We start from the raw sequence: 53593 nt of genomic DNA, 5'->3' as shown, positions 1-53593 counted from the left end.
GAGTTCGGCGGCGATGGCGGTTTCGTCGGTGGCGCCGAGGACGGCGAGGCGGGTGAGGATGCGCCAGCGCAGTTCGGGGTCGAGTTCGGGTCCGCCGGGGACGGTGCCGGTGGTGAGCCAGTCCTGGATGGTGTCGGGCTGGGTGGCGGCGTCGATGAGGTGGCGTACGGCGACGAGGCGCAGGCCGGGGTTGTGGCCGTCCTCGGTGCGGCGGATGACGTCGCGGCACAGGGCGGTGAGGGTGGCGAGGGCGGCGGGGCGGTCTTCGGGGGCGAGATAGCGGCCGGCGATGTGGGTGTCGGCGAAGGCGAGTACGCCTTGGGCGAGGGCGAGGTCGGTTTCGTGCGGGAGGTGTGCGCGGGCCGTTTCGAGGTAGGTGGTGGGGGCGAGTTCGCCGTCGCGGACCATGTCGCGGGCGGTGTTCCAGATGACGGCGCGGGTCAGTGCGTCGGGGATGCCGGACAGGTCGCGTACGACGGTGTCCCAGGACTTGGCGTCGAGGCGGACCTTGGCGTAGCTGAGGTCGCCGTCGTTGAGGACGACGAGGGCGGGGCGTCGGCCGGGCAGGGCCTTGGCCGTGCCGTTCTGGGGGATGTCGATCTCGAACCGGTCGCGCAGGACGAGGCGGTCGGGGCCGGTGTGGGTGTCGGGGGCGTGGTCGTAGGCGCCCACGGCGATGCGGTGGGGGCGGCTGCCGTCGTGGTCGACGGTGAGGGACCAGGTGCCGTCGGACTCGTCGACGTGGGGGGTGAGGGTGTCGACTCCGGTGGTGCGCAGCCAGGTGTCGGCCCAGGCGTGGACGTCGCGGTCGGTGGCCGATGCGAGGTTGTCGATGAAGTCGGCGAGGGTGGCGTTGGCGAACTTGTGGCGGGCGAAGTGGGCGTTGATGCCGGCCAGGAAGTCTTTCTCGCCGAGCCAGGCGACGAGTTGGCGCAGGGCGGATGCGCCCTTGGCGTAGGAGATGCCGTCGAAGTTGAGCATCGCGGACGCGGTGTCGGGGACGGCGGCCGGGTCGGGGGCGACGGGGTGGGTGGAGGGGCGCTGGTCGGCGTCGTATCCCCAGCCCTTGCGGGCGACGCCGAAGTCGACCCAGGTGTCGGTGAAGCGGGTGGCTTCGGCGAGGGTCTGGTAGCCCATGTACTCGGCGAAGGACTCGTTGAGCCAGATGTCGTCCCACCAGGCGAGGGTGACGAGGTCGCCGAACCACATGTGGGCCATTTCGTGGGCGATGACCATGCCTCGGGTCTGGCGCTCGGTGTCGGTGACGGCGGAGCGGTAGACGAATTCGTCGCGGAAGGTGACGAGTCCGGGGTTCTCCATGGCGCCGGCGTTGAACTCGGGGACGAAGGCCTGGTCGTAGGAGTCGAAGGGGTAGGGCTCGTCGAACTTCTCGTGGAAGCGGTCGAAGCAGGCGCGGGTGATGTCGAGGATCTCGTCGGCGTCCGCGTCGAGGTGGGGGGCCAGTGAGCGGCGGCAGTGGATGCCGAAGGGCAGTCCGGCGTGCTCGGTGGTCACGGAGTGCCAGGGGCCTGCGGCGACGGCGACGAGGTAGGTGGAGATCAGCGGGGTGGCTGCCAGGGTCCACCGGCCGTCGCCCTGGTGCTCGGCGATGCCGTTGCCGAGCACGGTCCAGCCTTCGGGGGCGGTGAGGGTGAGTTCGAAGACGGACTTGAGGTCGGGCTGGTCGAACGCGGCGAAGACGCGTTGCACGTCTTCCATGAACAGTTGGGTGTAGACGTACGTTTCGTTGTCGGTGGGGTCGGTGAAGCGGTGCATGCCTTCGCCGGTGCGGGAGTAGCGCATGGCGGCGTCGATGCGCAGTTCGTGCGTGCCGGCGGTGAGTGCGGTGAGCGGGAAGCGGTTCTCGACGAGGTGGGCGGGGTCGAGGGGCTGTCCGTCGAGGCTGATCGAGCGCAGGGTGGCGGGCTTGAGCTCGACGAACGTGTCACCGGCCTCGGCCGCGGTGAACTGGATGACGGTACGGGAGTCGAAGGTCTCCTCCCCTCCGGTCAGATCGAGGTCGATCGTGTACCGGTGTACGTCGAGGAACTGGGCTCGGGTCTGCGCTTCGTCGCGCGTCAGTACGGACATGCGTCCATGCTGCCGTACGGGGTGCGCCGGGCGCAGGCGGGTTCTCCCAGGGCTGAGTGGGGGTGAGTGCCGGGCGGGGCGCTGGTGGTGGTGCCGTGGCCGGTGATGCCGTGGCCGCCGGGGAGCCGGGTGCCGCGCCGGTCCGCGGGCCGGTTCGGGTCGGTGCCCCGGTGGGCGGATCGCTGCGTCGTCACACACCGCGCGGCTTCTTCGGCGCTGCGTACAGGACTTCGCGACGGCGTCGGCAGGTGCGTGGCGGCGGGCGCCGGGCTTCCTGGCCGGGACCGGTGGCTGCCTGACCAGCACTACTGGATCGGGCAGCCGCCGGGAAGGGCGGGGCTGCGGCGACCGCGGGTTTCGCGGGGCGTCCGGCTGCGGGTTCTACCGGTTTCCGTCGGGAGGCGGACCGCTTCTGTGTGCGGGCCGGGGCCGGCCCGTGCCGACGGGCCGGCCTGCCTCGCGCCGGGGCGGACGAACCGTCGGCGGGGGCCGCGGGACGGCGTCGTACCGGCCCGGTGGGGTCAGTCGCCGGACGTCGTCTCCTGCGCCGCCTTCAGGTTCAGCAGGTCGAGCGCGATGTCGGTGATCATGTCCTCCTGACCACCGACCATCTTGCGGCGGCCGACCTCGACCAGGATGGCCCGGGTGTCGAGTCCGTAGCGGCTCGCCGCGTTCTCGGCGTGCCGCAGGAAGCTGGAATACACGCCCGCGTAGCCGAGGGTCAGGGTCTCGCGGTCCACTCGGACCTCGCGGTCCTGAAGCGGACGTACCAGGTCGTCGGCGGCGTCCATGAGTGGGAACAGGTCGCAGCCGTGCTCCCAGCCCATCAGGTCGGCGACGGCGATGAACGCTTCGAGCGGGGCGTTGCCCGCGCCCGCGCCCTGGCCGGCCAGTGAGGCGTCGACCCGTGTGACACCGTGCTCGACGGCGACGACCGAATTGGCCACGCCGAGCGCGAGGTTGTGGTGGGCGTGGATGCCCAGTTCCGTCGCGGCGTCCAGCACCTCGCGGTAGGCGAGGGCCCGTTCCCGTACGCCGTCCATGGTGAGCCGGCCGCCGGAGTCGGTGATGTACACGCATTGTGCGCCGTAGGACTCCATCAGCTTTGCCTGGCGGGCGAGTTCGGCGGGCTCGGCCATGTGGGACATCATCAGGAAGCCTGCCACGTCCATGCCCAGTTCGCGGGCGGCCGCGATGTGCTGTGCGGAGATGTCGGCCTCGGTGCAGTGGGTGGCCACGCGCACCGAGCGGATGCCGAGCGCGTGCGCCTGCCGGAGGTCGTGCAGGGTGCCGATGCCCGGCAGCAGCAGGGTGGTGGGAACGGCCTTCTTGGCGGCGTCCGCGACGGCCTCGATCCATTCCCAGTCGGTGTGCGCGCCGACACCGTATGTGATGGAGGAGCCGGACAGGCCGTCGCCGTGGGCGATCTCGATCGCGCCGACTCCGGCGTCGTCCAGGGCGGTCGCGATGGTCCGGGCCTGCTCGACGCTGTAGCGGTGCCGGACTGCGTGCATGCCGTCGCGCAGGGTCACGTCCTGGATGTACAGCGGGCTGCGGGGGCAGGGCTGTCCGGCGGTGGCCGCGGTGGTGGTGTGGTCGGTCATCGGGGTGCCACCTCGCTGGAGCGGTGAGCGGCCATGTGCTCCGCGGTACGCAGAGCGGCCGAGGTCATGATGTCGAGGTTGCCGGCGTAGGCGGGCAAGTAGTGGGCGGCGCCCTCGACTTCGAGGAAGACGGAGACCTTCACGGCTTCCTTCCCGGCGCCTGCGGGAAGCAGCCCGCGCAGCGGGTCGTCGTCGGCGACCCGGTCGAACTGGACCTTCTGCTTGAGGCGGTAGCCGGGTACGTACGCCTGGACGCGGGCGGCTATCTCCTCGACGGAGGCTGCCACGGCGGCGTCGTCGCACTCGCCGACCAGGCAGTACACGGTGTCGCGCATGATGAGCGGCGGTTCGGCGGGGTTGAGGACGATGATCGCCTTGCCGCGGGCGGCGCCGCCGACCTTCTCGATGGCCGAGGAGGTGGTCTCGGTGAACTCGTCGATGTTGGCGCGGGTGCCGGGTCCGGCGGAGCGGGACGAGATGGAGGCGACGATCTCGCCGTAGTGGACCGGGGTGACGGCGTTGATGGCGGCGACCACGGGGATCGTGGCCTGTCCTCCGCAGGTCACCATGTTGACGTTTCCGGCGCCGAGGTGTTCGCCGAGGTTGACCGGCGGGACCACGTAGGGGCCGATCGCGGCCGGGGTGAGGTCGACGACGGTGCGGCCGACGGCGCGGAGCACCTGGTCGTGGTAGCGGTGCGCGCCCGCGGACGTGGCGTCGAAGACGATCCGGACCTCGGCGAACTCGTCCATCTTCAGCAGGCCGTCGACTCCTTCGTGGGTGGTGGCGACCTTCAGCCGGCGGGCACGTGCGAGGCCGTCGGACGCCGGGTCGATGCCGGCCATCGCCGCGATCTCCAGGCGGTCCGAGAGCCGCAGGACCTTGATCATGAGGTCGGTGCCGATGTTCCCGGAGCCGATCACCGCGACCTTGGTGCGGCCGCCGTCCGAAACTGCGCTGCTCAACTCTGGTCTCCCTGCTCGGGGGCGGCGAAGCCGACCCGTACGGAACCGAGGCCCGAGATCCGGGCCTCGAAGGTGTCGCCGGGCGCCGCGACGGCCATCGGACCGAGCGCTCCGGTGAGGACGATGTCTCCGGCCCGCAGCGGGTCTCCCATCGCGGCGAGCGTGGACGCCAGCCAGACCGCGGCGTTCAGCGGGCCGTCGAGGCAGTCCGATCCGCTGCCCTCGGAGACCTTCTCGCCGCCCCGGGTCATGGTCATCCGGACCCCGCGCAGGTCCACGGCGGTCAGCGGCACGGGAGCGCCGCCGAGGACGAACAGCCCGCAGGAGGCGTTGTCGGCGATCGTGTCGACGAGGCTGATGTCCCAGTCCGCGATCCGGCTGTCGACGATCTCCAGGGCGGGCAGGGCGAAGTCGACCGCGCGGATCACGTCGGCGACCGTCGACTGCGGGTGCGGGAGACCGGCGCCCAGCACCAGGGCCACCTCGGCCTCCACCTTGGGCTGGAGAAGCCGGCCGGCCGGGACGGTCCCGCCGTCGGGGACGGCCATGTCGGACAGGAGTGCGCCGAAGTCCGGCCGGTCGACGCCGAGCTGGCGCTGGACGGCCGGCGAGGTCAGACCGATCTTGCGGCCCACGATGCGGCGGTCGCCGGTGAGGCTCGACTCGATGGTGCGGCGCTGCACGGCGTACGCGGAGGCCACGTCCCCGGTGGCAAAGAGATCGCGTACGGGCGGACAGGGAATGCCGGACCGCGCGGCCTCGGCCAGAGCCTCGGCCGCATCGGCGACGGCGGCGAACGGTGCGGCGGTCACGGGGTACCTCCGGGGGGAAGAGAAGAAGAAAGATGTGCGGGAACGCGTCGTCGGCGCGGCGCGGTGCGCCGCCGGGACTCCGGTATAGACGTCGCGGTGGTGCCCGCGCCAAGGGTCGTTCCGCGACATGGAACGGTGTCGGCGAAATCCGCGGGCGGGTGCGGCCGCCCTGCCGGCCGGCCCGGGGACCGGCCGTTCAAGTGACCTATGGTGGTGCGGTGTCAACAGGAAACGACGTGGTCGCGCGGAACTTTCGCATCCTCAGGGAGCAGCGCGGGCTGTCGCTGGCCGAGCTCGCCCGGCAGGCCGGTCTGTCGAAGCAGAATCTGTCCAAGGTCGAGCAGGGCACGGGCAACCCCACCGTGGAGACGCTGTTCGCGGTGGCGCTGGCCCTCGGTGTGCCGGTGACACGGCTGGTCGCGGAGCGCGAGCAGGTCATGACGGTGCGCCCGGGTGACGAGGCCGTCTGGCAGCAGCACGAGGGGTACGAGAGCCGCAGCCTGGACCACGTCTACGGTTCGGGTGTCATCGAGAACTACATCCTGCGCATACGCGGCACGGGCCGCTCCGGGCCGCATCCGGTGGGCACGCTGGAGCATCTGTACGTGATCAGCGGGCGGGTCAGGGTGGGTCCCGAGGACGGCCCGGTGGAGCTGGGTGCGGGCGACTTCGTACGGTTTCCCGGCGACCGTCCGCATCTGTACGCCTCCCTCGAGGGGGAGAGCGTGGTGCACATCGTGGTCAGTGTGCCCCGCGTCCAGCCGGGCACCGGCGGCGTTGCGCGGGGCCACACACACGGGGCCGGGAGGGCCACCCCGCCCTCCTGAGCCACCACCGGGGGGCTCTCCCGTCGCACCGCTCCGTGTCCGGCCGGGCCGGCCGCACGGGCCCGGAGCGGTGGGACGGATCAGGCGGCGGCCGTCTCCTGGCTCGCCCCGGGCTTCCTGCGGGCCCGCGGGCGGGCCGTGGCTCCGAGTTCCCTGGCGGCCTCGAACGCGACCCGGCGCAGTTCGGGTGCGATGCGTGCGGATTCGAAGCGTCCTGCCACGCCGGAGACGGAGACGGCGGCCACGGGGCGCCCGCCGGCCCCCATGACAGGGACCGCCACACAGGAGACGCCGGGCAGGATCTCCTCCCGGTCGTAGGCGATCCCCTCACGGCGGATACGGGCCAGTTCGGCCCGGAAGTCCTCGGGATCGGTCACCGAGTTCTCCATCGGTGCGGGCAGTCCGTCGGCGATCGCCTGCTCGGCCGCGTCGTGGTCGAAGGCGAGCAGCGCCTTGCCGACGGCGGTGCAGGAAGCGGGCAGCCGCGTGCCGATCCGGGTGGGCGTACGGGCGCGGCGGTGGCCGTGCAGCTTGTTGACGTACATGACGTCGGTGCGGTGCAGCACGGCCAAGTGCACGGTCTCCTGGGTGAGGACGTACAGCTCGGTGAGGAAGGGCAGCAGCCGCTCCTGCAGCATCAGCGGGGTCGGGCCGTAGACCCGGCGGCCGATGTCGAAGAGCTGGGGTCCCAGCCGGTAGCTGCTGCCCACTCTCTCGACGACGTCGTTGCGCTGGAGGATGCCGAGCAGCCGGAACGCGGTCGACTTGGTCAGCCGGGTACGGCGGGCGAGCTCACTGACACCGACCTCACGGTCCTCCTCGGCGAGCGACATCAGCAGGGTGAGCGCCTTGTCCACGGCGGTCTGCTGCTCACGAGAGGTGTCCGAACCCGTCGGGCCGGCGGCATCGGTGATCGGGGTACGGTCGAGCATGTTCGCCTCCGCGCATTCCTGGCGACCACTCCAGTGGACGCATGTCCACTCTAGAGAACAGTTTCGCGCGTGTGAACAGTCAAGCGCAGGCAAAACCGAAATTGCGGTGCCTCGTACATCACAGTCGGGCATACACCGCAGTCGTTCCGTACGAGGCATCGGGGTCGGCGTACCCCGGTGCGCCGCGTCCGCGGCGCGGGCGTCACGGGTTGACGATCACCTTCCCGGTGACCTCGCCGTCGATCATGGCCCGGAAGCCGTCGTGGATGCCGGACAGCGGGATCTCCCGGTCGATCCGGGGCCGGATCCCGGCGCTCTCCATGAACCGCAGCAGCGAGACGAACTCCTGACGGGTTCCGCCCGTGGAGCCCAGCACCCGCTGCTGGAGGTAGAAGATCCGGTTCAGGTCGGCCGGCGGATTGGCCCCACTGGTCGCCCCGGCGACCACGACCGTGCCGCCCGGGCGCAGCGACCGCAGCGAATGCGGCCAGGTTGCCTCTCCGACGGTCTCCACGACCACGTCGACCTTCTCCGGCAGCCTCTCCCCCGTTTCCAGTGCCACGTGGGCACCCATCGTCAGGGCCGCCGCGCGCTTGTGCTCCGACCGGCTGGTCGCGTACACCCTGGCCCCGGCGGCACGGGCCAGGGTGATCGCCGCCGAGGCCACCCCGCCACCGGCGCCCTGCACCAGCACCCGGTCGCCCGGACGGATCCGGGCCTGGGTGAACAGCATCCGGTACGCCGTCAGCCAGGCGACCGGCAGACATGCGGCCTCCGCGAAGGACAGCGACGCCGGCTTGGGGACGAGATTGCGGCGCGGCACGCACAGCAGCTCGGCGAACGCCCCGTCGTGCCGCTCCGACAGCAACGCCCGTCCGGGGTCGAGGGTCTCGTCGCCCCCGCCCGCCTGTGGGTCGCCGATCACCGGGTGGATCACGACCTCGTTGCCGTCCTCGTCGTACCCGGCGGCGTCGCAGCCCAGCACCATCGGCAGCCGGTCGGCGGGGTGACCGACACCGCGCAGCGTCCAGATGTCGTGGTGGTTCAGCGCCGCCGCGACGACCTTGACCACGGTCCAGCCCGGCGGGGCCACCGGCGCGGGCACCTCGCGCAGTTCGAGCCCGCTCAGCGGGTCGGCGGGGTCCTGGCGTACGGCGACGGCGGCGAGCATCGGTCCTCCGGGCGTGAGGGGGGTCCACAAGGCGGTGTGCGGCAGCGCACGGCGGCCACGCTCTGCGGCCGCGCCCCTCCGGGACAAGCGGCCGTGCCGTGACGCGGCACGGCCGAAGCCCGCCCCCGTACCCACGGTTCCGCCGGCCGGGACCGTCGCACCGGAACGTGACGCGGTGTGTTCCACAGGGCGGCACAGCACATGGCACGACCGGTCCCGAGGCGGTCTGCTGTGAAATGCCCGAACGGACCGCCGAGCCGTCCGGCCCTACTCCCCGAACAGACCTGAAGGGACGGCCCGTCATGCAACTGAGCGGACTGGGATACTTCGGACTCCGAACCCGGCGCATCAACGAGTGGCGCACCTTCGCCGAGGACGTGCTCGGCCTGTCGGTGCAGACCACCGGCGACGGGCTGCGGCTGCGCGCCGACGACCGCGCCTGGCGGATCGCCCTGCACGAGGCCGATTCCGAGGAGTTCGGCTACGTCGGCTGGGAGGTTCCGGGCCCCGCCGAACTCGCCGCGGCAGCCGATGAACTGACGCGGGCCGGTATCGGAGTCAGTCATGCGGACGAGCAGATGCTCCGCGACCGGGACGTCCTGGGGCTCTTCCACATCGAGGACCCCAACGGCGTACGTGTGGAGATCTTCTACGGTGCCCGCACCGCCACCGCCCCGTTCGTCTCACCGACCGGCGCCCGCTTCATCACGGGTGAACAGGGCCTGGGCCACGTGGTGTTCTCCGTCGAGGACTACGCCGCGACCCTGCGGTTCTACACCGAGCTGCTCGGCTTCCGGATCTCCGACTTCTGTGACCTCGGCCGCAAGCGGGTCGCGTTCCTGCACACCAACCCCCGTCACCACTCGCTGGCGTTCGCCGGGCTCGTCATCGAGCCCGAGCGCAAGCCGCGCAAGGACGTGGAGCCGGGCGAGCTCTTCCACTTCATGCTGGAGGTCGACGCGCTCGACACCGTGGGGTACGCGTACGACCGCTGTCTGGACGGTGCGGCGCCGCTCGCCCTGACGATCGGGCGGCACAGCAACGACCGGATGCTGTCCTTCTACGCGGTCACGCCGTCCGGCTTCGAGGTCGAGTACGGGTACGGCGCCATCACCGTCGACGACCCCTGGACCGCGACCCGGGTCGACGGCACCACCCTGTGGGGCCACCACCGGCCGGCGCGCCCCGCCGCCCAGGCCGGACAGGAAGGAACGAAGGCATGAGCGACCTCCACCGCACCCCCGCTCCCGCAGTCGATGTCACCGAGTACTTCGACCTCGACAACGGTCTCGTCGACCGCGGGATCTTCGGCGACACCGCCCTCTACCAGCAGGAGCTGCGCCGCGTCTTCGCGCCGAGCTGGCTCTTCCTCGCCCACACCTCGCAGTTCCGCAAGCCGGGCGACTTCTTCACCACGTACATGGGTGAGGACCCGGTCATCGTGACCATGGACAAGGAAAGGCGGATCCGCGCCTTCCTCAACGCCTGCCGCCACCGCGGTATGCGGGTCTGCCGGGCGGACGCCGGTGCGACCAAGGCGTTCACGTGCAGCTACCACGGCTGGGCGTACGACACCTCCGGCGCACTGATCAACGTCCCGAACCGGGAGGGGTACCCGGAGAGCTTCGACCGGAGCCGCTGGGGCCTGACCGAGGTCGCCCAGCTGGACACGTACCGAGGGCTGATCTTCGCGACCTGGAACCCGCAGGCGCCCCCGCTCATCGAGGCGCTCGGCGGGATGACCTGGTACATGGACGCCATGCTGGACCGTGACCCGGAGGGCACGGAGGTCATCGGCGGTGTTCACAAGTGGGTCCTGGAGGGCAACTGGAAGCTCGCCGCCGAGCAGTTCTCCTCCGACTGGTACCACGTGAACATCTCGCACGCCTCCGCGCTGATGGTCATGTCGCCCAGCGGCAAGGGCCCCAAAACCGGGATCGTGCAGACCCCGGGACGCCAGTACACCGACCCGAACGGTCACGGCGCCGGTTTCCCGACCCACCCCAAGAGCCGTTTCGACGACCGCGTGGTGCACGAGTACTACGACTACGACCAGCTGCGCGAGCGCCTGGGCGACGGCCGTGCCGAAGGTCCGATGACGACCGGGCACGCCAACATCTTCCCCAACTTCTCGTATCTGCCGGTCAACGGCAGCATCCGGGTCTGGCACCCGAAGGGGCCGGACAAGATGGAGGTCTGGGCCTGGACGGTCGTCGACAAGTCGATGCCCGACGAGGTCAAGAACGCCCAGCGCCTGTACAACCTGCGCACCTTCGGACCGACCGGCATCTTCGAGCAGGACGACGGCGAGAACTGGAGCGAGTGCCAGGCCACCGCTCACGGTTTCATGGCCGGCGGCATGACGCTCAACTACCAGATGGGCATCGGTACGGGCACCGAGGACGGCGTCCACCCCGGTACCACCGGACATCTGTACTCCGACGGGGCCGCGCGGGGCTTCTACACCCGCTGGCGCGACCTGATGAACACCCCGGCCTGGCACGAGAAGGCAGCTGACGAACGATGACCTCCGCCGAATCCACCGACACCGCGTTCACCTCCGTGCGCGTCGCCGCCCTCGGCGGCATCGAGGAGGGCGAAGCCCTCCGGGTGCCCGTCGAGCAGACCGGGCACCACGACGCCATCTCCGTCTTCCACGACAGCGGGAAGTACTACGCCCTCGACGACACCTGCTCGCACGGCCAGGCGTCCCTGGCCGACGGCTGGATCGAGGGCGGCGAGGTCGAGTGCCCCCTGCACAGCGCCCGCTTCTGCCTGAGGTCCGGTGAGCCGCAGTGCATGCCGGCCACCCTCGCGGCCCGGACCCACAGGGTCGAGGTCGTCGACGGCGAGATCTGGCTGCACCCGGGCCAGGAGCCGACGTCATGACGAGGATCGCCCTGGTCGGCGCCGGGATCTCCGCCGTGTCGACCTGCGACGCCCTGCGGGGCGGCGGCTTCGACGGCGAGATCGTCCTGCTGAACGGCGAGGACGGGCTGCCCTACGACCGTCCTCCGCTGAGCAAGGACGTCCTGAACGGTGCCGTGACCGCACAGAACGGCATCTTCCTGCGGCCGGCCGACTGGTACGAGCAGCAGCGCGTCGAGCTCCGGACAGGCGCCGTCGTCACCGCCCTGCGCCCCGACGAGGGTGTGCTGGAACTGGCCGACGGCACCGAGCTGACCGCCGACCGCATCGTGCTGGCCACCGGCGGCGCCGTTCGCACCCTCCCGGTGCCCGGTGCCGACGACCCGGCCGTGCACACCCTGCGCACCTGGGAGGAGGCACGGCGGCTGCGGGCCCGGCTGGTGCCCGGCGCCCGGATCGCCGTCGTCGGAGCCGGGCTCATCGGTGCCGAGACCGCGGCGGTCGCCACCGCGCTGGGCTGCTCCGTCACCTTGATCGATCCGGTGCCGGTGCCGCTGACCACGGTCGTCGGCCCGGACATCGCCGGGGCGCTGCACGCCCGGCACCGCACCGAGGGCGTCGAGGTCGTCACCGGGGGTGTGGAGCGCATCGACCGGGCACCCGGCGCCGAGGAGGTCACCGTTACCGTGAGCGGGCGCCCCGAGCCCGTCGCAGCCGACACCGTGGTCGTCGGCATCGGCATCCGCCCGGCGACCGCGCTGGCCGAGGCCGCGGGGCTCACCGTCGACAACGGCATCGTCGTCGACGCGGCGCAGCGCACCTCGCACCCGCGGGTGTACGCGGTCGGCGACGTGGCCCGGCGGGACGGTGAACCGGTGCGGCACGAGCACTGGGACGCCGCTCAGAACGGTGGCCGGGCCGCGGCCGCCGGACTGCTCGGTGCGGCCGCGCCCGACCAAGGTGCCTCGTGGTTCTGGTCCGACCGGTACGGCAGTCGGCTGGAGGGGGTCGGTTCGATGGCCGACGCCGAGGAGACCGTCGTGAGGGGTGACGTCGCCTCCGGCGCCTTCACGGTGCTCGGGCTGCGCGGCCCGGTGCTGGTCGCCGCCGCCGCGATCGACCGGCCCAAGGACATCAAGGCCGCCCAGCGGCTGATCGCCCGCGCGGTGCCCGTCTCCGCGGACCGGCTCGCCGACCCGGCGACCGAACTGCGCGCCCTGCTCCGCGGCTGAACCGCCCCGGGCGGGCGGCACCCGGCGCGCCGCCCGCCCCCCTGAGCCCTTCTCCCCCGGCCCCGTCATGGTGTGTGCCGCCCACCGGCACACCCGCTCCCCGCACCCGCCGCCGTGCGATGGGATGGCCGACACAGCGCGGCACGCAAGGAGGATCCATGAGCATCCACACCACGGAATCCGCCGCCGCCCCCACGGGCGGGCCGGCCCTGGACGATCTGCTGCTCCACTTCGAGGTACAGCGCTTCTACACCCTCGAAGCCCATCTGCTCGACCAGCACCGGTACGCCGACTGGCTGGAGCTGCTCGCCGACGACCTGCACTACTGGGCGCCCGTACGCACCAACCGGCTGCGCCGCCAGCAGTCGCTCGCCGACGGCACCCCCGGCGAGGTGGCGATCTTCGACGAGACGAAGGACAGCCTCGCCTGGCGCATCCGGCGCTTCGACTCCGGCATGGCCTGGGCCGAGGACCCGCCGTCGCGCACCCGGCACCTGGTCACCAACGTGGCCGTGCGCCCCGGTGACGAGGACGGCACGTACATCGCCGAGTCCTCGTTCCTGGTCTACCGCAACCGCCTGGAACGTGAGGTCGATCTGTACGCGGGCGGCCGCACCGATCTGCTGCGGCGGGCCGCCGATGGCTCGTTGAAGGTGGTACGCCGCCACATCCTGCTCGACCAGAACGTGCTGCTCGCCAAGAACATCAGCACCTTCCTCTGAGTGGCTGTCGGGCGACCTTCGATCGGACAGCGGACGCGGTCTGGTGCGTGCGATTCCAAGGCGCCGAGATGTCCTCGGATGGGGCCTCCCCTGCTCCTTGAGAGCTTGGGGAAGGAGCTACTAGGACATCTCGGCAACGCGGGAAGCGTGCGTGCCAGGGCGCGGCCGCCCGATCAGAGGTCACCCGACAGCCGCTGAGGCGCCGGTCCCGCTCCGGCGGGCCCCCGGCCCTTTGCCCCGTACCCCGAAATCCCCCGCACCTCCTGGAGTTCCCCGTGGCCTCTGCCCTCGACGACGACGCCGTACAGCCCGAGATCGTCACCCACATCGTCCAGACCTCGCTGGGCCCGGTCTCGGTCAGCGAAGCGGGCGAAGGCCCGGTGCTCGTGATGCTGCACGGGGGCGGGCCGGGGGCCGACGGCCTGGCCAACTACCGGCACAACCTCGCCGCGCTCGCCCCGCACTTCCGGGTCGTGCTGCCCGACCAGCCGGGCTTCGGCGGCAGCTACCGCCCGACCGAGGAGGATCTCGACGCCCGTTCCATCACCGGGATCACCGTCGACGCCGTGCTCCAGGCCCTCGACGGCCTCGGCATCGAGCGCTTCCATCTGCTGGGCAACAGCCTCGGCGGCGCGGCCGCCATCGCCCTCGCCCTCGCCGCCCCCGAGAGAGTCGCGAAGCTGGTGCTGATGGCGCCCGGCGGCGGCTGGCTGCCCTTCGGCCCCACCCCCACCGAGGGGCAGAAGGCGATGTTCCGGTACTACAACGGCGAAGGCCCGACGGTGAAGAAGATGCGGGACTTCATCCGCGTCATGACGGCCGAGCCCAAGCGGTGGGAGGACACCGTCCAGGCCCGTTACGAGGCGTCCCTGGACCCGAGCCACATCGAGTTCTACCACCGCTACAACGCCGCGTTCACCAAGCGGCACGGCATGGACCCGCTCTGGCGCGACGTCCACCGGATCAAGGCCCCGACCCTGTTGCTGTGGGGCCGCGACGACCGGACCATCACCCTGGACGGCGCACAGCTCATGCTCAAGCAGATCCGGGACGTCCAGCTGCATGTCTTCGGCGGCTGCGGCCACTGGGTGCAACTGGAGCGGCAGGCCGAGTTCGAGCGTCTCGTCACCGACTTCCTCCAGGAGCGCTGAGTCATGTCCGAGCCCGTACCGAACACCGCGAACGCCCCGGCCGCAGGCTGGCTCGCCGGAGACGTCGCGCTGATCACGGGTGGCGCGAGCGGCCTGGGCCGCGCCATCGCGCTGCGCTACCTCGCCGAGGGCGCGTCGGTCGCCGTCCTGGACCGGGACGCCGGGCAGCTCGCGGCGCTGGTCGAGGCCGCGGGCGAGCACGCGGACCGGGTGCTGCCGATCTCCGGTGACGTACGCTCGACACAGGATCTGCACGGAGCGGTCGCGGGGACCGTCGAGCGGTTCGGCAGACTGGACGTCCTGGTACCCAATGCCGGGATCTGGGACTATCACCGCAGCCTCACCCGGCTGTCGGGCGCGGAGCTGGCCGAGGCGTTCGACGAGATCTTCTCCGTCAACGTCAAGGGCTACCTGCTCGCCGTGGAGGCGGCCTGGCGAGAGCTGGTCAAGACCAGAGGCAGCATCATCATGACGCTCTCCAATTCCTCCTTCCATGCCAACGGCGGCGGACCGGTCTACACCGCGAGCAAGCATGCCTGTCTTGGTCTGGTCCGCGAGTTCGCCTATGAACTCGCCCCCAAGGTCCGGGTCAACGGCGTCGCCTGCGGCGGTATGCGCACCCAGCTGCGCGGTCCGGAGAGCCTGGGGCTGGAGGCGCGCAGGATCGAGGACTCGTTCGCCCGCGCCGAGGCCGCCGGCGCCCGTCCGCACGTGCCGCTGTACGAGGCGAGTGTGGAGCCGGAGGACTTCACCGGGACGTACGTCCTGCTGGCTTCCCGCCGCAACAGCGGCAACATCACCGGTGCCGTGGTGCCCGTCGACGGCGGTATCGCCGTTCGCGGATTCCGCAGCGCGGCCGGTGGCAGCGACCTCTGAGCCCGGCTCCGAGGCGACGCACCGTTTGTCTCCCCCCTTCACGCCCACCTGCCGACAGCCACCGAAGGAGCCGTTCGGGTCATGGTCGACATCAGTCCCGCTGCCGCCGTGCAGCGCAGAGCCCGGTACGACGCAGCCGCCACCGTCCTCGTCTACGAGGGCAGGACCGTCACCGCAGGCGCCCTCGCCACCACCGTGAGCCGACTGGCCGCGGGCCTCGCGGCGCGGGGTCTGCGACGTGGTGACCGGGTGGCGTATCTGGGGCTCAACAGCGTCACCCTGTTCGAGGCGCTGCTGGCCGCCGGTCATCTCGGCGCGGTGTTCGTGCCGGTCAACCACCGCCTCGCGGCCGACGAGGTGCGGCACATCCTCACCGACTCCGGTGCCCACACACTGATCGTCGAGGAGAGCCACCGCGCACTGGCCGAGTCGATCCTCGCCGAGATCCCGGTACGCCGGCCCGTCCTCGTGGACACGGACCCCTCGTGCCCGGCCGCGCCCGCTCCGCCCGCCGTATGGACGCTCCTGTCGGAGCTGCTGTCGGCCGACGCGGGACGGCCGGCCGCAGTATCGCTGGGCGACGACGACCTGGCCGCCCTGATGTACACGTCGGGGACGACCGGCCGCCCCAAGGGCGTCATGCTCACGCACGGCAATCTGTGGTGGAACGCGGTCAACGTGGACTCCATGGTCGACACCCGCCCCGACGACGTGAACCTGGCCGTCGCCCCGCTGTTCCACATCGGCGGGCTGAACGCCCTCACGTTGCGCACCCTGACCCGTGGCGGCACGGTCGTCGTACGCCGCTCCTTCGACCCCGCACAGTGTCTGACCGACCTGGTGGAGCACCGGGTGACCAGCATCTTCGCCGTGCCCGCCATGTTCGCGGCGCTCGCCCGCGTACCGGGGTTCACCGAGGCGGACCTCGCCGCGCTACGGGCGGTCATCGTGGCGGGAGCGGCCGTGCCGCCGCAGCTCATCGAGGAATACGCGCACACCCACGGGGTCCTTCTCCAGCAGGCGTGGGGCCTCACCGAGACCGCCCCGTTCGCCACCTACCTCCCGGCGGCGCTCACCCTGGAGAAGACCGGTTCGGCAGGGCTTCCCATGCCGTACACGGAGGTGTGCCTGAGGGCTCCGGGAAAGGGCGGCGTCATCGAGGAGCCCGATGTGCGCGGTGAGATCTGCGTGCGCGGCCCCAATGTCGTCAGCGGTTACTGGAACAACCAGACCGCCACCCGTGAGGCTTTCGACGATGCGGGCTGGTTCCACAGCGGCGACGTCGGCTACCGGGACAAGGACGGCCACTACTTCATCGTCGACCGCCTCAAGGACATGATCATCAGCGGCGGGGAGAACATCTACCCCGCCGAGGTCGAGCGGGTCCTCAGCGCTTTTCCCGGAACCGTCGAGGTCGCCGTCGTGGGGATACCCGACCCCAAATGGGGCGAGACCGTCGTCGCGGTCCTGGTCTGCGAGCCGGGAGTCGAGCCGCTGCTGGAGAAGGTGCGTGACTTCGCGAGCCGTCAGCTCGCCCGGTACAAGCTGCCCACCCGACTGGTGGTCGCCCCGGAGCTTCCCCGCAACGCGGGCGGCAAGCTGCTCAAGGGCCAGGTGCGCGACATCGTCCTCCAGCAGGTCACGGCGGTTGCGGACTGACCACCCCCGCGGCGGGTGACGCGGTGAGCGGTGACTCCTCCGCTCCGCGTCCGCCCGGCGCTCTCTCTCGGCCGTGTCGTCGAACTGCCGTCTGCCGTGCGACGACACGACCTCGTACCCTCGTCCCCGCGGAAGGCCGCCGATGTCCCCCCACACCATGAGTCACGGCCCGGAGCCGGTGCCCGCTCTCCCCGCCCGCGTCGGCGTGTGGACCCTGCGGCCCGTACCGTCCACACCCCTGGACGGCGGCCTTCCCCTTCCCGCCACCGCCCGCGCGTACACCGCGCGGCGGGGCGGGTCCGCACCCGCGTTCCGGGTGGAGATCCAGCGGGTGCTGAGCCACCCGCTGCGCGGCTGCTACCCGGTGGGCGCCCGTGACCTGCTCCTCGCTCTCCAGCCGCTCACCCCGCAGCCCGAGCCGGAGACCGCCGCCCTTCTCGACGCGCTCACCCGGGCCCTCTTCGGCGCCGACCCGCACTGTCGCCGCATCATGGCGGCCCCGGACGCCGAGGATGTTCCCGGCCAGGAGCGGTACGCAGCGGGGCACTTCCGTACGGTCGCCGAGGCCGATCTGCACGAACGCACCGTGACCCTGATGGTGGTGGAACCTCCGCAGGTCACCGAGGTCTCCACCGCCCTGGACGACATGCCGCACTGATCCCCCACGGGTACGGGCGGGGCCGTTCAGGCCCCCGCGTCACCGTTCGCCGACTCCTCCGCGATCCGCTCGTGGTGGCGGATGACCTCCGCCACGATGAAGTTCAGCAGCTTCTCCGCGAAGGCCGGGTCCAGGTGCGCGCTCTCCGCCAGCTGCCTCAGGCGGGCGATCTGCCGGCTCTCGCGGGCCGGGTCGGCCGGGGGGAGCTGGTGGGCGGCCTTGAGGTGGCCGACCTGCTGGGTGCACTTGAAGCGCTCGGCGAGCATGTGGACGACAGCGGCGTCAATGTTGTCGATGCTCTCGCGCAGCCGGTTCAGTTCCGCGCTCACGGACTCGTCGATGTCCTTCGTGGTCATGGTCAGCGAGCTTAGACCGGCCGACAGATGGGGGGTGGGAGAAGGAGCGGGGCTGGGTGCGTGCAGCTGCAAGGCGGAGGATTGAGGCAGATGGGGTCTCCCCTGCTCGAGCGCAGCCGAGAGCTTGGGGAAGGAGCCATGGTGATTGACGACAACGCGGCAGATGCGCGTGCCCAGCCCCGCGACGCCGCCCCCCCCCATTTGCCGGTCGGTCTTAAGCCCCGACCCCCCGTATCAGCGCCCTGGCCACGGACGCGGCGAACTCGTCGAGGGACTGCGGCGGTCCCCCGCCCTCCGTGGCCTCGTAGGCGAACGCCCGCTGCACGCAGGCCCCAAGGAGCAGTGACGCGGCCGCATAGGTGTCGGCGTCGGCCCGCACCCGCCCTGCGGCCTGCTCGGAGCGCAGATACGCGTCCAGGCCGCGGATGGGCATGTGCGGGCCGGTGCCCAGCTCCCTCATCGCCGCGTTGTGGCGCTCCTTGAGCCTCGGCTCGGCGTACAGCGAAGCGGCGATCGGGAAGCTCTGTTCGTAGAAGAGGGCGGCCTGGCGGGCGATCTCGGTGAGGTTCTGCTCAACGGTCCGCTCCCCCGCCCCAGGGGTCGCGATGAGTCGCTCCAACAGCGGGTTGAGCTTGGGCAGCCGCTCTTTGAGCACGGCCACGAACAGCTCTTCCTTGCTGGGGAAGTGCTTGTAGAGCGCGGCCTCCGAGCAGCCTGCGGCTCTGGCGATCTCCTTGGTGGTGACGCGGGCCAGACCGATGGTGAGCATCAGCTGATGGGCGGCGTCGACGATGCGGACGCGAGCCGGCTTCTGCTCCATGTGCACTCCAATGAAGCTTGACGAGGTGGTGAGTATCCGCTCACTCTAGGGGTGAGTGAATACTTACCCACCCTGGGATGGTGTGCAATGAGGATCACGGTGTTCGGTGCGACGGGCGGCATCGGTCAGGAAATTGTCCGCCAGGCGGTGGCGGCGGGCCATGGAGTGACGGCGGTGGTCCGTGATCCGGCGCGACTGGCCGTCCCGCTCTCCGCCGTACAGGTCCACACGGCGGCGCGCATCGACGACCCGGAGGCGCTGCGCGAGGCGGTCGCGGGCCGGGACGCGGTGCTCTCCGGGCTCGGCTCGCGAGGCCGGAAGGCCGACGGGATCGCCGAGCGGCTCACCCGGTCGGTGCTGCGGGCGATGGAGGCCGAGGGGACGCGGCGGCTGCTGGTGGTCAGCGCGGCCCCGGTCGCGCCTGAGCCCGCGGACGACCCGCTGCTGGACCGGATGATGCTGAAGGCGATCAGGGCGGTCCTCAAAGAGGTGTACGCGGACCTGACGCTGATGGAGGCCGCACTGGCCCGCAGCGCGACGGACTGGACGTCCGTACGGCCGCCGAAGCTCACCAACGGGCCGCTGACGGGGACGTACCGCACGGTCTACGGCGGCAACCCGCGCAGCGGCCGGTCCATCTCGCGGGCCGACGTGGCGCACGCGATGCTGACGCTGATCGACGATCCGGCGGCGGTGAAGCAGGGCGTGGGCGTGGCGTACTGAGCGGCGCGCCCGCTACAGGCTGACGCCGACCGTCACGGGTTCGTTGACGAGCGTGACGCCGAATGCCTCGTGGACCCCGGCGACGACCTCACGGGCGAGCGCGAGGAGGTCCTCGGTGGTCGCGCCGCCGCGGTTGGTGAGCGCGAGGGTGTGCTTGGTGGAGATACGGGCCGGTCCCGTGCCGTATCCCTTGGTGAAACCGGCCTTGTCGATGAGCCAGGCCGCGGAGGTCTTGGTGCGTCCCCCGTCCGCGGGGAAGGCGGGGGGCGTCACCTCGGGGCCGAGCCGGTCCGTGGCGCGGGCGAGGAACGCCTCGTACTCCGCCTCCTCCAGGATCGGGTTGGTGAAGAAGGAACCGGCCGACCAGGAGTCGTGGTCCTCCGGGTCCAGCACCATGCCCTTGCCGGCGCGGAGCCTGAGCACCGTTTCGCGGGCGGCGGCGGCGGGCACGCGCTCGCCCTGTTCGACGCCCATGGCGCGGGCCGTTTCGGGGTACTTCAGGGGCGCGGACAGACCGCCCGCCTCTTCCAGCTCGAAGCGGACGCGCAGCACCACGAAGCGGTCGGGTTGGGCCTTGAAGCGACTGTGCCGGTACGAGAACGCGCACTCGGCGTTCGGGATGGTGACCGTTTCGCGGGTGTACCGGTCGTAGGCGACGACCTCCGTGATGGTGGAGGACACTTCCTGGCCGTAGGCGCCGACGTTCTGGATCGGCGTCGCACCCGCGGAGCCCGGAATTCCGGCCAGGCACTCGATGCCTGCGAGACCGGCTTCGACGGTGCGGGCGACGGCGTCCGTCCAGACCTCCCCGGCGGCCAGCTCCAGCGTCGTACCGTCCAGGGCGAAGCCCTCGGTCGCGATGCGCAGGGCGGTGCCGTCGAAGCCCTTGTCGCCGATGACCAGGTTGCTGCCGCCGCCGATGACGAGGAGCGGGGTGCCGCTCTCGTCGGCCTCGTGCACGGCTTCGATCACCTCGGCGTCGGTCGTCGCCGTGAGGAGGCGGGCGGCGGGGCCGCCGAGCCGGAAGGTGGTCAGGGGGGCGAGGGGGGCGTCGTGGAGTTCCTGCACGGGGACAAGAGTACGGTCCGCGGCCCCACCGCTCGGGCGGGGGCCACGGACCGTACGCGCAAGGCCGCGGCTCGGGCGGCGGCTCAGATGCGTCCCTCGGCCGCCTCGGGCTCCGGCGCCGAGGTGTGCGGCGGCCCGGGACGAGCAGGGCGGCCAGGGCCACCGCACCGGCAGGCGATCAGTTCGTTGGTCCCGGGCGGGAGTGCTGCCGCGGCTCAGGCGCCGGTGAAGACGGTGAGCCCGGCGAGGAAGAGCCGCCGTCGGCCGAACCGGTCGCCGAGGGCAGCCCCGAACATCAGCAGGACGGCGAAGGTGCGGGTGTACGCGTGAGGGGCACCGCCCAAGGACGGTGCCCCTCACCCACACTCAACGGCCTCAGCCGAGCTGCACCACTGCGCGGGACATGCCCAGCACCTTCTTGCCCTCGCTCATGACCGTCAGGTCCACCCGCACCTGCCTGTCGTCCAGCAGGGCGGCCACCTTGGCACTGACCTCGATCAAGCCGCCCTTGTCGTCGTTCGCCACGACGACCGGCTTGGTGAACCGCACCCCGTACTCGACGACAGCGCCCGGGTCGCCGACCCAGTCCGTGACCACCCGGATCGCCTCGGCCATGGTGAACATGCCGTGCGCGATCACATCAGGCAGTCCGACCTCGCGGGCGAACTTCTCGTTCCAGTGGATCGGGTTGAAGTCGCCGGAAGCGCCCGCGTACTGCACCAGCGTGGCCCGGGTCACCGGGAAGGACTGCGCCGGCAGCTCCGTACCGACCTCGACCGACTCGTATGCAACCTTCGCCGCCATCACGCCTCCTCGGCGGCGCGCGCCACCAGTTTCGTCCACGCGGTCACGACGTGCTCACCGGATTCGTCGTGGACCTCGCCACGGATGTCCAGGATGTCGTTGCCCGCCAGGGACTTGATGCCCTCGATCGTCGAGGTGACCGTCAGCCGGTCCCCCGCCCGCACGGGGCGCACATAGGTGAACTTCTGGTCACCGTGCACCACGCGGCTGTAGTCCAGGCCCAGCTGCGGGTCCTGCACCACCTGCCCCGCGGCCTTGAAGGTGATCGAGAAGACGAACGTCGGCGGCGCGATCACATCGCTGTGGCCGAGCGCCTTGGCGGCCTCGGGGTCGACGTACACCGGATTCGTGTCGCCCACCGCCTCGGCGAACTCGCGAATCTTCTCCCGGCCGACCTCGTACGGCGGGGTGGGCGGATAGATCCGCCCCACGAAGGACTGGTCGAGCGCCATGAGCTCGCTACCTCCTGATGAAAGATGAAAAGGCCGAAGGACAGCCCTCATACAACGACACGAGGCCGCCCCCAGTGGGGACGGCCTCGTGTACGAGCCTGTTTCAGCGCGTTTCGCGGTGCGCAGTGTGCGAGTTGCAGCGCGGGCAGTGCTTCTTCATCTCAAGACGGTCCGGGTTGTTACGCCGGTTCTTCTTGGTGATGTAGTTCCGCTCCTTGCACTCCACGCAGGCCAGCGTGATCTTCGGGCGGACGTCGGTGGCAGCCACGTGAGTGCTCCTTGGACGGACGGATGAACGGATGAACGCAAAAAAGAGTAGCCGATCGAAGGACCGACCCCACAATCGGCTACCGTAAGTAGCGGTGACCGGACTTGAACCGGTGACACAGCGATTATGAGCCGCTTGCTCTACCGACTGAGCTACACCGCTTTGATAATCAGTCCCCCCGCCGAAGCGGGGTTTCCGATCACCAGAGCCCCAATGCGGAATCGAACCGCAGACCTTCTCCTTACCATGGAGACGCTCTACCGACTGAGCTATTGGGGCGAGCGATGAAGACATTACACGGTTGGTCGCCGATCGCCCAAATCCGTTTCGAAGCCCCGACCTGCGCCCTTGATCGAGACCCCGCCGATCCCTCGGCCGGCGGCCTTCCGGCCCGCCCACCGGCCGCTTGAACAGCTCCTCGGCCACCGCATGAGCCACCACGGCCCCAGTCGCACACGCGTGCCCCGGACACCCCTCAGGGCCACACCGGTACGACTATTTCGCTCCTCCTCGAACCGGACCGAACACGCGCCTAGGCTCGACTCACTCTGCGTGACCTTGTACCCCTTCCCAGGAGCGCGATGCCCGACAGCCAGCCGCGGCAGCCGGACGACGACGCCGCCGACGCGGCCGACGCGACCAGCAGTCCCGACACCGCCGCCACCGCCGAGACCGGCGCCCTGGTGCTCTGCGGCGCCCGTCTCACCGACGGCCGCATCGTGGACGTACGGCTCGGGGGCAGCCGCATCGAGGCCGTCGGCACCGCGGGCAGCCTGACCGCACCAGGTCCGCGGGTGGACCTGCGCGGCTATCTGCTGCTCCCCGCCCCCGCCGAACCCCACGCCCACAGCGACACCGCGCTCACCGCCCACGGTGCGGGCCCCGACAGTCCGGGACCCGTGTCGCACCGCCCCAAGGACATCCAGCGCCGCGCCACCGAGGCCGCCCTGCTGCAGCTCGGCCACGGCGCCACCGCACTGCGCGCACACGTACGGATCGGGGACGTCCAAGGCCTCACCTCCCTCGGAGCCGTACTGCAGGCAAGCCGCTCGCTGCGCGGACTAGCCGAACTGACCTCCGTCGCCGTACCCCGACTGCTCACCGGCGTCGCGGGCGCCGACAACCTGGCCATGCTGCGCGACGCCGTGAAGATGGGTGCCGGCGCGGTCGGCGGCTGCCCAGACCTCGATCCGGATCCGGCGGGGTACGCAGAAGCCGTCCTGGAGATCGCCGCCGAACAGGGCTGTCCGGTCGATCTGCACACGGACGGCGCCGATCCGGCCCGGCTCGGCCGATTGGCCACCATGGCAGGCGGGCTGCGGCCCGGTGTCTCCATCGGCCCGTGCGCCAGCCTCTCCCGGCTTCCTCCTCAGGCCGCAGGCCGTGCGGCCGACCAGCTCGCCGCGGCCGGGGTGACGGTGATCTGCCTCCCCCAGGGCGGCTGCTGCGGGGCGGAAGGCCGGGGCACCGCCCCCGTACGGCTGCTGCGTGCGGCCGGAGTACGGGTCGCGGCGGGCAGCGGAGCGCTGCGGGACGTCGCAAACCCTGTGGGACGCGGGGATCCGCTGGAGGCCGCCTATCTCCTGGCCTCGCAGAGCGGGATGCGGGCCAATGAGGCGTACGAGGCGGTCTCCTCGGTCGCGAGGAAGGCGATGGGGCTGCCCGAGGTCAGGGTCGAGGCCGGCTTCCCAGCCGAGTTGCTCGCCGTACGCGGGGAGCAGCTCTCGGGTGTGCTGTCGCTCGCCTACAGCCGGGTCGTGGTGCATCGCGGCCGGGTCGTGACGCGGACGAGTGCGGTGCGCGAGTACTGCGACTCGGAGACCGTCGTCGCCCTCGGCCTGCCCCGTCAGAGCCGACCGGATTCCGGTCCCTGCGGCGGGCCCTGAGCGCGGCGGCCCGCTGCGGCGTACGGTCGTGACCATGCGCATTGTCATCGCAGGTGGACATGGTCAGATCGCGCTGCGGCTGGAGCGGCTGCTCACCGCGAGCGGGTACGAAGCCGTGGGTGTCATCCGTAATCCGGAACAGCGCGAGGACCTCCGGGCGGCAGGTGCCGAGCCGGTCGTCCTGGATCTCGAATCGGCCTCCGTGGAGGAGGTCGCGGAGGTGCTGCGCGGTGCCGACGCGGCGGTCTTCGCGGCCGGTGCGGGCCCGAACAGCGGCTCGGAACGCAAGGAGACGGTGGACCGTGGCGCGGCGGTGCTGTTCGCGGACGCGGCGGAACGGGCGGGCGTACGGCGCTACGTAGTGGTCTCGTCGATGGGCGCCGACCCCGGCCACGCGGGCGACGAGGTCTTCGACGCCTACCTGCGGGCGAAGGGCGCCGCGGACGCGTACGTGCGCTCCAGGACCGCACTCGACTGGACGATCCTGCGCCCCGGAATGCTGACGAACGACGCGGGCACCGGGATGGTCCTCCTGACCGCCTCGGCCGGCCGCGGACCGGTGCCGCGCGACGATGTGGCGGCGGCGCTGCTGGAGCTGCTGGAGACCCCGGCGACGGCAGGGCTGACCCTGGAACTCATCTCGGGGAACATGCCGGTGGCGGTCGCCGTGAAGGACGTTGCGGGGAACTGAGCTGTTGAACCGGGCCGTTGGTCCGGCTTTCTGACGACCGCACGCCCGGTCTCGGGCCGAGGCCCGCCGCCTCGGTTCAGCTGCCCGGCGCCTGGCGGACCTTGATGCCGTGGCGCTCCAGCAGGGCGGCAGTGACGCCGTCGCCCTCGCGGAGCTCGCCCGTGAACGTACCGTCATAGACCGTGCCGCGCCCGCAGGAAGGGCTGCGCGCCATCAGTAGCGCCTCGGCGCACCCGGCCCTGCGCGCGGCCTCCAGCGCCCGCCGGGCGCCGTCCACGAACTCCTCCGTCACGTCGTGCCCGGTGTCGTCGACGACTCGGGCGCGACCGTCCAGCACGTCGTGGCCGTCGCCGCCGACGATCTCGGCGGGGCGGCGCGGGGTGGGGAGTCCGGCGGCGACCTCGGGGCAGAAGGCGACGGGGCGGCGGTCTCCGATCGCCTCGGCCACTGCGGCAGAGGCCTTGCCTCGGCCGTCGAAGCGGCAGGGCACACCGTGCAGACAGGCGCTGACCAGCACAGATTCCATGTTCACAACCCTCGTAACAGAAACAAAGAAGGCCCCTGTCCTGAGACAGGGGCCTTACCATGTGGCGGCGCCAGGGTTCGAACCTGGGTAGGCTGAGCCGGCAGATTTACAGCGGGCTACCTTCAGGCCATTTGACCAGGCGCTTTCACGTTCCCCTGTCTCCTCGGGGGACGTCTGGGGGAAATTCTAGTCGCGCCCCGTATTCATCTCGCCGGGCACCAGCAGCACCGAGGCCGGCAGATTTCACCTGAGCGCGTCCGCGATGACGCCCATGGATTCCGTCACCGCCACGGCCCCCGCCGCTGCCAGCACGGCCGCCTTGCCCGGCTTGTTGGCATAGCCGATCGTCGCCACGTCAGCCGCAATGCCGGCCTGTACATCGCGTGCCGCGTCTCCGACGAAGATGCACTCCGCAGGTGTGGCCGACGCGGCGGACAGCGCGTCCAGCAGCAGGCGCGGATTGGGCTTCATAGATGCCGGATCGCCCGGCACACGGCCAAACACCCCCGTGACCGCCCCATCGAGTCCACGATCAGCCAGGTACGCGCGGATCGCATCCCCCGAATTGTTGCTGATGATCCAGACTGAGCGACCCGATTCGGCGCAGGCTCGAATGGTGGTCTCCCCGCCGGCGGTCTCCTCGGCAAGCGCGACCGCTTCCACCTCCAAGCGCGTCAGCGTTTCGTCTGCTCGGGCTGCCAAATCCGGCCGTGTGTCTGCGACGCTCCGCAGGAGCGCGAGCGGGTCAGACTCCGTCGCCCAGCCTTCGGGGTCCCCCGGCGCAAGGGCGGGGCGGAGAGACTCGTACAACCCTCGTGCCACATCGGGAGCGGGCATTCCCGCAAAGACCGAGCAGACCGGGCCATCGAAGTCGAGGAAGAGATGCCGGGCGGGGCGGAGCACGTCAGTGAGCTGGGTCGTATTCATGGCTTCCGCTCATAGGAGATGGTGGTCCAGACGCTGTTGAACCAGAGCTGTGCTTGCTGGAGGTAGAGGGAGCCGAGCGACGCGTCATCCGGTCCGGCGGAGTGGTGAAAGAGCGTCGTGTCCTTGCCCGTGACGTCGAAGAACGTGCGGGACTCGCCTTCCACTGAGAGCGACCGCTCCCGGAGGGGGTAGAACCCGAAGAAGGCTTCTCGCTGGTTCAGGATGTAGAGCTTGAACAGGCTGGACGCCCGGTGAACACGCACCTCTACATTGACGGACTTCACCAGGCCGTATTCCGCGAGCACTTCGACGGAGTGCTTGATACCGCCGGCGTTCGTCAGCGCGATGTTCCGGGCTCGGTCGCGCAGCGCCAGATCGTCCTGAAGGCCGTCGACCAGTACCGGAACGGCCATGGGCGCAGTCGTATCGGGCAACAGCAGTCGCACTGTGATCGATTCAGGGGTAAGGCGGCCTGACCGAATCTTGTCCAACGGTTCCTGCATGGCGTTGTGCAGGGTCTCGCTGGAGAACCCAGCGAAGTCGAGGGTGACTTGCGGCTCGCCGAACGCTGCCTCGATGTGAGGGCGGAGGCCCACCGGCCGCTCCGTGCGCTCACGCACGAATGACCCGCTGCCCTGGCGAGTGATGATCAGCCCCTCGCTCCGAAGCAGCTCCAGAGCCTTGTCCACAGTGCCGCGCGCCACGCTGTAGCGCCTGGCCAGCTCAGGACCGGATGGGAGTTTGTCCCCGGGAGTGAAACCTTCCTTCTTCGTGAGGATCGCAGCTCGCAGAGAGCTGCTGACCTGCTGATACGGCGGTCGCGGGTCGTCCGGGTCGAGGCTCATTCATCCATTCTAATCAACATGCCCAACACGCACAGCTCACCCAACCCCCTTGACCTGCCTAAGCAGGTTGCCTATGTTGAGCATGTCGCCGAGAACGCAGCGGAGACAGCAGAAGGGCCCGTTCTTTGGGCTGCTTCCACGCACCACCAGAGCGCCCGGAGGGTCCCGACAACGGGAGTGAGCCCAAAGGAAGCCCTGTTCCTTGAGAACTGAACAGTGGACATAGATCAACAGGCATCTGCGACAAGCCGCAGGCCCTGCCGCACGAGCAATACACGAGCCAGCAAGCACCTTGCTCCGGGTCGCCCTTCGGGACGACTGAGGGGTCTTTCACGTGCGGTGAGACAAGGGCAGAGATCGCGACCTACACCACGTACCCATGTCCGCCTTCCCTGGAGGTCGACGTGTACCGACGAAGAATCCGGGCGCTGCCCGTGCCCTGGACCGGCACGGGCAGCAATGCCCTTCGCGTCCACCCGATCTGCGGACTGAGCCGGGTCACCCGGCGATTCGCGGAGTCGGGACACCTTCGCAGCGGTCGCTGCGCTGGTTGCCTCCCCCGCCCGTCCGGCCGCTGTTTGCGGCTGTACGGGCGGGGCCGAGGGGAGCCGGAATCCGCTGGTTCCACTGAGTGCGCCGCCCGGAGAGGCAACTCCGGACGGCGCAGACAGGCACCCCCAGGAGGTCCCTGTGTTGACGAGTCTGACAGATGCGGAGCGCGACGAGCTGTCCCGCAAGAACGCCGAAGCGAACAAGCGCAGCCAGGACAACGCGCGGACGCAGGGGCGGCGCTGATGACGGCCGTCGAGATCACCTCGTTCGGCTATCTCCACGATGCCCCGCCCGCAGCCCACCTGGTTGTGGACCTGCGGACTCACTTTCGTGACCCGCACGTCAGCCCGGAGTTGCGGTACATGACGGCTCGTGACGAGTTGGTCCGCACCACAGTGATGAGCACTCCCGGCATCACGGCGCTGGTCAGTGCCACCGCCATGGCGGTGGGTGCATTCGCGTCCGGGCCCAGCGCCGGGACTGTGACTGTCGCGGGCGGTTGTGCCGGTGGCCGGCACCGCGCCCCCACCTTCGCCCTCGCCCTGGCCGACCGGCTCCGCACGGCCGGGTTCACGGTCACCATCACCCACCGCGACCTGGACAAGGACGTCGTCCAGCGCTGAACACACCCCACAGCCCCGATGGTCGCAGGCCGGGTTCGACTCCCTGCCGGGGCACCACGGCCACCTCTCGGTGGCCGGACCGCTCGCGTCGACGGGCGGAACCCTCAACGGCCCGCGGCCCCGGTGTTCGAGCACCGGAGCCGCAGTTTCGGGCCGTCCCCAGACAAGGAGAAACCGACCCATGAAGACCATCGTTGCTGGTCACGTGGCCGTTACGGCCAGCGAGTTCACGGAACTGGCCCTGGGCATCGACCTGGAGCTGTTCACCGGTCCGGCTGTCGAGTCCGCCATGGAGCGGGCGGCGCGGCTGGACGTCGCCCAGGAGGTTCTCGCGGAGCTCCGGGAGAGTGACCCGGAGACCGCCGCGTACGCCGAGTCGCTGTTGCGGACGCTGTCGCTGAAGCGCCGTTCGGACGGCCGGCGCCCGCGTCGCGCGGTCCGGCGTCCGGTGAAGGGCTGCACCGCCGGTTCGGCGGTGGCGGCGTGATGGAGTACACCGCGCAGATCTCGAATCGTGATGGTCGGTGGCGCCTGTACGTCGTGCTGATGGGTGTTCGGGCCTCTGAGTGGCCTGAGCACGACTTCGGTCCGACGGTCGCCGTGCCGACGGTGGCCCAGCGGTCACGGGCGCTCGCCGCGCTCGGCTTCGTGTTCACGGGCGGCGCCGGGTGGGAGTGGGCCGAGTACTACGAGACGCACGGTGACGACGCATCGCCGGTCCGTCTCCTCGCCTCGATCCAGGTGTGTTCACGAGACGGGGGCGAGTCGTGAACAGTGCTCAGATCCGTTCAGCAGACCGGGCCTTGTCAGTAGGGACGTGGCTGATCGTCGGTGGGGCGATGCTGTACTCGATCCTCACCGTCACCCCGCTCGCCGCCCGTCACACCGCCGAGAAGTGGCAGTGGACGGCCCCGATCCTGCCGCTGGTCGTGGACGCGGCAGTGGTCATCGTGGTCCGCCTGGACGCCACCCTGGCCCGCCTGGGCGGGCGCGGCGGGCGGTGGCCCATCGCGCTGCGGTGGATGACCGGCTGCATGACCCTCGCCCTGAACGTGGCCGACTCCGCGTTGAAGAAAGACCTGGTCGGGGTGGCTGTCCACTCCGTCGCGCCGCTGCTGCTCATCGTCACGGCAGAGACGGGGCTCGCCTACCGGCGGGCCATCGCTGCCGCTGTGACCGAGCTGAACGCCCAGCAGCAGGCCGAGAAGGAGGCCCGCGAGCGCTCCCGCATCGAGGCGCGGGAGCGGGCCGAGCGCAGTGCCCGTGAGGAGCGGGAGCACACGGCCGCGATCGCCCGTGAACAGCGCGAGCATGAAGCCGGGTTGGCCCGTGAACAGCGTGAGCACGATGAACGGGTCCGGCGTGAGGAGCAGGCCCGCATCGAGGCTCGGGAGCGGGCCGAGCGTGAGGCCCGTGAACGCGTCAAGGCTGAGCGTGAACAGCAGCAGGCCGAGCATGAACGCCGTGAACAGGAGGCGGCCCGGCGGCGCGAGAACGAGCGCCGCGAGCGTGAGGCCCGTGAACGCGCCAAGGCTGAGCGTGAACAGCAGCAGGCCGAGCATGAACGCCGTGAACAAGCCGCGCAGGCCGAGCATGAGCGGGCCGCGCTGCTGTCCGGCGGACCGGTGAACGAGAAGCTGCCCGAGCCCAAGGCCCGTCAGATCGTCGCTGCCGCGGTCGAAGCCGGGCTGCCGGTGCGCACGGCCGCCGAGCTGTGCGGCTGGTCGACCGGCTGGGTCTCCTCCCGCTACCAGGAACTGCGCGAGGCCCAGACCGCCCCCGCCCTTGAAGGAGCCTCCGCGTGATCGCGATCGTTCGTACCCGCACCCTGCACGCCCTGCGTGCCCGCGTTTCCGAGGCTGAGACCGCCCGTGTCGAAGCCGAGAGGTGCCTGGAGCAGAGCGGAAACCTACGCGTCGTGCTCGACCGCGCCATCGCCGATGCTGCCCGCCTTGATGGCGAGTTGGAGACTCTGCGCGCCCAGTCCCTTCTCGACACCGAGGACCGCCAGGCCCTGCGGACGCTGCTGCGCATCGCCCGGAAGCAGGCCGCCCGGGCCGACCGCGTCTACGTCCTCTTCCACTTCGGGGAGCTGCACAGCGTGCACGCCACCCAGGACGCGGCGGAGATCGCGGCCGAGGCCGAGGGCGCCCCCAGGGACGGATGGGCCTCGCCCGCCACCTGCTGCGGCGGGGCCCCGGCGCGGGCCTCCGAGGTTCCGTGGCGTATCCGGACTCTCCCGCTCGGAGGCACCCGGTGAGCACGCTGCTGGTCTACCGGTGGCGCCTGGCCCCGGACGGCTACGCCACTCGCCGCCAGCTCCGGGCCCTCGGGCTTCGGCCCGGCGGTCAGGACGTCGCCGCCCAGCTCGAACGCCCCCGGCGTCGTCGCGGCCCGCTGGTCGCCTACCTCTACCGGATCGACCGGGCCCGTCCGGTGCGGCCGATGACCCCGGCCCGCCGGGCGGCGCTCGCCGCGGCGATGGCCGCGCGCCGTACGTGCCCGGTCTGCCGGCAGGACCGGGGGTACTGCATCCCCCGGTCGCTCGGCATGTGCGCCCCCTGCCACGACAACCCCACCGCCGAGGAGGCGTCTCGTGTTCGCTGATCTCGCGTTCCTGCTCTACGTCGGCCACCTGGTCGCCGATTACGCACTTCAGACCGATCACCAGGCCGAGCACAAGGCCGGGCCCGGGTGGAAGGGCTGGGCCCCGAATCTGGCCCACGCTGCCACCCACGTCGTCGTCTGCGGCCTCCTGCTCGCGCTGGGTGCGGTGGTCCTGGGGTGGCGGCTTCCGCTGCTGCCCGCCCTGGCCGCGCTCCTGTGGATCGGTGCCACGCACGCGGTGATCGACCGGCGCTGGCCGGTCCTGTGGTGGATGACGCACACCGGCTCGGCTGACTGGATCAGCCGCGGCGGTGCCGCGCACGTCGACCAGACCGCCCACATCGCCGCCCTGCTCGTCGCAGCTCTCTTCCTCTCTGCCTGAAACGGAGATCACCATGGCAAGCAACAGCACCCGGGCCACCAACGGGCCACGCTCCCGGACCAGCGGTGGCGGCCAGGCCCCCACCGGCAAGGGCGCCAAGTTCGCGAACAACGCGGGCGCGGCGGTCGGCGGTTTCGTCGGCGCGGTGGGCGGCTCGTTCGTCCCGCCGATCAACGTCACCGTCAACAACAACAAGAACATCCCCGGGCCCCGGGGGGCGCAGTCGCAGAGCCTGCTGCCCGCCCCGGAGTTCAGCAGCCCCGCGCAGATCCGCAACTACTGCAACAGCCTGCGGGCCGCCGCCGTGATGCTCTCCTTCGAGGTCGCCATGGGCGCCGAGATCCTCAAGGCCGTGCTGGGCACCGTCCCCGACCCCGACGGCCGAATGGGCGGCGCGAAGATCCGCGCGTTCAAGGTCTCGCGGAAGATGCAGCGCGCGGCCGACGAGCTGCGCAACGCCGCCAAGCTCGCCGCGGCTTGCTACGCCCAGTTCCAGCAGGAGTACGAGGGCGAGCTCGGCGCCCACCGCCACCGCGCCCAGCGCCCGGAGCGGCCCCGCATGAACTGGACCGCGCAGTGAGCCGCCGGTGGGTTGACCAGGACGGACGAGACGTGGAACGAGAGCTGGAGAGGATGGAACGGCAGTTGAGGAACCGACGAGAGCACAGCACATCAACCGGGGTGGGCGGCATCGGGGCGTACCTCCTGCACCGGGCCAAGCCGCACCTCCCGCCGTGGCTCGGCGTCGCCGGGGTCGGCGTCGCCGGGTCGGGCGCGCACCTGCTGTGGGCCGACTCGGTCGCGGCCGGGGTCGGGCTGACCCTGTCGACCGTCGCCCTGACCGGGGCCACCTGGTGGGCGGGGCGGGAGACCAGCCCGCAGCGTCGCCTGCACTCCGCGATCACGGTCGCGGCCGGGTCCGGGTGGATGACCGGCGCGGCTCTTGCCGGGCCCCTGACCGGCATCCTGCCCGACACCTACCTCATGGGCGGAGCCGTGCTCGCCCTGTCCTGGAACATCCGGATGGCGCTGCGGACATCGGACGGTGGGACGGTCACCGAGTCGGCGGACAAGAGCCTGCTGGAAAAGGTCGGCCTCGCGAAGGCGAAGATCGGCCGGACTGAGGTCGAGCCGAACCGCGTCACTGCGGCGCTCGCCCTGGAGGGCGGGGAGCAGACCACTGACGATGTCGCGAAGGCGCTGGTGCGCATCGCGTCCGCGCTGGACCTGCCGCAGTCGGCGGTGCGGTTCCAGCCCGACCCGGACTCCGCCCGTCGCGGGGACCTGGTCATCGTGCCCAAGGACATGCTGACCGAGCCCCAGGTATGGGACGGCCCGTCGCGGCCGGGCGCCTCGATCATGGAACCGCTCGTCATCGGCCGGTACGACGACGGCTCCCCGCTGATGGTGTGGCTGCCCGGCGATCCGGACGTCGGGCGCAACGGCCAGCACTTCCTTGTCGCCGGGGGCACCGGGTCCGGCAAGGGCGACACCGCCCTGAACCTCCAGGCCGAGATCCTGTCCCGCCGCGACGTCATCGTGTGGCTGTCCGACCCCAAGGCGTTCCAGGACTTCCGGCCGCTGCTGCCCGCCTACGACTGGGCCGTGGAGGGCGGGGCCGGGACCGAGGCGATGGTCGAAGCGCTCCAGCACGTCATCCCGGCCCGGACCGGGTGGCTGGGCAAGCACTCCTACAGGCAGTGGACGCCGCAGGCAGCCGAGCGGCAGACCGATCCGGCTCACTCCTGCCGGCCGGACCGCACGGCCTGCGGCTGCGAGGGCATGCCGTACCTGGTCGCGTGGATGGAAGAGGCCGCCAACACGCTGAGGCAGCTCGGGGACGACGCGTTCACCGGCATCGCCCAGGAAGCCCGGTCCGCCGGGTGCTCGCTGTTCGTGTCCCTCCAGCGCCCCTCGTACGACCAGATGTCGACCAGTACCCGGGCCTCGCTCCCGTCCGTGATCGCGCTCGGCTGCGACCCGAGGGACGAGGGGTTCAGCCTCCCGGACACGGTCATCGACCAGGGCGCCCACCCCGGAGCATGGGGCAACCGCAAGCCCGGCTACTGCTACGTCGTCGCGGGCGGCATCGACCCCGACCGCTACGCCAGCCCCGCCCGTACACGGCAGTTCACCCAGGACGCCACGGCGGTCATGGAAATGCTCGCCCAGTGGGCCGTCCGCAACGGGGCGAGCGCCGACCCCGTCACCGCCGGGGCCGCCAGGGCAGTCGTCGGCAACGCGTACACCGGCCGCCGCACCGACACCGACGAGACAGGGCAGGTTGCCGTGCCGGACCAGGACGACACCATCCAGACCGGCACCCTCCTCGACCCCGAGGACGCCGCCATGGACCCCGAGGCCGACCTGCCTCCGGCCCAGCAGGGCGACGACACCCCGCTGTTCGGTCAAGACACCGGCCGCAAGCCGTCCCCGGAGGAGGCACGGGAGCTGTTCGCCCGCGCCCTCGACGAGTTCGAGGAGGCCGGGCAGATGGTCGTCGGGCCGAAGGACTTCATGGACTGGTGCGACGCCAACGGCTACAGCCGACCGTGGGTCTCCGCGAGGCTCCGTGACGCCGCTCTGGAGGGCCGCCTGCAGCCGACGAACCAGACCGGCCGGTGGCGGATCGTCCCCGCCCTGACACCCGCGTGACGCCTGACACCGTCACGGGGCGCGTGACACCCAAACCCCTAGGCGGGAGCGGGTGTCACGCGCCCTGACACCAGGCCCTGACACCCGCGTGACACCCCCTGACACCGCACGTGACACCCCCACCCGGGGCCTCTCGTCGCACCGCGCGCAGGGGCCCCGGCCCGCCCGGGAGGACCACCCCATGAACCGACCCGACCCGCCCGCCCCGGCCAGCCGCCCGCTCAGTACCGCCGAGGCCGAGCTTCGCGCCCGCCAGCTCATCAACGAGGCGTACACGCCGACGTCGCACCGCGACGACTCCCCACTGCCCGCGTACGGGCCGACTCCCCCCATCGCCCAGCCGGGACGCCCGCCCATGAGCCAGAAGGCCACGGACGCCAGCGCCCTGATGCTCACCGGCAGCGTCGCCGCCCTGTCCGTCGGCGGCGCCACCTCCCTCGTCCTCTACACGCTCGGCCAGGTCGACCCCGTCACCCTCGCCGTGGGCGCGGCCGGACCCGTCACCCTGGTCCTCGCCGCCGGATCGCTGCTGCGCTCCCTCGGCCGCGCCAAGGCCGACGCACACACCGAACACCACCACCACTACAAGGGCCCCGTCCACCAGGACCACCGCACCAGCCGCACCACCATCCGAGGCGTGTGGGCCAAGACCACCAACCAGCAGTGAGGGCGGGCCATGCCCCTGCTCGACTGGCGCGACAACCGGCACTTCGACCCCCACCGCGACCTGCCTTGCGTGCTCTGCGGCAGGCCCACCCCGATGCGCTCCCACGACCGCGAGCCTGTCCACAAAGTCTGCGCCGAAGCCTGGTGCGACCAGCACCCCGAATCCAACCGCTTCCACAACTGACCCCGGAAGGGACCCATGTACGACGACGACTTCATCGATTGCGACCTGTGCGCCCCCGGTGACGACTCCGAGCCCTACCCGTACGCGCACTGCTGCGGCTGCGGCGCGGACGGCAGCGCCGAGTTCACCGACTGCACCTGCGAGTAGCTACGCCAAGGGCGGCCCCCAACCTCACGCCAATGAAACCGGGGCCGCCCTTGTCTGCCAGCACCTTCTACAGAACTGGAGACATCCAGCATGACCTATGAAGCACGTTCCGCGCTGCTGTCCGCAGCGCTCGATGCCGCAACCCGCGGCTGGGCGGTGTTCCCGTTACGGCCCGGCGGCAAGCCGCCCGCCCTGCACGGTGAAGCCTCTTGCCACGGCACCGGAGACTGCACGACTGGTCACCGCAAGTGGGAACAGCGAGCCACCACCGACCCCGACCGCATCCAACGGGCATGGTCCACCGGCCGGTTCAACATCGGTGTCGCGACCGGCCCGTCGGGGCTGGTCGTCGTCGATCTCGACATGCCCAAGCCCAACAGCAATGCGGGCACGCCTTCCGGCGTGACGACCTTTGAGGCGCTCTGCGAGCGCGCCGGACAGGCCGTCCCCGCCACCTATCGGGTGCGGACTGCGAGCAGTGGAGAGCACCTGTACTTCACCGCCCCGCCCGGCATCCGGCTCATCAACACCGCGGGGCTGCTCGGGCCACTCATCGACACCCGGGCCCGGGGCGGCTACGTCGTCGCCCCCGGCTCCGTCATCAACGGCCACACGTACGAGGTCACCGACCCCGCCCCCGTAGCCGACCTGCCCACGTGGCTGCTACAGGCCCTCACCGCCGAACCGGCACCCGCACGGCCTGTACGCATTCAGGCACCCCGGGTCGGCAACCGGGCCGCAGACGTCGCCCTGGAACGCGAGACCGCCACCGTCCGCGCCACCACCGAGGGTGGCCGCAACGAACAGTTGCTCAGGAGCGCCCGTGCCGTGGGTCGCTTCGTCGCGTGGGGCGACCTCCCCCGGCACGAGGTGGAGCAGGCTTTTCAGGGAGCGGGCGAGTCGACCGGACTCCCGGCGGCCGAGTGCCGCACCACGATCCGCAGCGCCCTCAACTGGTCCATCCGAACCTGCCGGCCGAGGGGGGCCGCCGCATGAGCGCCCCACGTCACCCCCACCTGAAAAGCCTTCCCCCACCGCCCACCGGCCCCAGGACCGCCGCCCCGGCCCCCACCGCACCCGGCAGTGGAGCGCCGAAGTACGTCGCCGGAGGCGTCCCTTCATCTGTTCGTTCTGACCCGCAGGCCGGGGACGGGCGGTACCCGATCGCCTGGCTCACCATCAGCGCACCCCGCGGCGCCGTGCCCACCGCGACGAGCATCTGTGAGTGCGGACGCAACCTCTTCGCCGCAGGCCACCGCAAAGCCCTCGCCCTGATCGACGACCACAACCGCCACCGCGCCCGCTGCCCGCTGCGCACCACCGAGGAAAGGATCGCCACATGACCGCGACACCGCCCACCCCGCCCATCGACGGTGCCGCACTGCTGGCCGAAGTCGAGGCGTTCCACCACAGGTTCAACGTCTTCCCGACCGAGGCCGCCTACGTGGCCGTGGCCCTGTGGGACGCGCACGCGCACCTGCTGGACGCCTTCGACTCCACCCCGCGGTTGGCGTTCCTCTCCCCTGAGCCCGGCTCCGGGAAGTCCCGCGCACTGGAGATCGTGGAAACCCTCGTTCCTCAGCCGATGGTCGCCGTCAATGCTTCCGCGGCGGCGCTCTTCCGGGCGGTCTCTGCCAGTGAGGGGCGGCCCACGATCCTCTTCGACGAGATCGACACCGTCTTTGGTCCCAAGGCCGGGGACAACGAGGAATTGCGCGGATTCCTAAACGCCGGCCACCGCCGCACCGGAGTCACCTACCGGTGCGTCGGGGACGGCGGCAACCAGAGTGTCCAGGCATTCCCCTCCTACACCGCGGTGGCCGTCGCCGGACTCGGCTCGCTGCCCGACACGATCCTGACCCGCTCCGTCATCATCCGCATGCGCCGCAGGGCCCGGAACGAGCGCGTGGAACCCTTCCGCGCCCGCATCCACGAGAAGGAAGGCAATGCCCTGCGAGACCAGCTCGCCATCTGGGCAGAGCAGGCCCGCGACGTCGTGATGGGTGCCTGGCCCGACATGCCCGAAGGCGTCACCGACCGGCCCGCCGACGTGTGGGAGCCCCTGCTGGCCATCGCGGACGCGGCCGGTGGGAACTGGCCCGAGAGGGCCCGCGAAGCATGCGTAAAGCTGGTGAAGGCATCCCAGGCCGACGACAAAGGAAGCCTCGGAATCCGCCTGCTCACCGACCTCCGCGACCACGTCATGGTCGGCATCGACCGACTCCCCACCATCGCCATCGTCGACCGGCTGAACGCACTCGACGACGCCCCCTGGGCCGACCTGCAGGGCAAGCCGCTCGACTCCCGGCGGCTGTCCCGCATGCTCCACGACTACGTCACCGCAGACAACGAGCCCATCTCCTCCCGCAACATCCGGACCTCCGGCGGGGTCCTCAAGGGCTACTACTCCACGGACCTCCACGACGCGTGGCAGCGGTACTGCCCGCCCCCCGCCGTACAACCGCTACAAGCGCTTCAGCCGCTACAGCCCAGCTCAGAAGCCATCCCCGCGTAGCGGACCCACCCCGATGTAGCGGCTACAACATCCGCACCACCGCTACCAGCCGCCCACCACCGGGCGGCCCAGTAGCGGTCGTAGCCGCTACATCCACACGACCCGCTACAGAAAACATGCCGCTGACCTGCGATGTAGCGGTGAAGCGGATGTAGCGGACCCCGCAGAGGGGTCCGACGGAACGTTCTCGAAGAGGAGTCGCACCATGGCCCGCCCCCAGATGCTCAAGCTCCCCGAAGTCCTCGCCGAACTCGGCATGAGCCGCGCTGCCTTCTACCGCATGCGCGCCCGTTCCCAGGGTCCGCGCCTGATCAAGCTCCCGAACGGCCAGATCCGCGTTCGCCGCTCAGACCTGGACGCGTGGTGGGCGGAGTGCGAAGAGTCCGCTGCCTGACCTCCACCTGACGCACCAATCGCCGAGGGCCCGCCACTCCGGCGGGCCCTCGCCTTATGGAGAATCATGCCTCTCACGTACGACGTAAGCCTGTACTCCCTGGAAGTCCGCCGCGAACGCCCGAAGCCCTATCGAGTGCGCTGGCGGGTCGGACAGCGCAAGCATTCCAAGAGCTACCAGCTCAAGGCTCAGGCCGATGGCCGCCGGTCCGAGCTGATGTCCGCTGTTCGGCGGGGCGAGCAGTTCGACGAGGAGATGGGACTCCCCGCATCCGAGATCCGCGCGATGCAGGGGTCAATCACCTGGTACGAACACACCCGCGCCTACATCGACCGGAAGTGGGCCGCCGCGCCAGCGAAGTCGCGGAAGAACTACGCGGACGCGCTCGCTACTATCACGCCGGCGCTTGTGAAGACGAGAGTGGGACGCCCGGACGCAGCGACTCTCCGCAAGGCTCTGTACGGGTGGGCGTACAACCGCAACCGGTGGGACGATGAGCCCCCGGTGGACGTGGCCCACGCCCTTCGCTGGATGGCCAAGAACTCCCTCCCAGTCTCCGCGCTCGAACAGCCCTCTACCGTGCGGCTCGCCCTGGACGCGCTCGCACTGAAGCTGGACGGCAAGCCCGCTGCCCCTCGCACCGCGCGGCGGAAGCGGGCCTGCCTGAGTGACGTCCTCGGTCTTGCTGTCGAGCAGGGTTACTTCTCCACACCGGTCAACCCGCTCACGACCGTGAAGTGGGCGGCCCCCAAGACCGCCGAAGAGGTCGACCCGGACAGCGTGGCGAACCCCCGCCAGGTACGGGCCCTACTCAAGGGCGTCCGCGAGCAGGGGTCGCGCGGTGAGCACCTGGAGGCGTTCTTCGGCTGCCTCTACTACGCGGCCATGCGGCCGGCGGAGGTGACAGCCCTGCGACTGACCCAGTGCCACCTTCCCGAGACGGGATGGGGCACCCTGACCCTCCGGCAGGGCTTCGTACGGGTCGGGAAGGGCTGGACCGACGACGGCCAGGCGCACGAAGCCCGCCACCTCAAGGCCCGCGCGGTGAAGGACTCGCGCCCCGTGCCGATCCCGCCGCACTTCGTGCGCATGCTCCGGCAGCACGTAGCCACGCACGGCACCGCCCCGGACGGCCGACTGTTCCGGACCAACCGGGGCGGGCTGCTCCAAGAGACCGGGTATGGCGAGGTGTGGGCGCAGGCGCGCGCCGACGTGCTCACGGAGGAGGAAGCGGCATCGCAGCTCGCCCGTCGCCCGTATGACTTGCGTCACGCTGGGGTGTCCTTCTGGCTCAGCTCGGGAGTGGACCCGATGGAGTGCGCGCGGCGGGCGGGCCACACGATCGCGGTCCTGTTCCGGGTCTACGCCAAGGTGCTGGCCCGTACGCAGGATCGGGCGAACCGGCGGATCGAGGCTGCGATGCGGGAGTGGAACGAGCCGGAGTAGCCCACTTCCCCGGGGGACGTCTGGGGGACACGCCCTGATCAGACCTGGGATTCGGGCGAGATCAGGTGAGACAAGGTGGTGTTTCGGGTGCCTGGGCGCACCCCTGTCGGGTGAACGAGAAAACCCCTTCCGATCTGCTGAAACAGCAGGTCGGAAGGGGTTTCACTTCCAGTGGCGGCGCCAGGGTTCGAACCTGGGTAGGCTGAGCCGGCAGATTTACAGTCTGCTCCCTTTGGCCACTCGGGCACACCGCCAGGGATTGATGCCGTGAGAACCGCTTTTCGGCGGTGCTCCGTGGCAACGACGTAAACGATACCCGATGCCCGGGGGTGCTACGCCACTGGATTGATCAGCGGCCCGATCGGACGCGGGTGGCTAAGGGATGTCCCGTAACGACCTCCCCCACGATAGGGAGCGGATCAGCGAGCGGCGTCGTGCGGCTTCGATTGCAAGGCGGAGGAAGGAGGCGACGCGGAGCGTCGTTGACTGACGACAACGCCGCAAGCGGAGTCGCAGGGCGTCGGGAGCCCGCTCCCTATCGTGGGGGAGGTCGTAAGCCCTGGCGGAGCAGCGCGCGGCGTCAGATGCGGTGCATCGCAAGGCGGAAGGGCGTCCACATACTGGATGTATGCGGACGTTCCGACAACGCGGCGAGGTGCCGTAGCTGTCGTCGTGCGCCCGCCAGGGATTACGGGACAGCCCTTAGGCTTTGATCAGCGGCGCGGGGCCGGCAGGCCCGCAGCCGCCCGTATGCATCCCGTTTCCCAGCACCCCCGATACAAGGAGCCACACGTCATGGCCGACTCCAGTTTCGACATCGTCTCGAAGGTCGAGCGGCAGGAGGTCGACAACGCCCTCAACCAGGCCGCCAAGGAAATCTCGCAGCGTTACGACTTCAAGGGCACCGGCGCCTCGATCTCCTGGTCCGGCGAGAAGATCCTGATGGAGGCGAACGGCGAGGAGCGGGTCAAGGCGATCCTCGACATCTTCCAGTCCAAGCTGATCAAGCGCGGCATCTCGCTGAAGTCGCTGGACGCGGGCGAGCCGCAGCTGTCCGGCAAGGAGTACAAGATCTTCGCCACGATCGAGGAAGGCATCTCCCAGGAGAACGCCAAGAAGGTGGCGAAGATCATTCGCGATGAGGGCCCGAAGGGCGTCAAGGCACAGGTCCAGGGCGATGAGCTGCGAGTCAGCTCGAAGAGCCGGGACGATCTGCAGGCCGTGCAGGCGCTGCTGAAGGGCCAGGACTTCGACTTCGCCGTGCAGTTCGTGAACTACCGGTAGGTCTCTGGCAGGTCTTGCGCCTTCCGGGCGCGGGGTGGCGCGGAGCGGAATGCGCCGCTCCGCCTCGCACCCGGGATGCGATGTCCGAATACCGCCGGTCACGGCGGAGCGGGGGACGCAGACTTGTCCATACCGGACGACGATCCTGTCGATTTCCGGCATGACGGGCAAGGAGAGGGACGAGTCATGACCATGTACGCAACGGTCGACAGCCCGCTGGGTGAGCTGCTGCTGGTCGGCGAGGAGGCCACCGGCACGGACTGCGGAGTCGCGCTCGCCTCGCTCTCACTGCCCGGCCAGAAGGGCGCCGCAGTCGTCCAGGACGGGTGGGTCCACGCGCCGGAAGCCTTCGTGGGGATCGCCGCACAGCTGCGGGCGTACTTCGAGGGGCGGCTGACCCGCTTCGACGTCGTGTACGCGGACGGCCTGGGCACCGACTTCCAGCGCCGGGTCTGGGCGGCACTGGACACTGTCCCGTACGGGGAGACCGTGTCATACGGGCAGATCGCCGAACGGATCGGTACGCCCGGGGCGGGCGTGCGGGCCGTGGGGACGGCGATCGGGCGCAATCCGCTGCTGATCGTACGGCCGTGCCATCGGGTGATCGGCGCGGACGGGGCCTTGCGGGGGTACGCGGGTGGCCTGGAGCGCAAGGAACAGCTTCTGGGGCTGGAAGGCGCCCTGGTGGTGCGCTGACATGTCCGGGCTCTTTCCGAGGCCGCGGGCCGTCGTCGCGCCGGGGGCCGTGCATGTGCCCGAGTGGCTGCCGCCGGAGCGCCGGCGGGAGTTGGCGGCGGCCTGCCGGGAATGGGCGCGCGGGCCTGTGCCCTTGCGGCACACGGTGTTGCCGGGCGGCGGGGTGATGTCCGTACAGACGGTCTGTCTGGGGTGGCACTGGCAGCCGTACCGGTATTCGCGTACGGCCGACGATGTGAACGGTGCACGGGTCGCCGAATTCCCCGACTGGCTGGCGGATTTGGGACGAGAGGCACTGGTGGCGGCATACGGGGACGAGAGCCCGGCCCGGACGTACGCGCCGGACACCGCCCTCATCAACTTCTATGACGGCGCGGCACGGATGGGCATGCACCAGGACAAGGACGAGCGGTCCGGTGCTCCGGTGGTGTCGCTCAGCATCGGCGACACGTGCGTCTTCCGCTTCGGGAACACGGAGAACCGCGGAAAGCCCTACACGGATGTGGAGTTGGCCTCCGGCGACCTGTTCGTCTTCGGCGGACCTTCACGCTTCGCGTTCCACGGTGTGCAGAAGTTCTGCCCCAAAACGGCCGACCCCGCGACGGGGATGGGCCGTGGCCGGCTCAATCTGACCCTGCGCGAGACCGGGTTGGGCACCCCGGACGCCGACGGGCGTCAGCGGCGTTCGCGGGAGTTCCCGAAGAGCAGCCGGTAGGCAATCAGCAGAACCAACGAACCGCCGATGGCCGCGACCCAAGTGGCCGTGTCGTAGAAGTCGTTGGAGATCGGGCGATCGAGGAAGCGCGACGATATCCAGCCGCCGAGGAAGGCGCCGATGATCCCGATGACCGTGGTGCCGATCAGGCCGCCCGGGTCGCGGCCCGGGAGCAGGAACTTGGCGATGGCCCCGGCAAGCAGTCCGAGAATGATCCAACCAACGATGCTCATGCGTGCGAACCTACCCGTCACTCGGCCTTGGAATCCAAGACGTTCATCCTGGTCGGGTGGTTGCATGCGCAGTCAGTGGACCGGCCGTACCCGCTCGGCCATGGGTCATACGCGGGCGCTGAAATCCGGCCAGGGCGCCATGTCGGCCCCTTCGTCCTCGGACTCCTCGGAGTACCACGCGGTGCCGTCCAGCCAGCTGCGCAGCCACTGGGCGAGGTCGGGCTGATCCACGTACCAGGCGTGCTCCGGCTCGTCGGCGTTCGGCTCGAAGAGCAGCACCGTGGTTTGTTCGCTGCGGCAGTCCACGCAGGAGTACATCCCGCAGCCCAGGCTGCATATCGGCAGCACGCCCTCCGGCCACGGCCACTCGCCTTCCTCGGTCGCGCTCCGGCGGTGGGCGAGATACTGCGCGACGGCGGACTCCTCCCCGTCCGGGGCCTGGTCGCCGATCAGCGGCATCAGACCGTACTCCGGCCCGAAGCCGCCGTTGGCGATCCGGGTGTACAGGGCGGTGAGCAGCGGCGGCAGGGCAAAGCCGAGGGCGGCTTCGGCGCGCTTGACGCCCTCGGCGGGCAGAGGCGCCGGGAGGGGGTACTTCTCCCAGCGCGGGGTGGTGCGTGCGGTCTTCTCCGCGGCTGCCAGCAACTGCTCGGTGTCGTTCATGGGTTCATGGTGGACGACGGCACTGACAGTCGGGCGAGCCCTCTTCGGCCCCGGGACCGATACTGGCTTTGAACGGCCCGGGCAGGCGTGATGTGTGGAAGGCTAGTGATCATGAAGCTCGTACAGCTGATCCTGAACGTCTTGTGGGTGGTGTTCTGTGGGTTCTGGATGGCCCTCGGGTACCTGGTCGCCGCAATCATCTGTTTCGTTTTGATCGTGACGATTCCATTCGGCATCGCATCCCTGAGGATCGCCGGCTACGTGCTGTGGCCGTTCGGGCGGACCACCGTCGAGCGGCCCGACGCGGGTGCGCCCTCCTGTGTCGGTAACGTGATCTGGCTCGTCTTCGCCGGGTGGTGGCTCGCACTGGGGCACCTGATCACGAGCATTCCGCTGTTCGTTTCGATCATCGGAATCCCCTTCGGCTGGGCAAACCTGAAGATGATCCCCATCTCGCTCATGCCGTTGGGCCGAGAGGTCGTCACGACCGACGAAGCGTTCGGGGCCCGCTAGGAGTTGTCGTCCGCCCCTGGCAAGAGCTGCGGTTCAACGGCGTCATGGGGGACAACGATGAGTACGCGAGGACCAGCAACCGGCTGACGGGGTGCGGCTGCCTGGCGGGGCTGGCGATCGCCGTGCTCGCTGTGTTCGGCATCCCTCTGTGGATTTTTTTCGGTCTGCTCTTCTCCGACTTCCACTGATCGTTTCAGAATGAGGTCGTGAAGCGGCAAAAGCAGATGAGGTCGACGCCTGTGAAGCCCCTGCCCCCGGGATCACCGCGCTGTTGGACCGAGGCTTCGCCGTGAACGCAGCGCTCCACCGCCAGAGTCCAGGTCAACGCCTTACCGGACCCGGGACGGCCCGTATAGCGGCTTGTCGGAGTTGCGTTGTCCGGTGGGGGCGTCCGCAAGGATCGTCCTCACGGGCGGTGACCGGCCATCTGCTCCAGGCGGGCGATGCGCTCCGCCATCGGCGGGTGTGTCGAGAACATCTTGGACATGCCCTGGCCGGGGCGGAAGGGATTCGCGATCATCATGTGGCTCGCGGTCTCGATCCGCGGCTCGGGGGGCAGAGGGAGCTGTTTCGTACCGGCGTCGAGCTTCCGCAGGGCGCCGGCGAGGGCCAGTGGGTCGCCGGTCAGCTGGGCGCCCGAGGCGTCCGCCTCGTACTCGCGGGAACGGCTGACGGCCAGCTGGATGACGGAGGCGGCGAGCGGGCCGAGGATCATGATCAGCAGCATGCCGAAGATGCCGGGGCCTTCGTCGTCGTTGGATCGGCCCACCGGGATCAGCCAGGCGAAGTTGACCAGGAACATGACGACGGAGGCGAGCGCTCCGGCCACGGACGAGATCAGGATGTCGCGGTTGTAGACATGGCTCAGCTCGTGGCCGAGGACGCCGCGCAGCTCTCTCTCGTCCAGGATCTGCAGAATGCCCTCGGTGCAGCAGACCGCCGCGTTGCGCGGATTGCGGCCGGTGGCGAAGGCGTTGGGAGCCTGCGTCGGGGAGATGTAGAGCCGGGGCATGGGCTGGCGGGCGGCCGTTGATAGCTCGCGGACCATGCGGTAGAGCTGTGGCGCCTCGAATTCGCTGACGGGGCGGGCGCGCATGGCCCTGAGCGCCAGCTTGTCGCTGTTCCAGTACGCGTAGGCGTTGGTGCCGACGGCTACGAGAAGCGCAACGATCAGGCCCGTACGTCCGAAGAAGCTTCCAATGACGATGATGAGTGCGGACAAGCCCCCGAGGAGTACGGCGGTTTTCAGCCCGTTGTGCCGGCGGTGCACGGTACGCCCTCCAAGTGGTGCGGCAGGGGAACCCTTTACTTGGTGGTCTCCACTCCCCCAGTGGAGCCTCTCGTACTGGTCAACGCCAGGCGAGGAGAGCTAGTTCCCTTGTGCGCACGGCCGCAGGAACAGGACCTGTCCGGCACTTGTGGCCGGATCGGGCACTGGGCCGTACGGGTGGAGGGACGGGCGTGTGCCGGTCGGCGCCCGGCGGCTCAGCGCTGGGCGGGGAGGCCGGCGAGTGCGAGAGCCTCGGGATCCGGCTTGATCTCGCTGGTGCAGTGGGCGCAGCGGGAGGCGATGGCCGGGATCTCGGTGTAGCAGCGGGGACAGTCGCGCACGGCGGCCTTGATGTCGACCTTCTCGTCCGCCTTGGAGAAGCGGTTCTGGACCTTCGCCATGGGGACGACGACACCGAAGTAGAGCACCGCGGCGGTGATCAGGAAGGCGATGGCGGCGGCCAGGAACTTCCCGTACGGGAAGATGGCGCCGTCGACCGAGAACTCCGCCGAGCTGAAGTCGCCGACAGAACCGGTTGCGAGGCCGATCAGCGGGGTGATGAAGGCGGTGCTGAATCCGGTGACGACTGCGGTGAACGCGGCTCCTACGGCCAGTCCGATGGCCATGGAGATGACGTTTCCGCGCAGGATGAAGTCCTTGAACCCGTTCAGCACCGCTCTTGCTCCTCTGGGACATGCGTACGTGTGTGGGGATGTGCGGGCATGACCTTGCCCTGTGCGGGCCGTCCCGGGCAAACCGATCTTGGGTACATCAGAAGAGATTGACGGCGGCGAACCTGAGGACCGTCTGCGGGGCACCGGAGAGTACGACGCCGGCGACGGCGGTGAGGGCGATCGCGGCGGTGAGGGAGGTTGGGGTGCGGTGCCTGAGGACGGCGGGTGCGGCCGCGTCCATGGGCACGGCGGCGGACGGGGCCCCTTCCGCCGGGGCCTCTTCCGGGGCGCGGAAGAGCGCCGCGGTCCACTGCAGGTAGTAGTAGAGCGCGATCACGACGTTGACGGCCATGACGACGGCGAGCCAGCCGAGTCCCGCGTCGACGGCCGCGGAGAAGACCGTGACCTTGGCGAAGAGGCCGACGATGCCGGGCGGCAGGCCGGCCAGGCAGAGCAGGAAGAAGGCCATCGCGAGGGCGGCGAGGGGGCGGGTGGCGTACAGGCCGCGGTAGTCGGAGAGCCGGTTTCCGGGGTTCGTACGGGCGACGAGGGCGGCGACCGCGAATGCGCCGAGGTTCACGACGGCGTACATGAGGGCGTACGCGACGGTGGAGCCGATGTGCTCGTCGCTGGAGTACGCGGCGGCGGCGATCGGCACCAGAAGGTAGCCGGCCTGGGCGACGGACGACCAGGCGAGCAGGCGTACGGCGCTGCGGACGCGGGTGGCGTTCTGGCGCAGGGCGGCGACATTGCCGATCGTCATGGTGAGCGCGGCGAGGACGGCGAGGGCCGGTCCCCAGACGTCGGCGTACGCCGGGAACGCGATCACGGTGACGAGGATGAGGCCGGAGAAGCCGACCGCCTTGCCGACGACAGAGAGGTAGGCGGCGATCGGCAGGGGTGCGCCGACGTAGGTGTCGGGAACCCAGAAGTGGAAGGGCGCGGCGGCCGTCTTGAAGGCGAAGCCGACCAGGGTGAGGACAACGCCCGCCTTGGCGAGGGTGTCCAGCTGCCCGGGTACCTCGTCGAGCCGGGCGGCGATCTCCGTGAGGTGCAGTGTGCCGGTGGTGGCGTACACGAAGCTGACGCCGAGCAGCATGACGGCGGTCGCGACGACGGAGGAGAGGAAGAACTTCAGTGCGGCTTCGGAGGACCGCCGGTCGCCGCGCTTGATGCCGACGAGGGCGAAGGCGGGCAGCGAGGCGACTTCGAGGGCGACGACGAGGGTGGCGAGGTCGCGGGCGGCGGGCAGGAGTGCGGCGCCCGACGCGGAGGACAGCAGGAGGAACCAGAACTCGCCCGCGGGGAGTTTGCGTGTGTCACCGAGGGAGAGCAGGGCGGTCAGCAGGGCGCCGCCCAGCACGAGGGCCTGGATGACGAGGGCGAAGTGGTCGGCGGTGTAGCTGCAGGCCCCGGGGGCACCGGTGCCGGTGGTTGCCGCGGTGAGGCAGAAGGTGGAGTGGTCGCCGTCGCGCAGGGGGACGAGGAAGGCGAGTGCGGCGACGAGTCCGGCCATGGTGACCCAGCCGAGGAGCGGCCTGCGTTCCTCCGGCAGGAACAGGTCGGCGACCAGGACGATCAGGGCGACGGTCGCGACGACGACCGGGGGCGCGATCGCAAGCCAGTCGACGGACTGGACGAGGCTGGTGGTGCTCTCGGCCGCTGTGGTGACGACGCCCGGGGTGACGACGGCTGTGGTCACGACTTGCCTCCTGCGAGGAGCTTCTGCACGGCCGGGTCGGTGAGGCCGAGGAGGACGGCGGGCCACAGACCGGCGAGGACGGTGAGGGCGACGAGCGGGGTCCAGGCGGCGAATTCGTATGTCTGGACATCGGCGAGCTGCTGCGGCTCTTCCCGCTTCTCTCCCATGCAGACGCGGCGTACGACGATCAGCATGTACGCGGCGGTGAGCAGAGTGCCGAACACGGCGATCGACATGAAGGTGAGGAAGGCGGGTCGGCTGAGGCCGTCGGCGGGGTCGAAGGCGCCGAACAGGGCGAGCATCTCGCCCCAGAACCCGGCGAGCCCGGGCAGGCCCAGGGAGGCGACGGCGGCGAAGGCGAGGAGGCCGCCGAGGCGGGGTGCCCGACCGTAGAGCGCGGCCCCGGTGGCACCGGAGAGCGTGTCGAGGTCGGCGGTGCCGTAGCGGTCCTTGACCGCGCCGACCAGGAAGAACAGCAGGCCGGTGATGAGACCGTGGGCGATGTTGGCGAAGAGCGCGCCGTTGACTCCGGTGGGGGTCATGCTCGCGATGCCGAGGAGCACGAAGCCCATGTGTCCGACGGAGGAGTACGCGATCAGGCGCTTGAGGTCGCCCTTGGAGCCGGGGCGGGCCAGCGCCAGGCAGGCGAGCGATCCGTAGATGATGCCGACGGCCGCGAAGGCGGCGAGGTAGGGCGCGAAGGTGTGCATCCCGTCGGGGGTGATGGGGAGCAGGATGCGGACGAATCCGTACGTACCCATCTTCAGCAGGACGCCCGCGAGCAGGACGGAGCCGACGGTCGGGGCGGCGGTGTGGGCGTCCGGGAGCCAGCTGTGCAGCGGCCACATCGGGGTCTTCACGGCGAGCCCGATACCGATCGCCAGAACGGCGATGACCTGCACGGACGAGGTGAGCCCACGGCCGTTGTCAGTGGCGAGTGCCACCATGTCGAAGGTGCCGCTCTTCAGTCCGATGAGGAGCAGGCCCAGCAGCATGATCACCGAGCCGAGCAGCGTGTAGAGGATGAACTTCCAGGCGGCGGCCTGCTTCTGCGCACCGCCCCAGCGGGCGATGAGGAAGTACATCGGGATGAGCACCATCTCGAACGCCAGGAAGAACAGCAGCAGATCGAGGACGGCGAAGGTCGCGAGGGTGCCGGACTCCAGGACGAGGACGAGTGCGACGAAGGCCTTCGGGGAGGGGCCTGCCGGCATTTTGAAGTAGCTGTAGAGCGCGCAGAGGAAGGTCAGCAGCGCGGTCAGTACGAGAAGGGGGAGCGAGATGCCGTCGATGCCGAGATGGATGCGGACGTCGAGCGCCGGGATCCAGCTGATGTCGGTGGTGGCCTGCATCTTCGACGGGTGGTCGTGGTCGAAGCCTGCTGCGAGCACGATCGCGGCGATGAGGACCGCACCGGTGACGGTCACGCCGTGGCGGAGCACGGCCTGGTCGGGGCTGGTTCCCTTCAGTCCGGGCGGGGCCGGCAGGAGTGCGGCCACGGCTCCGATGAGAGGGACGACGACGATGAACGCGAGAAGGAACTGCATCACGGATTCGCTGATATCGATCACGGCTCACGACCCGGCGTTGACGTTGGCAAAAACGACGGCGGCGATCGCCAGGACTAGGGAACCGGCGAGCAGTGCGCTGAGGTAGGTCTGCACATTGCCGGTCTGGGCGCGGCGGACGGCGGTGCCGAGCCAGCGTGCGCCGGTGCCGGAGCCGCGTACGTAGGTGTCGACGACCTCGCGGTCCAGGAAGCGGACGAGGCTCGCCGCGGCCTGGACGGGGCGGATGAACAGGGTCGTGTACAGCGCGTCGAGGTGGAAGCCGGAGGCGGCGTGACGGTGGAGCGGGCCGAGCAGCAGACGGCCGGGGTCGGCCGGGTCGGGGGCGTCCCCGTCGGCGCCGTAAGCGGCGGTGTGTGCCGACAGGGCCTGCGCCTCGACAAGGGCGGGTTCGGCGTCGGGGTGGGCGACGACGGTGCCGACGGGTGTGCGGGCGGCGAGTGCCGATGTGTGACGCCAGGCGCCGTAGGTGACGAGCCCGCCGACGAGCCCGACGCCCGTGGAGAGGACGGCGGTGGTCACGGACGGGGTGAGGCTGTGACCGTCGAACCAGTCGGTGATCGCGCCGACGGTCAGTCCGAAGGCGATGGTGGGGACGGCGAGCACCCAGAGGACGGCGGTCATCGCGACGGGCTGCCTGCCGTGGTCGGGGGCCTCGGCGCCCCGGCCCCGGAAGGCGAGGAGCCAGAGGCGGGTGGCGTACGCGGCGGTGAACACGGCGGCGAGCAGTCCGGCGACGAGGACGGTCCAGCCGGCGGCGGCCGGGGCGACGTGCCGGTCCCCGAACGCGGTGTGCTCGGCGGCGACGAGGACGGCTTCCTTGGAGAAGAAGCCGGCGAACGGCGGGATGGCGGCGAGCGAGAGGAGGGCGACGGTCATCGTCCAGTAGGCGTCCGGGATGCGCTTCTTCAGGCCGCCCATGCGGGACATGGCGGCCAGCGAGTTGGTTCCGGCGGCGTGGATGACGACGCCCGCCGCGAGGAAGAGGACGGCCTTGAACGCACCGTGGGAGAGGAGGTGGAAGACGGCGGCCCCGCGGTCGCCGACGGCCAGGGCGCCGGACATGTAGCCGAGCTGGCCGATCGTCGAGTAGGCGAGGACACGCTTGATGTCGTCCTGGGCGAGGGCCGCGAGTCCCGAGCCGATCATCGTGATCGCGGCCATCACGGCGAGGACGACGAGGGCCGCGCCGGACTGGGCGAAGACGGGGAGGAGCCGGGCCACGAAGTAGATACCGGCGGCGACCATCGTGGCGGCGTGGATCAGTGCGGAGACGGGGGTGGGGCCGGCCATCGCGTCGGGCAGCCAGGTGTGCAGGGGGAACTGCGCGGACTTGCCCGCGACGCCCGCGAGGAGCAGGAGGGCAATGACGGTGGGGTGGTCCAGGCCGCCGTTCGCGACGGCGCCCAGGATGCCGGTGATGCGGAATGTTCCGGTGTCGGCGGCGAGCGCGAACAGACCGATCAGGAAGGGGACGTCGCCGAGTTTGGTGACCAGGAAGGCCTTGAGGGAGGCGGCGCGGGCTTCGGGCGTCTCCCAGTAGTGGCCGACGAGGAAGTACGAGCAGATGCCCATGATCTCCCAGCCGACCAGGAGCACCATCAGGTCGCCGGAGTAGACGACGAGCAGCATCGCGGCGGTGAAGAGGGAGACGAGAGCCGCGTACGAGGGGTAGCGGGGGTCGTCGCGCAGATAGGCGGTCGAGTAGATCTGCACACAGGTCGCGACGAGCCCGACCAGGACGGCGACGAGGACCGCGAAGCCGTCGAGGTGCAGGGCGAGGTCGATCGGGACCGAGCCGGTGGGGGTGAGCCGGGTCGCCGCGTCGATGGCCCGGCCGCCGCCCTGGTCCGAGGCGACGACGACGGCGAGCACGAAGGCGGTGAGGGTGGGCAGTACGGCTAGGGGGCGTACGTAACCGGGGGCGCGGCGTCCGAGAAGGAGACCGGCCGCGGCGCCCAGGAACGGGAGGAGGGGGACGAGGACGGCGAGGGTCGTGGTGGTCACGCGGTGGCCTCTGCCTTCTTTGCCTTCCCTGCCGGAGCAGTGGCCTGGTCTTCGGTGCCGTGGGTCTCGTCGGCCTCGTCGCCGGGGAGAGTTTCGGCGGCGTCGATCTCGGCGGTGTCGCGGAGACGGTCGACGTCCGAGCTGCCGCGGTTGCGGTGGACGGCGAGGACGATCGCCAGGCCGATGCCGGTCTCCGCCGCCGCGATGGCGATGGTGAAGAGGGTGAGGGCCTGGCCGGAGTGCAGGGTGTCGCGGAGCCAGACGTCGAAGGCGACCAGGTTGAGGTTGACGGCGTTGAGCATCAGCTCGACGGACATCAGGACCAGGATCGCGTTGCGGCGGGCGAGCACTCCGTACAGCCCGGTGCAGAAAAGGAGGGCGGCGAGCACGGCGGGATAGGCGAGGTGCATCAGCTCTGCTCCTTACTGCGCTTGCGGGACACGACGATCGCGCCGACGAGGGCGGCGAGCAGCAGAACGGAGAGTGCTTCGAACGGCAGCACCCAGTGCCGGAAGAGGAAGGCGCCGGTCACCTCGGTGGAGCCCTGGGCCGGTCCGTCCAGGTCGATCCAGGTGGTGCGGAAAGCGTCGACGACGACCCAGACGAGCACGCCGGCGGCGGCGACCGCCACGCCGAGGGCCGCCCAGCGGTTGCCCGAGTCGGCGTCCGGGGAGCGGCCGATGGGGGCCTTGGTGAGCATCAGCCCGAAGAGAAGGAGGACGACCACGGAACCGACGTAGATCAGTACCTGCACCCAGGCGATGAACTCCGCGGTGAGCAGGAGGTACTCGACGGCGAGACCACCGAGCGCCACGACCAGCCAGAGGGCGGCATGCACCAGCTGCTTGGTCGTGACGGTGACGAGGGCTGCGCCGAGGGTGGCGATGCCGACGAGGACGAAAACGATCTCAATGCCGGTCGGGGAGAGGAAGCCGGAGTGGGCGGAGTGGGCCGCGGCGGCTGCGAGTGTCACTCCTCCCCCTCTTCCTTCTGGACCCGCTGGGTCTCTTGGGCCTGCTGGGCTTCCTGCGCCTCCTTGGCGCGCTGGGCTTCGAGTTTCTCCGCCGTCTTGCGGGCGGCGGAGATCTCCTTCGGCTCCTCGGAGCCCGGGTCGAGTGCGGGCGGTTCCGGCACCGTCCACATCCATTCGCGGAGCTTGTCGCGCTCATGAGTGAGTTCGAGGATGTCCGTCTCCGCGTACTCGAACTCCGGCGACCAGAACAGTGCGTCGAAGGGACACACCTCGATACAGATACCGCAGTACATACAGAGCGAGAAGTCGATCGCGAAGCGGTCGAGGACGTTACGGCTGCGCTCGCGCCCGCCCGGGGCGGCAGCGGGCACCGTCTCCTTGTGGGAGTCGATGTAGATGCACCAGTCCGGACACTCACGGGCGCAGAGCATGCAGACCGTGCAGTTCTCCTCGAAGAGTGCGATGACACCGCGGGAGCGGGGCGGGAGCTCGGGCTGGACGTCCGGGTACTGCGCGGTGACCGTCTTCCTCGTCATCGTCCGCAGGGTGACCGCCAGGCCCTTGGCCAGGCCTGAGCCAGGGATGCGGGGACGGGAGGGCGGGAGCGATGCAGCCATCAGTTGATCGCCACCTTCACGATGCCGGTGAGCGCGATCTGCGCGAGAGCGAGCGGGATGAGGGTGGTCCAGGCGAGCTTCTGCAGCTGGTCCTCACGGAGCCGGGGGTAGCTCACGCGCAGCCAGATGACGACGAAGGCGAGGACCGCGGTCTTGAGGAGCGTCCAGACCCAGCCGAGTCCGTCGGCGCCGAACGGGCCGTGCCAGCCGCCGAGGAAGAGGACGGCGGTCAGTCCGCTCAGGACGACGATGCCCGCGTACTCGGCGAGCAGGAACAGTGCGAAGCGGAGGCCGGTGTACTCGGTGTACGCGCCGAAGATGATCTCCGAGTCGGCGACCGGCATGTCGAACGGCGGGCGCTGCAGTTCGGCGAGTCCGGCCACGAAGAAGACCAGGGCGCCGACGATCTGCCAGGGCAGCCACCACCACTCGAAGGCATTGAGGATGCCCGGGAGAGAGACGGTGCCTGCCGCCATCGCGACGGAGGCGGCGGCGAGCAGCATCGGCAGTTCGTATGCCAGCAGCTGGGCGGCGGTGCGGAGGCCCCCGAGGAGGGAGAACTTATTGGCCGAGGCCCACCCCGCCATCAGCGAGCCGAGCACGCCGACGCCCATCACGGCGAGCACGAAGAAGATGCCCGCGTCGACGACCTGTCCGACCGCGCCCTCGCTGGGGCCGATCGGGATGGCGACGAGCACGAGGAGGTACGGGAGCAGCGCGACGGCCGGCGCGAGCTGGAAGATACGGCGGTCGGCCTCGGCCGGGACGATGTCTTCCTTCTGCGCGAACTTCACGCCGTCCGCGACGAGCTGGGCCCAGCCGTGGAAGCCGCCCGCGTACATGGGGCCGAGTCGGCCCTGCATATGAGCCATCACCTTGTGCTCGGTCTGCCCCACTACGAGGGGGAGGACCATGAACACGGCGAAGACGATGACGAGCCGGAGGGCGACGTCCAGTGCGTCGTTCACGCGGTATCGCCTCCGGCGGGGCGGTCGGGGGCCGGCTCGGGGGTGGGGTCCTGGGCCGGGCGCTCGGGCTGGTCGGGGGTGTCCGTGGGGGCGGTGGTGTCGGGGGTGGGGGTGGTCTCGGGGGTGGCGGTGCCGCTGCGCGGGGCCTCTCCCCCGCCCGCCGGACCCCCGCTCCTCAAATGCCGGAGGGGCTGGGGGGTACCCGAGTCCGGGGGCGTGTCGAAGGCCGGGCGGGCATGGTGCCAGGGAGCGTCGCTGCTTCCGGGGCTCGGCGCCGGGTTCGTCCGCGACGGCTCCGAGGCGGCCTCGGCCGAGGCCGCCCGGTCCTCGGTTGTCCGGTCCTGGGCTGCCCGGTCCTGGGCTGCCCGGTCCTCGGCTGCCCGGTCCTCGGCTGCCCGGTCCTCGGCTGCCCGGTCCTGGGCTGCCCGGCCCGTGGCCGGTCCTGTCGGCGTCGTCCCCGACGCGTTCGGTCCTGCCTGTTCCGGTGCCTCGGGCCCCGCCCCGGCCGTCCCGGGCTTCGCCGCCTCGCGCTGCTGGCCGGCCGAGCCCTGGGATGCGCTGCGGGTACGACGCGGGGGTGCGGCAGGCGCGGCCCCGGCGGCCGG

The 53593-nt window shown here is 70.4% G+C and carries 63 protein-coding genes, 3 tRNA genes and 1 pseudogene (1 of these 67 cut by a window edge); 35 read left to right on the top strand and 32 right to left on the bottom strand.

Translation table 11 applies throughout. From position 1 onward, the window contains the following. From pepN to ABTZ94_RS04970, 5 genes are all read right to left on the bottom strand, one after another. Window positions 1-2091, bottom strand: the 5' portion of a protein-coding gene (gene pepN, locus ABTZ94_RS04990; protein ID WP_351197566.1) for an aminopeptidase N. Its footprint begins 414 nt before the window's first position; the window shows 2091 of its 2505 coding nt (coding positions 1-2091); it begins with the start codon at window positions 2089-2091; its stop codon lies beyond the left edge, outside the window. Then, a complete protein-coding gene (locus ABTZ94_RS04985) occupies window positions 2079-2285 on the bottom strand; it encodes a hypothetical protein (protein WP_351197564.1) in 207 nt (68 codons plus the stop codon). The genes pepN and ABTZ94_RS04985 overlap by 13 nt, the downstream gene beginning before the upstream one ends. 327 nt (window positions 2286-2612) lie before the next feature. Then, entirely contained in the window at window positions 2613-3695 is a 1083-nt protein-coding gene (dmpG, locus tag ABTZ94_RS04980; protein WP_351197562.1) for a 4-hydroxy-2-oxovalerate aldolase, read from the bottom strand. Continuing rightward, window positions 3692-4660, bottom strand: a complete 969-nt coding sequence (locus tag ABTZ94_RS04975) for an acetaldehyde dehydrogenase (acetylating) (protein ID WP_351197560.1) — start codon at window positions 4658-4660, stop codon at window positions 3692-3694. Before ABTZ94_RS04975 ends, dmpG begins: the two co-directional genes overlap by 4 nt. Beyond that, the gene (locus ABTZ94_RS04970; RefSeq protein ID WP_351197558.1) at window positions 4657-5472 is read right to left on the bottom strand and encodes a 2-keto-4-pentenoate hydratase; all 816 of its coding nucleotides are present in this window, start codon (window positions 5470-5472) and stop codon (window positions 4657-4659) included. Before ABTZ94_RS04970 ends, ABTZ94_RS04975 begins: the two co-directional genes overlap by 4 nt. A 218-nt stretch (window positions 5473-5690) precedes the next feature. Between ABTZ94_RS04970 and ABTZ94_RS04965 the strand changes: the two genes are divergently transcribed. Then, on the top strand, window positions 5691-6299 hold the full coding sequence (locus tag ABTZ94_RS04965) for a helix-turn-helix domain-containing protein (protein ID WP_351197556.1): 609 nt from the start codon (window positions 5691-5693) through the stop codon (window positions 6297-6299). Between the two features lie 80 nt (window positions 6300-6379). Here the strand turns inward: ABTZ94_RS04965 and ABTZ94_RS04960 are convergent, their stop codons facing one another. Further along, complete coding sequence (locus ABTZ94_RS04960) at window positions 6380-7231, bottom strand: IclR family transcriptional regulator (protein WP_351197554.1); 852 nt, start codon at window positions 7229-7231, stop codon at window positions 6380-6382. A gap of 202 nt (window positions 7232-7433) precedes the next feature. Beyond that, on the bottom strand, window positions 7434-8402 hold the full coding sequence (locus tag ABTZ94_RS04955) for a zinc-binding dehydrogenase (protein ID WP_351197552.1): 969 nt from the start codon (window positions 8400-8402) through the stop codon (window positions 7434-7436). A gap of 302 nt (window positions 8403-8704) precedes the next feature. Here ABTZ94_RS04955 and ABTZ94_RS04950 point away from each other — a divergent pair, with 302 nt between their 5' ends. The 9 genes from ABTZ94_RS04950 to ABTZ94_RS04910 all read left to right on the top strand — a co-directional run bounded on the left by ABTZ94_RS04950 (window position 8705) and on the right by ABTZ94_RS04910 (window position 17568). Then, window positions 8705-9625 (top strand): VOC family protein, encoded by a 921-nt coding sequence (locus ABTZ94_RS04950; RefSeq protein ID WP_351197550.1) that lies wholly within the window; start codon window positions 8705-8707, stop codon window positions 9623-9625. Beyond that, the gene (locus ABTZ94_RS04945; protein WP_351197548.1) at window positions 9622-10929 is read left to right on the top strand and encodes an aromatic ring-hydroxylating dioxygenase subunit alpha; all 1308 of its coding nucleotides are present in this window, start codon (window positions 9622-9624) and stop codon (window positions 10927-10929) included. Before ABTZ94_RS04950 ends, ABTZ94_RS04945 begins: the two co-directional genes overlap by 4 nt. After that, the gene (locus tag ABTZ94_RS04940) at window positions 10926-11291 is read left to right on the top strand and encodes a bifunctional 3-phenylpropionate/cinnamic acid dioxygenase ferredoxin subunit (RefSeq protein ID WP_351197546.1); all 366 of its coding nucleotides are present in this window, start codon (window positions 10926-10928) and stop codon (window positions 11289-11291) included. Before ABTZ94_RS04945 ends, ABTZ94_RS04940 begins: the two co-directional genes overlap by 4 nt. Beyond that, a complete protein-coding gene (locus tag ABTZ94_RS04935) occupies window positions 11288-12502 on the top strand; it encodes an NAD(P)/FAD-dependent oxidoreductase (protein ID WP_351197544.1) in 1215 nt (404 codons plus the stop codon). Before ABTZ94_RS04940 ends, ABTZ94_RS04935 begins: the two co-directional genes overlap by 4 nt. A gap of 158 nt (window positions 12503-12660) precedes the next feature. After that, the gene (locus ABTZ94_RS04930) at window positions 12661-13224 is read left to right on the top strand and encodes a 3-phenylpropionate/cinnamic acid dioxygenase subunit beta (protein ID WP_351197542.1); all 564 of its coding nucleotides are present in this window, start codon (window positions 12661-12663) and stop codon (window positions 13222-13224) included. 275 nt (window positions 13225-13499) lie between these two features. Beyond that, window positions 13500-14375 carry an alpha/beta fold hydrolase gene (locus tag ABTZ94_RS04925; protein WP_351197540.1) on the top strand — a complete coding sequence of 292 codons (876 nt, stop codon included), beginning with the start codon at window positions 13500-13502 and terminating at the stop codon, window positions 14373-14375. 3 nt (window positions 14376-14378) lie between these two features. After that, window positions 14379-15251: a 3-(cis-5,6-dihydroxycyclohexa-1,3-dien-1-yl)propanoate dehydrogenase gene (gene hcaB / locus ABTZ94_RS04920; RefSeq protein WP_351197539.1), complete on the top strand. Its 873-nt coding sequence runs from the start codon at window positions 14379-14381 to the stop codon at window positions 15249-15251. Window positions 15252-15332: 81 nt separating this feature from the next. Further along, the gene (locus ABTZ94_RS04915; protein ID WP_351197537.1) at window positions 15333-16910 is read left to right on the top strand and encodes an acyl-CoA synthetase; all 1578 of its coding nucleotides are present in this window, start codon (window positions 15333-15335) and stop codon (window positions 16908-16910) included. Between the two features lie 142 nt (window positions 16911-17052). Then, window positions 17053-17568, top strand: coding sequence for a GNAT family protein (locus ABTZ94_RS04910; protein WP_351197535.1), 516 nt, complete (start codon window positions 17053-17055; stop codon window positions 17566-17568). Between the two features lie 26 nt (window positions 17569-17594). Here ABTZ94_RS04910 and ABTZ94_RS04905 read toward each other — a convergent pair whose 3' ends face one another. Then, window positions 17595-17924 carry a chorismate mutase gene (locus ABTZ94_RS04905; RefSeq protein WP_351197533.1) on the bottom strand — a complete coding sequence of 110 codons (330 nt, stop codon included), beginning with the start codon at window positions 17922-17924 and terminating at the stop codon, window positions 17595-17597. A gap of 214 nt (window positions 17925-18138) precedes the next feature. Then, a complete protein-coding gene (locus ABTZ94_RS04900; protein WP_351197532.1) occupies window positions 18139-18744 on the bottom strand; it encodes a TetR/AcrR family transcriptional regulator in 606 nt (201 codons plus the stop codon). An 87-nt stretch (window positions 18745-18831) separates the two neighbouring features. Here ABTZ94_RS04900 and ABTZ94_RS04895 point away from each other — a divergent pair, with 87 nt between their 5' ends. Beyond that, a complete protein-coding gene (locus ABTZ94_RS04895) occupies window positions 18832-19467 on the top strand; it encodes an NAD(P)-dependent oxidoreductase (protein ID WP_351197530.1) in 636 nt (211 codons plus the stop codon). 12 nt (window positions 19468-19479) lie between these two features. Here ABTZ94_RS04895 and ABTZ94_RS04890 read toward each other — a convergent pair whose 3' ends face one another. The 7 genes from ABTZ94_RS04890 to ABTZ94_RS04860 form a co-directional block, all read right to left on the bottom strand. Beyond that, a complete protein-coding gene (locus ABTZ94_RS04890; RefSeq protein ID WP_351197528.1) occupies window positions 19480-20535 on the bottom strand; it encodes a UDP-N-acetylmuramate dehydrogenase in 1056 nt (351 codons plus the stop codon). A 215-nt stretch (window positions 20536-20750) separates the two neighbouring features. Beyond that, the gene (locus ABTZ94_RS04885; protein ID WP_351197609.1) at window positions 20751-20879 is read right to left on the bottom strand and encodes a hypothetical protein; all 129 of its coding nucleotides are present in this window, start codon (window positions 20877-20879) and stop codon (window positions 20751-20753) included. Window positions 20880-20910: 31 nt separating this feature from the next. Further along, complete coding sequence (locus ABTZ94_RS04880; RefSeq protein ID WP_351197526.1) at window positions 20911-21339, bottom strand: MaoC family dehydratase; 429 nt, start codon at window positions 21337-21339, stop codon at window positions 20911-20913. Beyond that, entirely contained in the window at window positions 21339-21791 is a 453-nt protein-coding gene (locus tag ABTZ94_RS04875; RefSeq protein ID WP_351197524.1) for an FAS1-like dehydratase domain-containing protein, read from the bottom strand. Before ABTZ94_RS04875 ends, ABTZ94_RS04880 begins: the two co-directional genes overlap by 1 nt. Before the next feature lie 103 nt (window positions 21792-21894). Continuing rightward, window positions 21895-22059, bottom strand: a complete 165-nt coding sequence (gene rpmG, locus ABTZ94_RS04870; protein ID WP_003956487.1) for a 50S ribosomal protein L33 — start codon at window positions 22057-22059, stop codon at window positions 21895-21897. A gap of 89 nt (window positions 22060-22148) precedes the next feature. Beyond that, window positions 22149-22221, bottom strand: a tRNA-Met gene (locus ABTZ94_RS04865). A gap of 44 nt (window positions 22222-22265) precedes the next feature. Continuing rightward, window positions 22266-22338 (bottom strand) — tRNA-Thr (locus ABTZ94_RS04860). A gap of 302 nt (window positions 22339-22640) precedes the next feature. On the opposite strand from ABTZ94_RS04860, the gene ABTZ94_RS04855 reads away from it, so the two are divergent. Both ABTZ94_RS04855 and ABTZ94_RS04850 read left to right on the top strand, forming a co-directional pair. Continuing rightward, window positions 22641-23945 carry an amidohydrolase family protein gene (locus ABTZ94_RS04855; protein WP_351197522.1) on the top strand — a complete coding sequence of 435 codons (1305 nt, stop codon included), beginning with the start codon at window positions 22641-22643 and terminating at the stop codon, window positions 23943-23945. A gap of 34 nt (window positions 23946-23979) precedes the next feature. Continuing rightward, window positions 23980-24636 carry an SDR family oxidoreductase gene (locus ABTZ94_RS04850; protein ID WP_351197520.1) on the top strand — a complete coding sequence of 219 codons (657 nt, stop codon included), beginning with the start codon at window positions 23980-23982 and terminating at the stop codon, window positions 24634-24636. A gap of 76 nt (window positions 24637-24712) precedes the next feature. On the opposite strand, the gene ABTZ94_RS04845 is transcribed toward ABTZ94_RS04850, so the two are convergent. From ABTZ94_RS04845 to ABTZ94_RS04835, 3 genes are all read right to left on the bottom strand, one after another. Beyond that, window positions 24713-25162, bottom strand: a complete 450-nt coding sequence (locus tag ABTZ94_RS04845; protein ID WP_351197518.1) for a 2-thiouracil desulfurase family protein — start codon at window positions 25160-25162, stop codon at window positions 24713-24715. Between the two features lie 243 nt (window positions 25163-25405). After that, window positions 25406-26089 carry an HAD family hydrolase gene (locus ABTZ94_RS04840; protein WP_351197516.1) on the bottom strand — a complete coding sequence of 228 codons (684 nt, stop codon included), beginning with the start codon at window positions 26087-26089 and terminating at the stop codon, window positions 25406-25408. Continuing rightward, window positions 26086-26934 carry a GntR family transcriptional regulator gene (locus ABTZ94_RS04835; RefSeq protein ID WP_351197514.1) on the bottom strand — a complete coding sequence of 283 codons (849 nt, stop codon included), beginning with the start codon at window positions 26932-26934 and terminating at the stop codon, window positions 26086-26088. The genes ABTZ94_RS04840 and ABTZ94_RS04835 overlap by 4 nt, the downstream gene beginning before the upstream one ends. 794 nt (window positions 26935-27728) lie before the next feature. Between ABTZ94_RS04835 and ABTZ94_RS04830 the strand changes: the two genes are divergently transcribed. The 17 genes from ABTZ94_RS04830 to ABTZ94_RS04750 all read left to right on the top strand — a co-directional run bounded on the left by ABTZ94_RS04830 (window position 27729) and on the right by ABTZ94_RS04750 (window position 39105). Beyond that, window positions 27729-28109: a RapZ C-terminal domain-containing protein gene (locus tag ABTZ94_RS04830; RefSeq protein ID WP_351197512.1), complete on the top strand. Its 381-nt coding sequence runs from the start codon at window positions 27729-27731 to the stop codon at window positions 28107-28109. 181 nt (window positions 28110-28290) lie between these two features. Then, a complete protein-coding gene (locus tag ABTZ94_RS04825; RefSeq protein WP_351197511.1) occupies window positions 28291-28596 on the top strand; it encodes a hypothetical protein in 306 nt (101 codons plus the stop codon). Then, window positions 28596-28880 carry a DUF6303 family protein gene (locus ABTZ94_RS04820; RefSeq protein ID WP_351197602.1) on the top strand — a complete coding sequence of 95 codons (285 nt, stop codon included), beginning with the start codon at window positions 28596-28598 and terminating at the stop codon, window positions 28878-28880. The genes ABTZ94_RS04825 and ABTZ94_RS04820 overlap by 1 nt, the downstream gene beginning before the upstream one ends. Then, on the top strand, window positions 28877-29914 hold the full coding sequence (locus tag ABTZ94_RS04815) for a DUF2637 domain-containing protein (protein ID WP_351197509.1): 1038 nt from the start codon (window positions 28877-28879) through the stop codon (window positions 29912-29914). The genes ABTZ94_RS04820 and ABTZ94_RS04815 overlap by 4 nt, the downstream gene beginning before the upstream one ends. Then, window positions 29911-30369: a hypothetical protein gene (locus tag ABTZ94_RS04810; protein ID WP_351197507.1), complete on the top strand. Its 459-nt coding sequence runs from the start codon at window positions 29911-29913 to the stop codon at window positions 30367-30369. The genes ABTZ94_RS04815 and ABTZ94_RS04810 overlap by 4 nt, the downstream gene beginning before the upstream one ends. After that, window positions 30366-30716, top strand: a complete 351-nt coding sequence (locus ABTZ94_RS04805; RefSeq protein WP_351197505.1) for an RRQRL motif-containing zinc-binding protein — start codon at window positions 30366-30368, stop codon at window positions 30714-30716. The genes ABTZ94_RS04810 and ABTZ94_RS04805 overlap by 4 nt, the downstream gene beginning before the upstream one ends. Beyond that, window positions 30706-31098, top strand: a complete 393-nt coding sequence (locus ABTZ94_RS04800) for a DUF3307 domain-containing protein (RefSeq protein WP_351197503.1) — start codon at window positions 30706-30708, stop codon at window positions 31096-31098. The genes ABTZ94_RS04805 and ABTZ94_RS04800 overlap by 11 nt, the downstream gene beginning before the upstream one ends. Window positions 31099-31111: 13 nt before the next feature. Then, window positions 31112-31678, top strand: a complete 567-nt coding sequence (gene traA / locus ABTZ94_RS04795) for a plasmid transfer protein TraA (RefSeq protein WP_351197501.1) — start codon at window positions 31112-31114, stop codon at window positions 31676-31678. A gap of 53 nt (window positions 31679-31731) precedes the next feature. Then, complete coding sequence (gene traB / locus ABTZ94_RS04790) at window positions 31732-33753, top strand: plasmid transfer protein TraB (protein ID WP_502967179.1); 2022 nt, start codon at window positions 31732-31734, stop codon at window positions 33751-33753. 181 nt (window positions 33754-33934) lie between these two features. Next, window positions 33935-34420: a hypothetical protein gene (locus ABTZ94_RS04785; protein WP_351197497.1), complete on the top strand. Its 486-nt coding sequence runs from the start codon at window positions 33935-33937 to the stop codon at window positions 34418-34420. Between the two features lie 9 nt (window positions 34421-34429). Next, the gene (locus ABTZ94_RS04780) at window positions 34430-34603 is read left to right on the top strand and encodes a hypothetical protein (RefSeq protein ID WP_351197495.1); all 174 of its coding nucleotides are present in this window, start codon (window positions 34430-34432) and stop codon (window positions 34601-34603) included. Window positions 34604-34618: 15 nt separating this feature from the next. Further along, window positions 34619-34750: a hypothetical protein gene (locus ABTZ94_RS04775; protein WP_351197493.1), complete on the top strand. Its 132-nt coding sequence runs from the start codon at window positions 34619-34621 to the stop codon at window positions 34748-34750. A 90-nt stretch (window positions 34751-34840) separates the two neighbouring features. Beyond that, a complete protein-coding gene (locus tag ABTZ94_RS04770) occupies window positions 34841-35746 on the top strand; it encodes a bifunctional DNA primase/polymerase (RefSeq protein WP_351197491.1) in 906 nt (301 codons plus the stop codon). Further along, a complete protein-coding gene (locus ABTZ94_RS04765; protein ID WP_351197489.1) occupies window positions 35743-36093 on the top strand; it encodes a hypothetical protein in 351 nt (116 codons plus the stop codon). Before ABTZ94_RS04770 ends, ABTZ94_RS04765 begins: the two co-directional genes overlap by 4 nt. Beyond that, window positions 36090-37265 (top strand): DUF3631 domain-containing protein, encoded by a 1176-nt coding sequence (locus tag ABTZ94_RS04760; protein ID WP_351197487.1) that lies wholly within the window; start codon window positions 36090-36092, stop codon window positions 37263-37265. The genes ABTZ94_RS04765 and ABTZ94_RS04760 overlap by 4 nt, the downstream gene beginning before the upstream one ends. Before the next feature lie 205 nt (window positions 37266-37470). Beyond that, window positions 37471-37659 carry a helix-turn-helix transcriptional regulator gene (locus ABTZ94_RS04755; RefSeq protein ID WP_351197485.1) on the top strand — a complete coding sequence of 63 codons (189 nt, stop codon included), beginning with the start codon at window positions 37471-37473 and terminating at the stop codon, window positions 37657-37659. A 66-nt stretch (window positions 37660-37725) separates the two neighbouring features. Continuing rightward, entirely contained in the window at window positions 37726-39105 is a 1380-nt protein-coding gene (locus ABTZ94_RS04750) for a tyrosine-type recombinase/integrase (RefSeq protein ID WP_351197483.1), read from the top strand. Window positions 39106-39277: 172 nt separating this feature from the next. Here ABTZ94_RS04750 and ABTZ94_RS04745 read toward each other — a convergent pair. Then, window positions 39278-39359 (bottom strand) — tRNA-Tyr (locus tag ABTZ94_RS04745). Between the two features lie 541 nt (window positions 39360-39900). Here ABTZ94_RS04745 and ABTZ94_RS04740 point away from each other — a divergent pair. The 3 genes from ABTZ94_RS04740 (at window position 39901) to ABTZ94_RS04730 (ending at window position 41800) form a co-directional block, all read left to right on the top strand. Further along, window positions 39901-40389: a YajQ family cyclic di-GMP-binding protein gene (locus tag ABTZ94_RS04740; RefSeq protein WP_030926258.1), complete on the top strand. Its 489-nt coding sequence runs from the start codon at window positions 39901-39903 to the stop codon at window positions 40387-40389. A 186-nt stretch (window positions 40390-40575) separates the two neighbouring features. After that, window positions 40576-41085: a methylated-DNA--[protein]-cysteine S-methyltransferase gene (locus ABTZ94_RS04735; protein WP_351197481.1), complete on the top strand. Its 510-nt coding sequence runs from the start codon at window positions 40576-40578 to the stop codon at window positions 41083-41085. Between the two features lies 1 nt (window position 41086). Beyond that, complete coding sequence (locus tag ABTZ94_RS04730; protein WP_351197479.1) at window positions 41087-41800, top strand: alpha-ketoglutarate-dependent dioxygenase AlkB family protein; 714 nt, start codon at window positions 41087-41089, stop codon at window positions 41798-41800. Here ABTZ94_RS04730 and ABTZ94_RS04725 read toward each other — a convergent pair. Both ABTZ94_RS04725 and ABTZ94_RS04720 read right to left on the bottom strand, forming a co-directional pair. Then, window positions 41761-42033, bottom strand: a complete 273-nt coding sequence (locus tag ABTZ94_RS04725) for a GlsB/YeaQ/YmgE family stress response membrane protein (RefSeq protein WP_351197477.1) — start codon at window positions 42031-42033, stop codon at window positions 41761-41763. The two genes, ABTZ94_RS04730 and ABTZ94_RS04725, sit on opposite strands and share 40 nt — an antisense overlap. Window positions 42034-42138: 105 nt before the next feature. Further along, window positions 42139-42696, bottom strand: a complete 558-nt coding sequence (locus tag ABTZ94_RS04720) for an SMI1/KNR4 family protein (RefSeq protein WP_351197475.1) — start codon at window positions 42694-42696, stop codon at window positions 42139-42141. A gap of 111 nt (window positions 42697-42807) precedes the next feature. Here ABTZ94_RS04720 and ABTZ94_RS04715 point away from each other — a divergent pair, with 111 nt between their 5' ends. Together ABTZ94_RS04715 and ABTZ94_RS04710 are read left to right on the top strand one after the other, a co-directional pair. Continuing rightward, window positions 42808-43209, top strand: coding sequence for a YccF domain-containing protein (locus ABTZ94_RS04715; protein WP_351197600.1), 402 nt, complete (start codon window positions 42808-42810; stop codon window positions 43207-43209). Window positions 43210-43253: 44 nt separating this feature from the next. Beyond that, window positions 43254-43397, top strand: coding sequence for a hypothetical protein (locus tag ABTZ94_RS04710; protein WP_351197473.1), 144 nt, complete (start codon window positions 43254-43256; stop codon window positions 43395-43397). A 218-nt stretch (window positions 43398-43615) separates the two neighbouring features. On the opposite strand, the gene htpX is transcribed toward ABTZ94_RS04710, so the two are convergent. The 10 genes and pseudogenes from htpX to ABTZ94_RS04660 form a co-directional block, all read right to left on the bottom strand. Continuing rightward, entirely contained in the window at window positions 43616-44479 is an 864-nt protein-coding gene (htpX, locus tag ABTZ94_RS04705) for a zinc metalloprotease HtpX (RefSeq protein ID WP_351197472.1), read from the bottom strand. Between the two features lie 215 nt (window positions 44480-44694). Beyond that, a complete protein-coding gene (locus ABTZ94_RS04700) occupies window positions 44695-45153 on the bottom strand; it encodes a large conductance mechanosensitive channel protein MscL (protein WP_351197470.1) in 459 nt (152 codons plus the stop codon). 97 nt (window positions 45154-45250) lie between these two features. Next, entirely contained in the window at window positions 45251-46855 is a 1605-nt protein-coding gene (locus tag ABTZ94_RS04695) for an NADH-quinone oxidoreductase subunit N (protein WP_351197468.1), read from the bottom strand. Next, the gene (locus tag ABTZ94_RS04690) at window positions 46852-48402 is read right to left on the bottom strand and encodes a complex I subunit 4 family protein (protein WP_351197598.1); all 1551 of its coding nucleotides are present in this window, start codon (window positions 48400-48402) and stop codon (window positions 46852-46854) included. The genes ABTZ94_RS04695 and ABTZ94_RS04690 overlap by 4 nt, the downstream gene beginning before the upstream one ends. A gap of 27 nt (window positions 48403-48429) precedes the next feature. After that, window positions 48430-50430: an NADH-quinone oxidoreductase subunit 5 family protein gene (locus ABTZ94_RS04685; protein WP_351197466.1), complete on the bottom strand. Its 2001-nt coding sequence runs from the start codon at window positions 50428-50430 to the stop codon at window positions 48430-48432. Then, window positions 50427-50840: an NADH-quinone oxidoreductase subunit NuoK gene (gene nuoK / locus ABTZ94_RS04680; protein ID WP_351197464.1), complete on the bottom strand. Its 414-nt coding sequence runs from the start codon at window positions 50838-50840 to the stop codon at window positions 50427-50429. The genes ABTZ94_RS04685 and nuoK overlap by 4 nt, the downstream gene beginning before the upstream one ends. After that, the gene (locus tag ABTZ94_RS04675; protein ID WP_351197462.1) at window positions 50840-51403 is read right to left on the bottom strand and encodes an NADH-quinone oxidoreductase subunit J family protein; all 564 of its coding nucleotides are present in this window, start codon (window positions 51401-51403) and stop codon (window positions 50840-50842) included. Before ABTZ94_RS04675 ends, nuoK begins: the two co-directional genes overlap by 1 nt. Next, complete coding sequence (locus ABTZ94_RS04670; protein ID WP_351197460.1) at window positions 51400-52020, bottom strand: NuoI/complex I 23 kDa subunit family protein; 621 nt, start codon at window positions 52018-52020, stop codon at window positions 51400-51402. The genes ABTZ94_RS04675 and ABTZ94_RS04670 overlap by 4 nt, the downstream gene beginning before the upstream one ends. Further along, window positions 52020-52988: a complex I subunit 1/NuoH family protein gene (locus ABTZ94_RS04665; protein ID WP_351197458.1), complete on the bottom strand. Its 969-nt coding sequence runs from the start codon at window positions 52986-52988 to the stop codon at window positions 52020-52022. The genes ABTZ94_RS04670 and ABTZ94_RS04665 overlap by 1 nt, the downstream gene beginning before the upstream one ends. Further along, window positions 52985-53593: pseudogene (locus tag ABTZ94_RS04660) on the bottom strand (NADH-quinone oxidoreductase subunit C); the annotation flags it as partial. The gene ABTZ94_RS04665 and the pseudogene ABTZ94_RS04660, both read right to left, overlap by 4 nt.

The organism is Streptomyces sp. NPDC002785, assembly GCF_040295565.1.
Lineage (GTDB): Bacteria > Actinomycetota > Actinomycetes > Streptomycetales > Streptomycetaceae > Streptomyces.
The sequence above is the reverse complement of the archived record's forward strand: the minus strand, read 5'-3'. Positions and strand labels throughout refer to the sequence as shown.

Excerpts from the sequence above, each read along its gene's own strand:
- ABTZ94_RS04725 (WP_351197477.1), bottom strand. The coding sequence starts at position 42,033 with ATGAGCATCGTTGGTTGGATCATTCTCGGACTGCTTGCCGGGGCCATC.
- ABTZ94_RS04910 (WP_351197535.1), top strand. The coding sequence starts at position 17,053 with ATGTCCCCCCACACCATGAGTCACGGCCCGGAGCCGGTGCCCGCTCTC.
- ABTZ94_RS04835 (WP_351197514.1), bottom strand. The coding sequence starts at position 26,934 with ATGAGCCTCGACCCGGACGACCCGCGACCGCCGTATCAGCAGGTCAGC.
- ABTZ94_RS04750 (WP_351197483.1), top strand. The coding sequence starts at position 37,726 with ATGCCTCTCACGTACGACGTAAGCCTGTACTCCCTGGAAGTCCGCCGC.
- ABTZ94_RS04950 (WP_351197550.1), top strand. The coding sequence starts at position 8,705 with ATGCAACTGAGCGGACTGGGATACTTCGGACTCCGAACCCGGCGCATC.
- ABTZ94_RS04845 (WP_351197518.1), bottom strand. The coding sequence starts at position 25,162 with ATGGAATCTGTGCTGGTCAGCGCCTGTCTGCACGGTGTGCCCTGCCGC.
- nuoK (WP_351197464.1), bottom strand. The coding sequence starts at position 50,840 with ATGCACCTCGCCTATCCCGCCGTGCTCGCCGCCCTCCTTTTCTGCACC.
- ABTZ94_RS04735 (WP_351197481.1), top strand. The coding sequence starts at position 40,576 with ATGACCATGTACGCAACGGTCGACAGCCCGCTGGGTGAGCTGCTGCTG.
- ABTZ94_RS04855 (WP_351197522.1), top strand. The coding sequence starts at position 22,641 with ATGCCCGACAGCCAGCCGCGGCAGCCGGACGACGACGCCGCCGACGCG.
- ABTZ94_RS04880 (WP_351197526.1), bottom strand. The coding sequence starts at position 21,339 with ATGGCGGCGAAGGTTGCATACGAGTCGGTCGAGGTCGGTACGGAGCTG.
- ABTZ94_RS04850 (WP_351197520.1), top strand. The coding sequence starts at position 23,980 with ATGCGCATTGTCATCGCAGGTGGACATGGTCAGATCGCGCTGCGGCTG.
- traB (WP_502967179.1), top strand. The coding sequence starts at position 31,732 with ATGGAACGGCAGTTGAGGAACCGACGAGAGCACAGCACATCAACCGGG.
- ABTZ94_RS04720 (WP_351197475.1), bottom strand. The coding sequence starts at position 42,696 with ATGAACGACACCGAGCAGTTGCTGGCAGCCGCGGAGAAGACCGCACGC.
- ABTZ94_RS04780 (WP_351197495.1), top strand. The coding sequence starts at position 34,430 with ATGCCCCTGCTCGACTGGCGCGACAACCGGCACTTCGACCCCCACCGC.
- ABTZ94_RS04770 (WP_351197491.1), top strand. The coding sequence starts at position 34,841 with ATGACCTATGAAGCACGTTCCGCGCTGCTGTCCGCAGCGCTCGATGCC.
- ABTZ94_RS04715 (WP_351197600.1), top strand. The coding sequence starts at position 42,808 with ATGAAGCTCGTACAGCTGATCCTGAACGTCTTGTGGGTGGTGTTCTGT.
- ABTZ94_RS04775 (WP_351197493.1), top strand. The coding sequence starts at position 34,619 with ATGTACGACGACGACTTCATCGATTGCGACCTGTGCGCCCCCGGTGAC.
- dmpG (WP_351197562.1), bottom strand. The coding sequence starts at position 3,695 with ATGACCGACCACACCACCACCGCGGCCACCGCCGGACAGCCCTGCCCC.
- hcaB (WP_351197539.1), top strand. The coding sequence starts at position 14,379 with ATGTCCGAGCCCGTACCGAACACCGCGAACGCCCCGGCCGCAGGCTGG.
- traA (WP_351197501.1), top strand. The coding sequence starts at position 31,112 with ATGGCAAGCAACAGCACCCGGGCCACCAACGGGCCACGCTCCCGGACC.
- ABTZ94_RS04945 (WP_351197548.1), top strand. The coding sequence starts at position 9,622 with ATGAGCGACCTCCACCGCACCCCCGCTCCCGCAGTCGATGTCACCGAG.
- ABTZ94_RS04785 (WP_351197497.1), top strand. The coding sequence starts at position 33,935 with ATGAACCGACCCGACCCGCCCGCCCCGGCCAGCCGCCCGCTCAGTACC.
- ABTZ94_RS04900 (WP_351197532.1), bottom strand. The coding sequence starts at position 18,744 with ATGGAGCAGAAGCCGGCTCGCGTCCGCATCGTCGACGCCGCCCATCAG.
- ABTZ94_RS04930 (WP_351197542.1), top strand. The coding sequence starts at position 12,661 with ATGAGCATCCACACCACGGAATCCGCCGCCGCCCCCACGGGCGGGCCG.
- ABTZ94_RS04820 (WP_351197602.1), top strand. The coding sequence starts at position 28,596 with ATGGAGTACACCGCGCAGATCTCGAATCGTGATGGTCGGTGGCGCCTG.
- ABTZ94_RS04940 (WP_351197546.1), top strand. The coding sequence starts at position 10,926 with ATGACCTCCGCCGAATCCACCGACACCGCGTTCACCTCCGTGCGCGTC.
- ABTZ94_RS04875 (WP_351197524.1), bottom strand. The coding sequence starts at position 21,791 with ATGGCGCTCGACCAGTCCTTCGTGGGGCGGATCTATCCGCCCACCCCG.
- ABTZ94_RS04840 (WP_351197516.1), bottom strand. The coding sequence starts at position 26,089 with ATGAATACGACCCAGCTCACTGACGTGCTCCGCCCCGCCCGGCATCTC.
- ABTZ94_RS04935 (WP_351197544.1), top strand. The coding sequence starts at position 11,288 with ATGACGAGGATCGCCCTGGTCGGCGCCGGGATCTCCGCCGTGTCGACC.
- ABTZ94_RS04760 (WP_351197487.1), top strand. The coding sequence starts at position 36,090 with ATGACCGCGACACCGCCCACCCCGCCCATCGACGGTGCCGCACTGCTG.
- ABTZ94_RS04690 (WP_351197598.1), bottom strand. The coding sequence starts at position 48,402 with ATGCAGTTCCTTCTCGCGTTCATCGTCGTCGTCCCTCTCATCGGAGCC.
- ABTZ94_RS04915 (WP_351197537.1), top strand. The coding sequence starts at position 15,333 with ATGGTCGACATCAGTCCCGCTGCCGCCGTGCAGCGCAGAGCCCGGTAC.
- ABTZ94_RS04830 (WP_351197512.1), top strand. The coding sequence starts at position 27,729 with ATGACGGCCGTCGAGATCACCTCGTTCGGCTATCTCCACGATGCCCCG.
- ABTZ94_RS04710 (WP_351197473.1), top strand. The coding sequence starts at position 43,254 with ATGGGGGACAACGATGAGTACGCGAGGACCAGCAACCGGCTGACGGGG.
- ABTZ94_RS04895 (WP_351197530.1), top strand. The coding sequence starts at position 18,832 with ATGAGGATCACGGTGTTCGGTGCGACGGGCGGCATCGGTCAGGAAATT.
- ABTZ94_RS04670 (WP_351197460.1), bottom strand. The coding sequence starts at position 52,020 with ATGGCTGCATCGCTCCCGCCCTCCCGTCCCCGCATCCCTGGCTCAGGC.
- ABTZ94_RS04755 (WP_351197485.1), top strand. The coding sequence starts at position 37,471 with ATGGCCCGCCCCCAGATGCTCAAGCTCCCCGAAGTCCTCGCCGAACTC.
- ABTZ94_RS04740 (WP_030926258.1), top strand. The coding sequence starts at position 39,901 with ATGGCCGACTCCAGTTTCGACATCGTCTCGAAGGTCGAGCGGCAGGAG.
- ABTZ94_RS04955 (WP_351197552.1), bottom strand. The coding sequence starts at position 8,402 with ATGCTCGCCGCCGTCGCCGTACGCCAGGACCCCGCCGACCCGCTGAGC.
- ABTZ94_RS04825 (WP_351197511.1), top strand. The coding sequence starts at position 28,291 with ATGAAGACCATCGTTGCTGGTCACGTGGCCGTTACGGCCAGCGAGTTC.
- ABTZ94_RS04765 (WP_351197489.1), top strand. The coding sequence starts at position 35,743 with ATGAGCGCCCCACGTCACCCCCACCTGAAAAGCCTTCCCCCACCGCCC.
- ABTZ94_RS04960 (WP_351197554.1), bottom strand. The coding sequence starts at position 7,231 with ATGCTCGACCGTACCCCGATCACCGATGCCGCCGGCCCGACGGGTTCG.
- ABTZ94_RS04730 (WP_351197479.1), top strand. The coding sequence starts at position 41,087 with ATGTCCGGGCTCTTTCCGAGGCCGCGGGCCGTCGTCGCGCCGGGGGCC.
- ABTZ94_RS04905 (WP_351197533.1), bottom strand. The coding sequence starts at position 17,924 with ATGACCACGAAGGACATCGACGAGTCCGTGAGCGCGGAACTGAACCGG.